Source organism: Kribbella sp., assembly GCF_035687465.1.
Lineage (GTDB): Bacteria > Actinomycetota > Actinomycetes > Propionibacteriales > Kribbellaceae > Kribbella.
The window spans coordinates 1-43,834 of sequence record NZ_DASRXP010000230.1; the positions used below are offsets into that span (position 1 = coordinate 1).

Consider the following 43,834-nt stretch of genomic DNA (forward strand, 5'->3'; position numbering starts at 1 on the left):
GCACTACGTTGATCGTCGATGCGCATCGATAAACCGCCGCATCGAGGTGCATGATCAGAGGGAACACCCCAATGAAGCCGTACACCGCCGCAGATGTTGCACGCATCGCGGGTGTCTCGCAAAGCACGGTCTCGTACGTGCTCAGCGGGCGCCGTCCAATCTCTGAGGACACCCGCCGTCGCGTCCAGGACGTGATCGAAAGACTCACGTACGAACCGAATCATGGAGCGCGCGCACTCGCCAGCCAGGAGACCCGAGTGATCGGTCTCGTGGTGCCCTTCGATACCGCGGCCGACCAAGCCGGTCTGATTCCGTTCATCGACACCATCGCGACCACCCTTCGCGAGAAGGACTACGACCTGCTCTTGATCACCTCGCGCGAGGGCACCCAGGGATTGAGCCGGATCGCCCGACGCCGACTGTGTGACGGGATCATCCTGATGGAGGCCAAAGCGTTCGATGACGACCGCATCGATATCGCCGTGGAGCTCGGCGTGCCAGTCGTCATGATCGGCATTCCCAACGAGCACGAGGGCCTGACTTGTGTTGATCTCGACTTCGAGAGCGCCGCACGACTCGTGATCGATGAGTTCGCCACCACCGGACATGATCGTGTTGCCCTCATTGGCTACCCGGCAGCGATGACGGAGATGGGCCTGAACTTCGTTCACCGTCTCACGACAACAGCGCGGGCGCAGGCGGCAGACCGCGGCCTGAAGTACACGGAGATCTCGCCGATCGAGTTCGGCCGCGCCGGTGCGCGCTCAGCAGTGGAGCAAATCCAGGCGGTGCACTCTCCGAATGAACGCCTTGGGGTGTTTCTCGCAGGAAGCCACTCACTCGACCAGGTCGTACCGATGCTCTCCGCGGCCGGCCTCGCCCCCGGAACGGATCTTTCATTGATTGCGCTCACTACGGACGACGATGCCGCAGATGCCGACCCGCCTGTCTCGAACGTGGCACTTGATCCTCGTCAGGTCTCGTTGCGCGCGATGCGAATGCTTTTCGAACTGCTCGAGCACCGAGGCGTAGGCGAGGAACGCATCGAGCTCGTGCCAACCTGCCTCACCCACCGCGCGACCGTTATGGATCCGCTCGGCTAGAAACTCGCCCGATTCGGTCCGCCCACCCACTTCGGAATCGAGGAGTTCGCAATGCAACACACCAAATCCACTGCGTGGTTACGGGCTCGTCAGATGGTGGGGACAGGTCTGCTGACGTTCGCTCTGCTGACACCGTCTGTGAACGCAACCGCAGCCGCGCAAGACGACGGCATGCACGAACTTGTCGTGAACGGCGGGTTTGAGTCGGGCGGCGCTCCCTGGGTGTTCTCTACCGGATCAGGACGCGCGACCAACAACCCTCACTCCGGACAGGCGCTGGCCTACCTCGATGCCGGGAGCGGGTATGAGGTCGTTCAACAGCTCCAGGTCGATGTCGCGGCCAGCTACGCAACGACGGCATGGATCGCTACGAACGGCGCCGGAGGAGTCCTTGGACTTCGTGATCGCGATTCCGGTCAAGTACTTGCGTCCTTGACGTTGCCCGTGAACCCGTCCTATCAGCACTACGCGCTGGATCCGGTGCAGCTTGCCGTCGGTCAACGGGTCGAAGTCTTCGTGGGGAGCAGTGCCGAGAACTGGGTGAACTTCGACGATGTTTCGGTGTACGCCGACATCCGCGAGCTGGTCAACTTCGAAATCGCGGGACAGCAGGGACCGTCAGCAATTGATCAGGGCGAACGCACCGTCGCCCTACAGGTCCCGTACGAGTCCGATCGGAGCAATCTCGTCGCGAAGGTGACACTTCCCTCAGGCTTCACCATCTCTCCGGATCCGACCCAGCCGTTGGACTATGCCCAGCCGAGGCAGTTCGTGATCACGGATCGCACCGGGAACACCACGACTTGGACCGTAACAGTGACCTCCGAGCAGAAGAGCATCGTCATCGCCAGTTCCAACAACGAATTGGTTGAAGCGTTCAACTGGGCGAAGTGGCGGGCCAGGCAACACGTCCAGACCGGCAAGCACGGGCCGATCGATGTCGAGGGACCAGTTCCCCCAGATGCGAAGCAGGCCGACTACATCCCGTCGTACTGGGCGGGGTATGCCCACCGCACCGCCTTCTACATCCGCGACTATGCGCACCAGTCATCCGGCGCTCATCTGCTCGGCCTCGACGAGGAGAACCGGTCCATGCTGGAGGCTTATGCTGCGACTTCGACGGAGGCCCGTGACTGGTTTCCGTTGTGGGCGCTCAACTTCGACGGCAGTCCCTACTTCGTCGACAATCCCAGCGATTCGTACTTCGTTCGCGAGGTGCCCGCGGTCTTCGAACTCGTCGACAAGGCCGCCGAGCAGTACCGCTGGACCGGAGACACTTCCTACCTCGACGACCCGACGCTCTGGAACTTCTACACGAAGGCCGTGACCGAGTTCATCACTCGGCATGACCAGCAACTTCCCAACGGAGTCGCCGAGGGCACCGGGAAGGGAATCTGGTACGGGGCCGCGAGCTACAACGAGCGGTCCGACCACCAGATGATCGAAGCCGGCGACGGCATCGCTGCTCAATACCAGGCATTCCGCGGTTATGCGGAACTCGCCCGGGCTCGCGGAGACAAGTCGATCGCCAAGCAGTTCGAGAAGCGGGCCGGCGAGCTGCTCGAGTACTTCAACACCGACTGGGGAGTTGCGCCTGGGGCGTGGGAATACGCACGCGGACGCAACCCCGACGGCTCTCAGGTGGCCGGCTGGGGCCAGGAGAACTCGATGTTCATGGCCTACGACGACATCATTGATCCCAAGAGCCGGAAGACCGACGACTTCCTCGACTACATGTATCAGATGTACTCCGAGCGGCCGCGGTCGAACATCGAGTCGAGCACCTACGTGCCTGACGTTCTGTTTGCCTACGGTCGTTCCGAGCAGGGCTGGGCGTGGATGAAGGACATTATCGGAGCGTTGGACGAGCCCCATGAAGTCGTCCAGCAAGGCACCAACGGCGACTACCCCGAGGTGCCCTTCACACTGGTGTCACAGACGGTCGAAGGTCTCGCCGGCGTCGTTCCCGACGCGCCTTCGCATGCGGTTTCCACTCTGTCGCGGCTGCCGGAGGACATCGGCTGGCTGGATCTGGACCACATCATGGTTGGCGCGCACGACATCAACGTGCGCCACGACGGCAGCACGAAGACGACCGTGACGCACAACGCCGGCCCTCGGCCATTGAAGACCACGATCAGCTTCTACGGTGGCTATTCCAAGATCAACGTGAACGGAAAGAAGGTCACTGCGGACCACGCTTTGCAGCGCGGAAAGTCGGTCAGTTCCGTCACGGTCACGGTTCCGCCGAGCGGGCACGTCACCGCTGAAGCAATGGGCCCGAACGACCAGAAGCGCTGGGGCGACGCGATGACGACGCACCCCGGGGACTTCCAGTTGCTGTCTCCTGAAGATGGCGCCGACCGCGTCCCGGCCCAGAATCCCGTCCTGCGGTGGAGTCGGTCGAACAATGCGACGGAGTACCGGGTCACCGTGGCTCGCGATCCGCTGCTCAAGGACGTCGTACGAAGCTGGACCGTGGAAGGCGCTGCAGCGCCCGTGACAAGTCTGGCGGCAGGCCGCCAGTTCTATTGGTCTGTGACCGCGGTGAATGCGCAGACAGGACAGCAACTGCCAGTGCTCTCCGGGCCGCACAAGTTCCGGACCATGCCTGCAGCCGCACCCAAGGCTCCATCGAACCTGCATGCCTACAGATCCGGAGACAGGGTCGCCGTGACCTGGCAGAGCGCCCCCGATGCTCTGACTGCGACCGTGGAAAGAGCCCCTGACGGATCCGACGACGACTTTCAAGTTGTTGCAACGTCCGTGGTCGGCAACGGGTGGGTTGACCCGCAGGCAGGCGCCGGGACCTGGCAGTACCGAGTCACCTCCCACAACGAGCGAGGAAAGGGGCCTTCAGCAACCACCCGCGAGACGGCGCTCCCAGCCGACCTCGAAGCCTCAGCTCTGTCGGATCGCGAATGGGAGTCGGCAAGCATCGGATGGGGGGAGCTGGCAAAGAACCGTTCGGTCTCTGGAGGAGCGATCTCCCTGGCAGGCGTGGAGTACGGCACAGGCATCGGAACCCACGCTGCGTCGGAGATCGTCTACCAGCTCAGTCCCAATGATGTGCGATTCTCCGCACTCGTTGGCGTTGACGACTTCCAGAGAGGTTCTGCGTACTCTTCTGTTGTCTTCGAGGTGGAGGCCGACGGCGAGTTGGTGTACCAGTCCCCCGTACTCCGGGCCGACTCCCCGCCGCAGCAGATCGACCTCGACGTGATGGGAGTTCAGAAGCTGCTGCTCCGTGTCACCGACGCCGGCGACGGCAACAACTCTGACCACGCGGACTGGGCCAACGCCACGCTGCTTCAGCTGCCCTAAGCGCCCGCAAGTGCCGATCCACAGGCCTCTGCGCGGAGGCCTGCGGATCGGCGGGGCAGGTCACTCGAGCCAGACGGTTTCGAAGGTGGAGCTTTCGTGGATGTGGATGGCTTCGTAGCCGTCCGGGCCGGTCGAGAACTTGTGGGGTGTCTCGGCAGGCACGATGAGGATCTGGCCGGCCTTGCCGACGATCTGGGCGTCGCCGACGGTGAAGGTCGCTGAGCCTCGCCGGATGATGAAGGTCTCGGGATAGTGGTGCAGATGCAGGCGAGGACCGACGCCCTCCTTGGTGGTGGATTCGAGGATCAGCGAGATCCCCGCGCCACCAGGCAGCTCCGTGTAATTCTCGGTCCACTCCTCGCCGTCGTCCCTGCCATCGGACCGATCGATGACCACGGCTTCGGATCTTGCAATCTCGCTCATGGATGTCCCTCCTCAGGTGTGCACGGCGACGTGAGAGCGGAGGATCAGGTGGAGGGAGCTGTGGATGGCCAGGCCTCCGAGTGCTCCGAGGGCACGGAAGGTCAGGGTGAGGTCCACGGTCGTCGGTACGTCGAAGCGGACCCGGAAGCCACCCTCCTGGCGTGGTTCGCCGGTCAGCTCGTGCACCGGGAGGTCCAGCTCGACGTTCGGGACCTGGTCGCCCTCGATCACCAGCGGACCTGTCACGTAACCGGTGTTGACGATCGGGAAGTCGATCGTGTGCCAGTCGCCGATAGTCAGGCTCTCCACCCGGTTCTCGGTCCGGGCGACATTCACCCGTGCCTCCGGGTTGATCGTGACCGAAATCGGTGCCGCGGTGTCGACCGGCCCGCAACAGCCCGCGGGTTCGCCGTGAGCCATCAGTCCACCTCACATTCGTTGCTCCGGACCAGATAGGTGGCTTGGGCGGCGTCGTACGCTTCCCGCGCCGCCGGTCGTTCGGTCTCGCGAATGAACCCGGACTTCGCCTTCCACAGCGCGTCGACCGAGTCGTGCAACCATTGCGCGCTGCGGCGCGACGCCCGGATCGCCCGCCCAGCGATCTCGACGAAGATCGGCTGGGTGTGGACACTGCGCAGGATCCGCAGCGCGATCCAGGACGAACGCTCCAGGTCCACGGCGAACTCGATCTCCTGCTCGTTGCCGTCCGCAAGTAATTCCTGCGTCCTGACCGGAACGCCGTTCACCAGGACCTCGACGAGCACATTGCGGGATTGGCCGATCCGCGACCGCTCGAGATGCCAGCCGACGGGTGCGGAGTACACCGGCTGGCCCACCGCCGGCGCCGCGGGCGGCTGCTCGGGCAACCAGGCCGCGACCGTCGCGGTCACCTTGACCGGTCCCGGAGCATCGACTGCAAGTTCACGACCCACGGAGCCGTCGACGGCGAAGTCGTAGACGTGGCTGCGGCCGTCGCCGAAGTACGACGGGCCCTCCTTCAGCCCACCGAGCCACGCCTCCAAGGCCTGCTCACCATGCGGCGGCTCAGGCAGTCGGACGTAGGTGCGCCCGACTCCCGGGCCGTCGTCGTAGATGCAGGGATAGTCGGTCTCTCCGAGCATCAGGGTGCGGTAGCCGACGTTCAGCAGGTGGTACCAGAGGTTGAGCTCGGCGGCCGGAGCGAACTCGGCACCGCATTGGAAGTCGGCGGCGCCGAGCGGCACATCGACGATGATCTCGTTGGAACCGATCGACTGGAACCCCGGGATGACGTAGTTCGGCAACTCGTCGGTTCCGACCGAGAGGCCGAGACCGCAGTGCGCGTACCCGACCATCGCGTTCTGCGCGTGGCCCCAGCGCATGACCGGCAGGTTCCACGACGGCCAGTCCTCGATCAGCTGGGTGCCGGGATAGTCCTGGTCGGTGAGCCCCAGCAGGATGACGTGACCGGAATGGCTGGACGGGAAACCCGACACCTCGAGGTCGTACCGGAGCAGGCTCTGGCTGTCGCGGTCGGTGTCCTGCGGATCCCACGTCATACCTTGGGCCTGCTGCATGGCGGGATACTCCAGCTCGGCGCGCGGGCTGATGGACAAGCCGCTGAAGAACTGCTTCTGGTGGTAGTAGCACGGTCCCCAGGTGAGCACGCTGCCCATCCAGAGCCCTTCCCCGCGAACGTGCCGGATCATCGTCTCCGGAGTGACGCCCTCCGACGGCACGCTGTAGTGCGAGCAACCGCCGGCGTGGATGTGCGGGTCACCCGAGTAGTAGCCACGGGCGGCAGGATCGGCCCACCGATCGAGCTCGATCGTGACCGCCTCGCTGTCGGCCGACAGATCGACTTCGAGACGGACCTCCCGGTACTCCGGTCCGCGGCGGGCCGAGATCTCGTACTGACCGGCCGGGAGCGTGATCACCTCGCCCGTCGCCCGGTAGACGTGTTCGTGGAAGAACATGTCCGGCGCCAGCCGCATCGCCTTCGACGGATACGCCCGCCGCTGGGAATCCCGGACAGTCAGCGCCGCCACAGTACTGTTGCCGTCCGGCTCCCGGATGTCGAACCGGATGTCGCGGGCGGGGAGGCAGTCGAAGTCGAACCTCCCGGCGTACTGACGGCTCTCGAATCCCATCCGCTGCCAGGCCTTCGAGGACGGCGGCCGGGTCAGGCTCTCCGTCGCCTCCTCCACCGCGAGGAGGAACATCAGCTCGCCGCTGCGGCTGCCGCCATCTCGGCTGTACAGGCTGATGACCTTGTACTCGACGTCCAGGCCGGACACGTCGGTCGGACCGGCGAGCTTCGCCTGCAGCCAGGCGCGCTCGATCCGCGGTACGACGGTCAACGTGTCGGCCAGCGTGATCCGCGCAGCGTGACTGTGGTGGTCGACCAGCCCGAGCACAGAATTCGACGGCGCGGACAGATCCCCCAGCAACCGATGCGGGTTGGCGACACGGACCAGGAAGCTTCGCCACCCGTGCTGAACAAGTCGCGGTGGCGCAGCACCCGGCGTAGTCGCGGTCAGGCCCTGCTCGTCGATCTCGACGTCGGCGAGGACGTAGGGGCGCAGGAGTTCTTCGACTTTGGCGGACCTGACGGCGTCGGTCTGGGTGTCGTCGGCCAGCTTTGCCAGCTGGCTGGTCAGGTCGTCGGGTAGGGGTTCACCGATGTCACGGAGTTTTTCAACGGCTCTAGTCGCGGACGCCAGTAGTGGCTGGAACACGGGACCTCCTCGTCGGGGACCAGCTTCGACCTTAGTCGCCCCGGCGACGCCTGGCTCCCGGTTTTCGCCGCTACTGGGTGTTCGGTGATGGCGTGCCTGTTGGTGGTGTGCTCGTCGGATCAGGTTGCGAGGGGCTCGGCGTCGGCGACGGGGTGGGTCGAGTAGTGGGTGTGCTCGGGGAGGGCGCGCTCGGCGACGGGGACGGGGTGCTTATCGATGGTGACGGCGTCTGCGGCGTGGTCGAGGGTTGTGGCGAGCTGCTTGGCGAAGGCGTCGGCGAGGTGCTTTGCGTAGCTTGACTCGTCCCGCTGGTCGGGCTCTGACCGACTGTGGGCGCAGTGCTCGACGTGGCCCCCGGCGTACCGGAACTGATCCCCGGATTGGGACCCACGTCGCTGGTCGACGGCAATCTCGGTCCGTCATTGTTGAGCAGCAGTACTGCGGCCAGCGCCGCAACCGCAGCGACAATGGCGATCCCTCCGGCCATCAAGACCTGCCGTCGCGACCGGTCGGCTGCTGATGCTGCGCCTGCGATCGACTCGGATTGATCGACGCTCACGCCACCTGGTGTGAATGCCGCGGTGGTTTGACCGCCGACCTCTCCCGGCGCCGCGGGCGCCACGGCCGCAGTACGGGCTTCGTCCGGCAGCGCGCGGAGAGCGCCGGCCGCGATCTCGGCGGCGGACGGCCGGTCGGCGGGATCCTTGGCGAGCATCCGGAGCAGCACCGTCTCGAAGGCGCCGGCGAGGTCGGGATGGGTCGCGCTCGGCGGCGCCGGCTGGGTGTCGACGTGCTGATACAGAATCGCGGCCGGATGCTCGGCCGTGAACGGCGGCTGGCCGGTCACCAGCTCGTAGAGCACGCAGCCCAGCGAGTAGACATCCGCAGGCTTGCCGGCCTGCCCACCCCGGGCCCGCTCCGGGGCCAGATAGCGGGTGCTGCCGATGATCTGATCGGGCGCCGTCAGCGTGGTCGCGCCGTCACCCGCAAGATGCGCGATCCCGAAGTCCGCCACCTTCACCATGCCGGCCGGCGTCATCAGCAGGTTGCCCGGCTTCACATCCCGATGGACGACACCCTGGTCGTGCGCCACGGCAAGACCTGCCGCACTCTGCTCGACGATGTCGATCGCGCGGTCCTTCGGCAGCGGCCCATGCTCAGCAAGCTCCGCGGCAACCGTACGGCCCTCGACCAGCTCCATGACCAGGAAGAACTGATCGCCCTGCTGCCCGAAGTCGTAGACAGCAACCAGATGCGGATCACTGAGCCTCGCGGCCGCTCGTGCCTCCCGGCGAAACCGCTCGGCTGACGACGAATCGCCGGCGGACGGCAGCATCAACTTCACCGCGACCGGGCGCCCCAGTTGTTCGTCGATGGCCTGGAAAACCTCACCCATCCCACCACGGCCCAAGGAATGACCCACCCGGTATCGCTCAGCAACAAGCACCCTCCCATCAGTACCCGACGCCCCAAATCCCAATCTCCTACCGGTACTGACGACGTGAATCACCAGAATCCGGTGATGCCACCTCACCTGCCTTCGGCGAAGACTCTCCATGACGCCTAGCCGAAGGAGCGCGAGATGAGTGATTGGAACAACCAGACCATCACGGAGTTCCGAGCCAACGAAGGCAGGGTCGGCGGCCCCTTCGAAGGCGCTCCGGTGACGCTGCTGCATCACCGCGGGCGCAAGAGCGGGCGGGAGTACGTGACTCCGGCGATGTACCTCGCGCACGAGACCGATCCGGACACCATCTACGTCTTCGCCACCAAGGGCGGCGCCCCCACCAATCCGGACTGGTACGCCAACCTCGTTGCCGCCGGCAACGCCACGATCGAGCGCGGGACCGAGACGTACGACGTCACCATCCGCGAGGTGACAGGCCCCGACCGCGACCGCATCTACGGCGAACAAGCCCACCGCTACCCAGGCTTCGCCGAGTACGAACGCCAGACCGCCGGACTACGCACAATCCCCGTACTCGAGCTCAAGCGCGGCGCTTCATCTTGATCCGCTACCGCTAGCCGCCATACGGGCGGGTGATGATCTCCAGGACGTGGCCGTTCGGATCCAGCCAGTACACGCCACGACCACCGTCATTGGTGTTGATCTCCCCCGGCCGTCGCCGGAAGGGATCGGCCCAATAGTCCGAGCCGCGTTCTCGAATGCGCCCGAAGATCCCATCGAACTCCGGTTCGCTGACCAGGAACGCGTAGTGCTGCGGGGTGATCGGGCCAGATTCGTCAGCGAAGTCCAGGGACACCTCACCCACCTGCACGACCAGAAACGGCCCGTACGGCGCAGGCTCGGCGACTCCTAGAATTTCCGCGAGGAACCGAGCCGACTCGTCCTTGTCCCGGGAGTGCACGATCGTGTGATTGAGCTGGACCGTCATACGCCTATCTCACCTCCTCGGGCCCCTCGCCGCCATAGTGTGGCCCTATGAGCCACCATCCGGGCGTCCTGGTGTGTATCGGCGACCTGGTCGAGGACGTCGTGGTCTGGTCAGCTGGTGCGCCGCGGTCCGGGACGGACAACCCGGCGCGAATCCAGCGCATGCGAGGCGGCGCGGCGTCCAATGTCGCCGTTTTCGCCAGCAGCCTCGGTCCTTCGGTTCGGTTCGTCGGCCGGGTCGGGGACGACCTGGTCGGCGAGGCACTGGTGCGGGACCTGGTCGTGGCAGGCGTTGATCCCAAGGTCCAGCGCCAGGGTCGGACCGGCACCATCGTCATCTTGGTGGATGCCTCCGGAGAGCGCACGATGTTCCCGGACCGAGCCGCCGCGGCCGAACTCGCCGATGTTCCGGACTCGTGGATCTCCGGCGCCGCGGCGTACCACCTCTCGGCGTACTCGCTGACCGGGCCGTCCTGGCCGGTTCTCCGCCGGGCGGCCGAAATCGCACGCGCCGAGGGCGCGATCCTCACCATCGATGCGGCCTCTGTCGCTCTCATCGATTCTGTCGGGCCCGCAGCCTTCCGTGCTTTGATCAGAACTCTGCAGCCGACGTACGTCTTCGCGAACGGGGTCGAAGCCGGCATCGGCTCGCTGCGAGAACTCGTCGATCCCAACACGACGGTTGTGGTCAAGAACGGCAGGGATCCCACCGAGATCCATGCCGCTGGCAACAAGTCTGCAACCGTCCGGCCGGCCCCGGTCGACGACGTACGTGACACGACCGGCGCCGGCGATGCGTTCGCGGCAGGCTTCCTGGCCGCCGTACTGGACAACGCCGAGCCTGTCGAGGCGGTTGAAGCCGGCCACAGCCTCGCCAGCAGGGCTCTCACTCAACCTGGCGCCATTCTGACCACTGCAGAACAGGGAGCTGTTCGTGACTGACAACGCCGCGGCCGTCCTTTCCGATGACGTGGCGCAGGCCTTGGGCGAAGGCCGGGCGGTCGTCGCGCTCGAGTCGACCATCTTCTCGACTCTTGGCCTGCCCGCCCCCGCGAACGCCGATGCACTCGAGGTCTGCAAGCAGGCAATTCTCGATCACGGCGCCACACCGGCCGTGGCCGCGATCCTCGACGGCAGGCCCCATCTCGGGCTCGCGCCGGACGAAGAGAAGCGAGTGCTGCAGGGCACGCGAAAGGTGGCCGAGCGCGATCTGTCGGTGGCGCGCGCACAGAAGTGGGATGTCGGCGTCACCACGGTCTCGGCGACGGTTGCGCTGGCCCACGCGGCAGGCATCTCGGTCTTCGCCACCGGCGGCATCGGCGGCGTCCACCGTGGATCCGAACTCACCGGGGACGTCTCGGCCGACCTCGACGCCATCGCGAACCACCCGGTCATCACCGTCTCCGCCGGCGCCAAGGCCTTCCTCGACCTGCCACGGACACTCGAGTACCTCGAGACCGCGGGCGTCCCGGTCCTGGGCTGGCAGCACGACTGGTTCCCCGCCTTCTACACGCGGTCGAGTGGTTTGCCGATCCCCCACCGAGTCGACGACGAGCAGACAGTCTGCGACGTACTGCGGTATCGGGCGCGGCCGACCACCGGCGTCCTACTGACCGTCCCGATCCCCGTGGTCGACGAGATCCCGGAGTCACGCATCAGCGCCGTACTGGCCGCCGCCCTGGACGCGAGCGCGAGCGCGGGAGTCACCGGCCCCGCCGTCACCCCCTACGTCCTCGCACGGATCGAGAAGGAAACAGACGGCCAGAGCATCCCGGCCAACCTCGCCCTGGCCCGCAACAACGCCGCCATCGCAGCCCGAGTCGCCGTCACAATGACAAGGTAGAACCTTGCCGAGGGAGTCTCAGCTTCTCGAGAGGGTTAGCTGGTTCGCTGCGGCCCCACCGCAATGGGGACGCCGATGTGGTGGCCGTGGAGCTTGTTCGATGGTCGGGGCGGCGCTGAGTAGATCCGGGGTGGGGATCGTACGGTTGGGGGGTGAGTACCTTGGGGCGGCGGCTGGACGCTGCGCAGCGTCGGCATCGGCCGCTCGGGTTCCCGCTCGCCGTGGTTTACAAGTTCTTCGACGACCAGGGCAGCTATCTCGCGGTGATCGTCACCTACTACGCCTTCGCGGCGATCTTCCCGATGCTGCTGATCTCCTCATCCGTTCTCGGGTTCGTGCTGCAGGGGAACGAGGATCTGCAGCATGCCGTCTTGCAGTCGGCGCTCAAGGAGTTCCCGATCGTCGGTACCCAACTGGCGACCCCTCAGGGTCTGCAAGGCAGCACCACGGCCGTCATCGTCGGCTCGCTCGCCGCGGTGTACGGCGTGATCGGGCTCGGGCAGGCGGTGCAGAACGCGGTCAACGTGACCTGGGGAGTCCCCCGTAACGGACGCCCCGATCCGTTCCGTGGGCGGCTGCGGTCCGGGGCGCTGCTGTCCCTGGCCGGTCTCACCGTACTCAGCTTCGCCACCCTGACGGTCTTGGTCGGGAGCCAGGCGTCGCTGTCCGGTGCGTTCGCCAACAACATGGGATGGCTCGTTTCCGTCGGCTCCATCCTCGTGCTCACTGCCATGCTGACCCTGTGCCTGCGCCCGGCTACGACGCCTCGGCCGGCCTTTCGGAAGATCATCCCGGGGGCGTTCCTCACCGCCCTCGGCTGGCACCTGCTCGAACGGCTGGGCGGCATCTACGTCAACGATGTGCTGGCCAAGGCGAGCGAGGTGAACGGCGTCTTCGCGCTGACACTGGGGCTGATCGGACTCATCTACGCCGCGTCGGTGATCGCCGTGATCGGCGCCGAACTGAACTCGGTGATCGCGTACCGTCTCTACCCACGCTCGTTGCTGGCCCTGTTCACCGACTCGGCCACCGACCTGACACCAGCCGACCATCGTGCCTACGCGATGTACGCCCAGGCCCAGCGCCACAAGTCCGCCGAAACAATCGAGGTCACCTTCGGTCCCGGTGAATCAGTCGATCCCACCGCGCAGACACCCGAGGCGCCAGAGAACGGTGAGCGACCACCAGGGAAGTCCAGCTGAATCGCGATCGTGGTTGACGTCCGCACGGGTCTGATCGCCTCCTCCTGAAGCGGCGGCTTTCGCCGATTGGACGTGACCCGGCTAGGGTCTGCGAGTGTCCACTTTCGATGTCGCCGCGCCAGACCACGAATTGCCGGATGTAGCGGAGCGCGCTTGGCGCGAAGTGTCCGATGTGGGCGTGGCCACCGCACGGAGCGAGTGGGCGGGCGCCGCGCGGGAGATGCTGCTCGCCGCAGCCACGAAGTACCAGGCGCTCGTGCAGCACAAGGACATCGCGACCGGCGTCCAGGAGCTGACCGGTATCCGGACGAAGCAACCGGCCCGGCAGTGGATCGGTGGCGTGCTCGCCGAGGTGTCCGCGGAGAGTCTGCGGCGGGGTGAGCCGATGCTGTCGGCGCTGTGCGTCAACCCGGACGAGAGCGTCTTCGACGGGTACGCCGCCATCGTGGGTGCAGCGACGGGTACCACTCCCCCGGACCCGGATGTCCATGCCTCTCACGAGCGCCTCGCCAACTACCGTCACTTCGAAGCGGCCGGTCTGCCGGCCGGTGGTGGCAGTGCGATGATCCCGCCGAAGCTCGGCGCCGCCCGCTCGCGAGCCCGCAAGGCCGCTATCGACGAGCGCCCAATCAAAAAGTGCCCCAGCTGCAACCTCCAGACCCCAGCCAACGGGATCTGCGACAACTGCGACTGACAGCCACCAGCATTGCTCGACTCGATCGGTTCTCACGATGCGAGTTACCAGGCGTTGGTGTTGTTGCACCTTCGGTGAGTGGGGCGGAAGATCGCCGGTATGGTCGCCTTCCAGACCGTGTGACACCGCCCTGCACCGGTAAGGAGTTACGTGAGACTCTCGTTCTCGTCGCCGACACCCGAGGGAAGACAATCCGCAGGCCATCGGTTCCGGCCCCGCGCCGTCCCCGCTCTGACCATCGGCGCATTGGTAGCCGCAGTTCTGACAGTGGGACAGGCTTCCGCCGACACACCAACGACGCCCGCCGCGGCCGAGAGCGTCAACCTCGCGCTCCTGCCGGGCGCGGTCGCCTCCGCCAAGTCCCAACGCCTGACTGCACCCGCGGCGACGTACTCGCCCGCCAACGCAACCGACGTGTTCGTGCACAACGGATGGACCTCGAACTACGCGTCGGTCGGCAACGGCTACGACCCCACCCAGGACTGGTTCCAGGTCAAGCTGGCCACGCCCGCCCCGGTCTATGAGGTGTTCAGCCGCTGGACTTCGCCGGCCAAGCCGACGGAGTACGACCTGCAGGTCTCCACGGACGCCGACTGCCAGACCTGGTCGACGGTCACCCACGTGGTGAATCCGAGCGACAAGGATTCCCAGGTGATCGATCGCTCGGACCCGATCTCGTGTGTCCGGATGCAAGCCCTCGCCACGACGTCGACCACCGGGTACACGATCAACGAGTTCGAGATCTGGTCCGGCCCCAAGCCGGCGCCGGTCGTGGGGCAGATCATTCCCGTACCGGTGCAGCAGACGCCTGGCACCGGTCAGCCGTGGAAGCTCACGGACAAGTCCCGGATCGTCGTCTCCAGCAGCGCCCTCACCGCCACGGCTGAGGTCCTCGCCGGTTACCTGCGACCGGCCACCGGCTTCGTCATCCCTGTGGTGACAGGTTCCGCGACGGCAGCCGACATCTCACTGAGCCTCAACTCGGTGCCCGGCCTCCCAGCAGCCAACGCGGCCGAGGGCTACTCCCTCACCGTGTCCACCACAGGCGTGAAGATCGTCGCACCCCAGGCCCACGGCCTGTTCAACGGATTCGTGAGCCTTCGACAGCTGTTGCCAGCAGCAATCAACTCGTCGATCGCCGGCGTGGGGCCGTGGACAGCACAGCCGATCACGGTCCTCGACTACCCGCGCTATCAGCATCGAGGTCTTCAGCTCGACCCGGCCCGCAACTTCCTGACCGTGACCGAGACCCGATCCATGATCGACCAACTGGCGGCGTTGAAGGGCAACCAACTGCACCTGCACCTGAGCGATTCCCAGTCCTGGCGCCTGGAGATCAAGGGCTACCCGGCTCTGGACGGCACCGGGTGCAACGGAGCGGGCTGTATCGCGGGCTTCTACACGCAAGAGGACTTCAAGGGCCTGGTCGAGTACGCCGCCGACCGGTTCATCGAGATCGTCCCGGAGCTCGAGGGCCCGGCCCACGCCACGGCGGCGGTCAGATCCCTGGGCGGTGTCGCGGTGATGGGCTGCCAGGGCCAGACCCAGACCGATCGGTTCTGCACCAACCCGAACGACCCGGCGAGTGGGCGGGCGCTCGCGTTCTGGCGCGACGCCATCGCCCAGCTTGCCGCGATCTCTCCCGCACCGATCATCCACATCGGCGGTGACGAGGCCATCGGGATGCCCCACGAGGACTACAAGTGGTGGATCGGTCAGATGGAGACCATCGTCAACGGCACCGGCAAGCGGATGATGGGCTGGAATCCAGCGCTCGAGGGATACGCGCCGGGCTCGACGTCAATCAACCACTACTGGTCCGACTACACCGGTGGCGGTCCCCCGCTGATCAAGCCCGAGTGGTTCAACCAGGGCCGCGACGTCATCACGACCCCGGAATGGAACTCCTATCTCGACTTCGGGTACGACGGATCGCCCGGCCGGACGCCACGGACCGAACTCGACAAGTCCTACTCGTGGGATCCCGAGTGGGTCTATGAGAAGTACCGGTCCGTCTGGGCGCAACCGGCGTACGGGGGCCCGAAGGCGGCGGACATCATCGGCATCGAGGCGCCCATCTGGGGCGAGCAGATGCGTGGGCTGGCCACCAACGAGTTCATGGTCTTCCCGCGGCTGGCCGGGATCCTCGAGAAGGCATGGTCTCCCAAGGTCCTCACCCAGGACTACGACGCATATCGCCAACGGCTCAGCGCTGCCGGACCTCGATGGGCCTTCGCAAACGTGAACTTCGGCTCCATCGCCCAGGTCACCTGGAGTCCGGAGTCGATGGGCACGGTCACCCGCTTCGGTGTGGACAAGACCGTCACCAATGCACCGCTGGGACGCCTGGCTGCGGGCTCGACTCCGCCTGGTGAGTTCACCTCCACGATCGATTGGGGCGACGGATCCCCGACCGAGGCCGCAGGAATCGCTGCGCGCGATTACGTGACGAGCCAACGTCAGGGCAGAAGCCTGATGACCGTCAACGGGAGCCACACCTATCCGGCGGACGGGGCGTACCACGGGACTGTCACCTACAGCCGTCAGGGCCAGACCTGGATCGTGCCGTTCGTCGCGACCGGCGTGCCGTCCTGTACGACGATGGTCACCGGGACGCACAACGGCCCGTTGACCGTGTCCTCGGGCGTCACGTGCTTCGCCGGCGCGACTGTCTCGGGACCCGTCAAGGTGGCCGCGGGTGCCGGACTCTATGCATCCGGGTCTGAATTCCGCGGCCCGGTGACGGCGTCCGGAGCAGGAAACGTTCTGCTCTGCGGCACCACTGTGTCGGGGCCGGTGAGCGTGACGGGTGGAACCCGGGTGTGGCTCGGCAATCAGCAGGGCGAGTGCGCGCCGGCGACGGTGAGAGGTCCGGTGAATGTCAGCGATTCAGTGGGTCAGGTGACGATCGACGGCACCACCATTGCCGGTCCGCTCGTACTGCGGAACAACACCGGCTCGACGATTGTCTCCGGCAACCACATCAGCGGGCCGCTGTCCTGTACGGGCAACTCCCCCGCCCCGACCAACGCAGGCCGACCCAACTCCGTCTCCGGCCCGAAGTCAGGCCAGTGCGCCGGACTCTGACAACCGCTAGGTGAACACGGCGGCCCTCCGCACTCGCGCAGGGCCGCCGACCACCTCGTACGCACTCCCCTGCCTATCTCACCGCAGACTGTCGACCTTCTCCTCAGTGACCGGTACGTCGAGATGGCGGGTGAGGCTCTGACCTTCGATGTCGAGGGTCGGCAGGATCCGGTCCAGCCATCCAGGCAGTGACCACATGTGCCGGCCGACGATGGCCATCAGCGCCGGGACGATCATCATCCTGACGAGGAACGCATCGGCGAGGACCCCGACCGCCAGGCCGAAGCCGATGCTCTTGATGATCACGTTGTCCCCCTGGGAGAAGGCACCGAAGACGCCGATCATGATGATCGCGGCGGCGGTGACGACCCGGGCGCTGTGCTGGAATCCGACGGCGATCGCCTTGCGCGCGGGAGTCCCGTGCACGAATTCCTCCCGCATGCGGGTCACCAGGAAGACTTCGTAGTCCATCGCGAGACCGAACAGGATGCCGGTCAGCAGCAGCGGCAGGATGAACACGACCGGCCCGGTCGAGTCGAGGCCGATGAGGTTCGCCAGCCATCCCCACTGGAAGACCGCCACGGTAGTGCCAAGGGCGACCCCGACGGACATCACGAACCCCAGCGCCGCCTTCAGCGGCACGAGCAACGATCGGAACACCAGGACCAGCAGCAAGAACGCCAGCCCGACGACCACGATGAGGTAGATCGGGAACGCACTGCTCAAACTGCTGGCGATATCGACGCCGACCGCCGTACTGCCGGTGACCAGCGCGCGGGCTCCGGTCTGATTCTCGAGCCCGGCCAGCGCGTCGCGGAGGGTTCCGACCAGTTCTTTGGTCTCGGCCGCGGCGGGTCCGCTCCGCGGGATGACGGTGATGCTCGCGAAGTTGACCGCCTGTAGCTGCTGACGCAGCGCCGTGACCGTCGCCGGCTTGGACGGATCGGCAGCCGGTACGACAGAAGTGATGTCGGTGTGGACACCGCTGACCATCGCGGTCGCCGCTTGCACGGCAGCCACGGGATCCTTGGCGCCTTGGGTGTCCACGACAACCAGCAGCGGCCCGTTGGCACCGGCCCCGAAATTCTGGGCGATCAGGTCATAGGCCTGGCGTTGGCCGGACGCAGCCGGGGCGCTCGCGTCGTCGGGCAGCGCGATCTGCATCGACAAGACCGGGATGGAGACGACCAGGGCGATACCGAGACCGGCCAGCAAGGTGGAAACCCTGTGTTTGACGACGAAGTCGGCCCACCGCCGGCCGACCGGGCGCACCCCGTCATCGCCCGGCGTGCCTTCGCGCTTGGTGAGCCACCACGTGACCAGGCCTCGCCGTCCGCCGGTGACACGCGAACCACCCAGGCCGACGACGGCCGGCAACAGGGTCAACGCGATCAACACCGCGATCGCGACGGTCGCGGCGCCACCCAAGCCCATCTGGGTGAGGAAGCTGATGTTGCAGACGGCGAGGCCGGCGAGCGCGATGATGACCGTCAGGCCCGCGAAGACCACGGCCGAGCCGGCCGTACCGATCGCCACCCCCATGGCGTCTTCGCGTGACCGGCCGGATTTCACCTCTTGGCGGTAGCGCGACATGACGAACAGTGAGTAGTCGATACCGACCGCGAGCCCGAGCATCAGGGCCAGAATCGGTGTGGTGGAACTCAGTTCGACGAATCCGGTGAGCGTGGTGATTCCGGTCAGGCCGATGCCGACACCGATCAGCGCGGTCAGCAGCGACATCCCCGCCGCCAGCAGCGACCCGAAGGTGATCGCCAGCACGACCAGGGCGATCACGACGCCGATGACTTCAGCCGACCCCTCGGCACTCTCGTCGGGGAACGCATTCCCGCCCACAATCGCAGTCAGGCCATCAGCGCGCAGCGATGACGCAGCGTGCTCTATCGCGTCCTTGTCGGAGTCGTCGAGATCTACCGTCGGCCGGTCGTAGTTGACGGTGAGATAGGCGGTCCGCCCGTCCGGGGTGACTGTCCCCGCGGCAAACGGGTCGGTGACGGTGACCACGTGCCCGGTCGTCGCCGTCTTCACAGCCGCGGCGATCTGCTGCTTCGCCGCTTCGGTGGTCAACTGCTGTCCCTGCGGCGCCTGGATCACCACCTGGGCGATCGCGCCATCCGTCACGGCCTGGGGCGTCCGCTGTTTGATCAGATCGAACGCGCGGGTCGATTCCAGCCCTGGCAGCGAAAACGAGTCCTGGGTTGGGCCGGACAGCGTCGCGGCACCCAAGCCAGTGGCCGCGAAGGCCAGCAACCATCCGGCGATGACGACGATGCGGTGTCCGAAGCACCACCGACCGATCTTGTACAGCAGCCAGGCCACGAGTACCCCTTCCTTTGGCGAGGCACTCTGCCTCTATGGGAGACTATCCCAACTTTAGAGTACCTATCATAACGGGTGCAGCTGTCATGACAGGTACACTCGCCTGATGGGGCTTCGTGAGCGCAATGCGGCTAGAACGCGGCAGGTCATCTTCGCTGCGGCGATGGAGTTGTTCGGGCGGGACGGCTATGAGGAAACGACCATGGAGGAGATCGCACAGCAGGCCGACATCGGGTCGTCGACCCTGTATCGCTACTTTCTGAACAAGGAATCCATCGTCATGGAACCCCTCGGCGATCCGGGGGTGATGGCGGCCGAGGTGGCCCGGCGTCCGGCGGACGAGGACGTCGCCGTGGTAGTCGGCAAAGCCATCTTGGCCTTGCTCGAGCTCCAGGCCAGCCTCGAGGTCCACGCACGGCTCAAGGAAATGCTCACCGAGAATCCGAAACCGTTCGCGCGCGTGCTCGAGTGGTTTCGAGACGAGGAACGCCTCCTGGAGCAGGCGCTGCTCAAGCGAACAGGCGCCGCTCCCGATGATCTGCACATCGCCTTCACCGCCAGGGTCGCGACAGTCATCCTCAGCCTCACCTTCCGAACTCCAGAGGGATCCGACGAGGTGCTCGATCCCGCGAAGACCGCACGGCAGATCATGCTGCAGCTCCACGGGTCACCGCCCACGCTTCCCTATGTCCCCTGACAGGACGGGCTGATCGACGCCGTACCGGCCGGCCACCGCGCCATGACCCTCTCCCGCTGGTCCGGCCACCCGAGCCCCTGACGTCGTTCGTACAGGCACGAGCCCACCGCTGATGGCGTCGGCTGGCGGCTACTGTCGGGGAATGAGCGAACTCGTGGTGGACGCCCCGATCGTGGCTGTCGTCGTTTATCCGGACCGGGCCAGGATCACCCGACGGGGCACGATTACCGCGCCCGCTGGCGACCAGACGGTGTACGTCGAGTCGCTACCGCTTGCCTTGCAGGAAGACTCTGTCCGGGTCTCCGGCCGGGGACCGGCAACCGTGCTCGGCGTGGACGTGGCGATGCGGCATCATCCGCAGGCGCCGGACGAAACCGTAGCCGAGCTGGAGCGCCAACGCCGCGAGGCCCAGGCCGAGGTCGAGGAGCTGGCCGACGCCGATGAGGTCCAGGTCCAGCTCGACACGTTCCTGGCACAGTTGGGCCGGCGAGCTGGAGGCACTTTCGCGCGGACCCTTGCCGCCGGCGAAGCGAGCGTCGAGTTGGGAGAGTTCACCGAGTCGCTGGTCAGCCGGCTCTCCGCCGTACGGTCGGAGCGACGGCGGCTGGCCAAGCAGCGGCACGAGGCCGAGGAGCGCCTCGCGGCTGCCGACCGTCGACTTGCCGCAGTCGCGGAGCAACGCACTCCCGACCGCCGCTCGGCTGCCGTCGGGTTGGCTCTGGTTTCCGAGGCGGAGGTGGAGGTGGAGCTTTCGTACGTCGTACCTGGCGCCGGCTGGACCAGCTCGTACGACGTCCGCCTCACGGGCGATCGGTTGACCCTGAGCTGGTACGGCCTGATCACCCAACGCACCGGCGAGGACTGGCCCGAGTGCGACCTCACCCTGTCGACCGCCCGCCCGATGGCGACCGCGAAAGTACCCGAGCTCGACCCCTGGTACCTCGACCGCCACCACCCGCCGGTACCGGTCGCGCCGGGCACCGTCTCACTGGGTCGTGACGCAACCAGGGCTGCCGCATTCGGCGCCGCGAACCTTCAGGCTGAAGCGGTGGCAGCGGCGCCCGCCTTCGCCGACCTCGGCGCGACCGTCGAGCAGGGTGTCACAGCAGCGACCTACACCCCGCCGAGACCGGTTGCCGTGCCCGCGGACGGCGCCTCACACCGTGCGACGATCGCGTCCGTCGACCTCGATACCGAGCTGGACTACATCACTGCGCCGGTCCGGTCAGCCGACGTCCATCTGCGGGCCACGGTCGTGAACTCGTCAGCCCACACGTTGCCCGCCGGACGAGCCGCTGTCTTCCACGAGGCGGACTTCGTCGGCTCGACCGCGCTGCCGCTGTGGGCCCCCGGCGAAGACGTCGAACTCGCCCTCGGCCTGGACGACCGGATCCGCGTCGAGCGGAAGCTGGTACGCCGGACCGCGAGCAAGGCGACCCTCGGATCGACCCGCCGGCGTGAGGTCGAGTACGAAACCCGGATCGAGAACCACACCCCACGCAAGGCCCGGGTCACGGTCCTCGATCAGTTGCCGGTAGCACGCGATCACGAGATCGCCGTCAAGCCGATCACCGCCGAACCGGAGCCGGCCGAAACCACCGACCTCGGCGTCCTCACCTGGAAGCTCGACCTGGCCCCCGGCGCCGAACTCGCGATCAAGCTCGCCTTCCGCGTCGACACCGCCAAGTCCGTCGACCTCACCGGCTGGCGCGAATAGAAGCGGCGCCGGCCCCGCGGTGTGTCTGACGCGGATGCCACCTTTACTTCGGACGACCCGCGTCGATGAACTCCTTGATGTGGGGAAGTTGGTGGGCGTCGATGGTGTGGCCGCCGGCGAACGGCAGTAGTTCGACGTCGGCGTCTCGTCGGCGGAGTTGCTCGGTCAGCCTGCTGGTCTGCTCGGGGGTGGCCATCGGGTCGCTGTCGCCGTTGACGATGAGGACCCGCTTGCCGGCGAGAGCGTGGTCAGTGGGTTCGTCCGCCGCGAACGGCACCATCGCGGCCAGCAGTACTGCGCCGGCGAGCGACTCGGGATGGCGTAGGAGCAGCGCGGATGCCATGTTGGCTCCGTTCGAGAAGCCGACCGCCAACCAGGAACCAGCGGCCACGTCGTACTTCTGCTCGGCCGCGGTGAGGAAGGCGGCGAGTTCGTCTGCGCGCAGCCGAAGGTCGTCCTCGTCGAACACGCCCTCGCGGAGCCTGCGGAAGAACCGCGCCATCCCCTGCTCCGAAACGGTCCCCCGAGGCGACAGCACGGGTGCATCCGGGGCCAGGTGCTGCCGCAGTACGAGGAGGTCGTGCTCGTCGCCACCTGTGCCATGCAGCAACAGGAGCGGAGGCGCGGACGAGCCCGGCTGCCAGACGTGCGGCCGCCGGAGCGGGTCCTCGCTCATCAGACGGATTCGTCCGGCTGCGGCGCCGGTGGCACGCGCAGCGATGGCAGCGAAGCCTGGATCTGCTCACGGTCCGGTTCGAGCCAGGGCGGAAGCTTCAGGTGCTGGCCGAGTTCCAGCAGCGGTTCGTCGACGGTGAAGCCCGGCTGGTCGGTCGCGATCTCCAGCAGGACCCCGCCCGGTTCACGGAAGTAGATGGAGGTGAAGTACTGCCGGTCGAGGATCTCGGTGACCTGTACTCCGGCCTCGATCAGCTCGAGGCGCCACTTGGCCTGGGTCTCGTGGTCAGGTGCCCGGAAGGCTATGTGGTGGACAGTTCCGGCTGCCTGGAGTCCGGGAGACGACTTGCTGGGCTGGACGTCCACCGCCGTACCCTCGGCTCCGCCGGACATGACGAACCGTGATCCATCGGTGGTGTCCTGGCCGTGCCGCATCCCCAGCATGCCCGCGAGCATCTCTGCCGTCGGGTCGAGCACCTGCTCCGTCATGGTGACCGAGAAGAGACCGCGGATCGCGTTGTCGAACGGTATGGCGGCGACGCCGTCCCAACCGGATCGGGTGTCACCATCGGACGCGACCAACTCGATCACCAAGCCGTCGGGATCGCGCAGCCGCAACAGCTCCTCATCGGAGCGGGCAACCGGCGCGTCCGCGTCGACGCCGAGGCTCTGCAGGCGCTGTTGCCACCAGCCGAGCGACTCCGGCGGGACGCTGAAAGCGGTGGCTGTGGTGAGACCGGTGCCCTGCTTGCCGGCCTGGACTCCCGGCCACGGGAAGAACGTCAACAGCGTTGACGGCCGGCCCGACGCATCTCCGTAGTACAGGTGATAGGTGTCCGGGGCATCGAAGTTGACGGTCCGTTTGACCAGGCGCAGCCCCAGCACCGTGGTGTAGAAATCCACATTCCGCTGCGGATCCTCCGCAATAGCAGTGACGTGGTGAAGCCCGTGTGGCGCGACCGAGTCGACCATCGCTCATCCCTCCCTGTCCGCAGACCCCGGACGGCGTCGGCCGCCCCTCCTCGACACTACGACCGGACGTCGTTCGCCACCACGGCTACCGGCTCTCGGACAAGGCCGGATCGTCGCCGCGGAGGCGGCTGAGTTCGGTGCGGGCGTGGGCGACGCCTGGTGACTCGGCGCCGCCGGCGCGGGCGATCTCCTGGGCGAGGTCATTGGTGGCTTCGACGAGATGGCGGGCCTTGGTTCGGCTGTGCAGGTGTTTGCGGTACTTCGTGCGGTCCTTCCGGAGGCCGCTGACCGCGTCGAGGAGGGGCGGGTCGATGACACCGGCTTCGACCTCGGGACCGAGCAGTTCGCGGATCCAGAGGCGTTCGGTTCCCGCGGCGTGCCGCAGGACGTAGAACAGCGCCACGAGCTCGACGGCCGCGATCACGAACGGCAGCACCGCTGCGACGAGGGTGCCGCCGCCCAGGGCGCCCATGTCGTCCCAGGCGAAGTGGAACACCATCGCCATCAGCATGGTCAGCACTCCCCTGAGGACCTTGCGTTCACCGCGAGCCCGGCCCAGGACCCACATCAGCCCGGCGCAGAAGATCGCACTGAACAGCGCGTGCGACACGATCCCGGCCGCTCCCCGGATCACGAACACCTGCAGCGACGAGCCGAGCTGGTCCACGCCGTAGAGCTGGGTCGCGCCGTTGTAGACGTACAGGACGTCCTCGAAGACCTGGAAACCCAGGCCGATGTAGGCGCCGATGATGAACCCGTCATAGGCACTGCGGACCAGGCGTGGCGCGAGGCCGATGAGGAGGACCAGGCCGATGGCCTTGCCCCATTCCTCGTTGATCGGTGCGGTCAGTCCGGCGCCCCAGTCGGCCGCGAACGACGTACCGCCGACCTTCGCCCAGATGTCGAGCAACGCCGCGTTGGCCGGCAACGCGATCCAGAAGGTCGCGGCGATGCCACCCCAGATGAAGCCGGTCGCCAGCAGGGCGCCCGGTTGTGCGGTGAAGCGGTTGTGATGGCGCAGGAGAAGGAACCAGGGCACGAGGTAGAGGCCGAAGAGTACGACGCCTCCCGCGAGAGCCGGTGTGTAGAACGCGGCGCCCGGACCGTAGTACCGGAGCATCGTGAGCGCGCCGCCTCCGACACCCAGAACGTAGACCCAGAAGGAAACGTTGTCCGGCCGCAGGAACCGGTACGGCGCGCCCCAGCCCGACTCCTCGATCGCGCTGAGCTGCGCCGCCTTCTCCTCCGGTACGACGGTCATCGCGTCACCCCCGGCGTGATGCTCCGCAAGAGAGCCGCGATCGCATCCTGGTACTTCTCGAACTGCCCCGAGGCGGCTCGGACCCGAACCAGCAAGGCCGGAGCCGAGTCGATCGCTTGTGTCGTACCGACGGCCATCTTGAAAGCCACGTCGATCCCGTCGCCACTGGGCCCGGTGCGGCCTTCAACCACTCCAACCAGGCCGGCGTCGGTGACCACACTCCCCTGAGCACCACTGACGCTGGGTGGGTCTCCCTCGGACCGCTCGACCTGATCGAGGAAGCCCGCCGCACTGCCGTCGTACGACGTCCCGTCCAGTTCGATCGTCGCGCCACCGGTGGCCAGCACCACCTGCAGGTTGGTCGCACTCGCCGCCCCGTCACCGGTCAACGTCCCATTCTCGAGCTGCCAGCCGGTCGGCGGTACGGCGGTCGCCCCGCCGCCGAGGTCAAGCACCTGCCCGGCCCGGATCTCGTTGTGCCACGGGATGGCCGCGTTCAGGCCCTGCAGGCCGTAGATCAGCACCAACGCGAGAGCGAGAGCGCTGAACCCGACCTTGAATGTCCGCCGATCAAGTCCGAGGAACCGATGCTCGACCGGCACCCAGTCCCGCGGCGCTTCCTGCCCGCTCGCGACCATCGAGGCTCCTTCACATCAGCAGTACTGAAGTGTGGGCGTATCCGACACTCTAGGGCCCCGGCCGATCCAGCTCGGAACGTGAGCGGACCAGGCCCGACTCGTAGGCGGTCACCACCGCCTGCGCGCGATCACGCAGTCCGAGCTTGCTAAGGATCCGGCTGACGTGGGTCTTCACCGTCTGGTCACTGACGATGAGCTGGTCGGCGATCTCCGCGTTCGACAACCCTTCCGCGATCAGCCTCAGCACCTCCGTCTCGCGCGGGGTGAGCGCGGCGAGCGGGACCGCCTGCCGTTTCGATCGAGGTTGCAGGCGGAGGAACTCGCCGATCAGCCGGCGGGTGACGTTGGGCGCCAGCAGGGCCTCGCCCGCGGCCACCACCCGGACGGCGTCGAACAGTCGCTCGGCGGTCACGTCCTTGAGCAGGAAGCCGCTGGCTCCGGCGCTGAGCGCGTCGTACACGTGCTCGTCCAGATCGAACGTGGTCAGCATGATGATCCGCGGACCGTCGGCGTCGGCGGTGATCCGCCGCGTCGCCTCGATCCCGTCGAGCCCGGGCATCCGCACGTCCATCAGCACGATGTCGGGTCGGCACTCGTGGCACAGCCGGACCGCCGCGGCGCCGTCGGCCGCGGTACCCACGACGGTGAGGTCGGGCTGGGTGTCCAGCAGCGCGGCGAACCCGGCCCGGACGATGTCCTGATCGTCGACCACGAGCACCCGCAGAACAACGTCGGCGGTCATCGGGCGATTTCCTTCAACGGCAGTGACGCCTCGACCAGGAAGCCGCCGACAGCCGCCTCACCGGTCCAGAGCGTTCCACCCGCCATCGCGGCTCGCTCACGCATGCCCAGCAACCCGTGACCGGCCGCGGCGGGCGCGTCGGCGGGTCCCGGTCCGTTGTCGCGGATATGCACTCTGAGCAGCTCGTCGGTGTACTCCAGTTCGACATCGACAGCCACGTTCGACGCATGGCGACGCGCGTTGGACAATGCCTCCTGGACGATCCGGTAGGCAGTCAACTCGCCCCCTGGATCCAATCGGGTGACGTGACCGCGAACGATCAGCCGGGTGCTGGTCCCGGACGCGTCGCGCATCTCGTCGATCAGCTCGATCAACTGCGCCAACCCCGGCTGCGGCCGGCGATCGACCTCGGCGCCCGCGTCTTCACGCAGTACTCCGAGCAGGCGGCGCATCTCGGCCAACGCCTGCCTGGCCGTGTCACCGATGGCCACCAGCCGGTCGGCACCGGCCTGCGGCATCCCGGGCGTCGTCAGCCTGGCAGTCTCGGCCTGGACCGAGATCATCGAGAGGTGATGGGCCACGACGTCATGCAGTTCGCGGGCAATCCGGGCCCGCTCTCCGCGAGCGGCGTTCTCGAGCAAGGTCTCGGCGACGATCTGGCGCGCGACGTCCCGCTCGATCGCCGCGTGGCCGACGCGCTGGGAGTATCGCCGGAGGAGGACGTACAGGCAGGCCAATTGGGCGACGCCACCCGCGATGGTGGGCTGGTCACCGCCCACCAGAGTGAGGACCGTTGCCAGGGTGACGGCGACAGCCGCCGGCCACGGATGGGTTCGCAGGAAGGCGAGCGGCACCGCGGTACCGAGGCTCAGCAAAAGTGCGGTGGTCTTGTCTGCCGGTGCGAGGTCGGGCCGGCCGGTCACCTCGGCGACCGCCAGGAGTGCGAGCATGGCCGCCGCCGCGATCGGCCAGTCGGGGGCAGCGATGATGCGACGCATCAGACCGCCAACTCGGTCCACCGTGCGCCCGATCACCGCGTGCGCGCTGCTCACGGCAGCCATTGTGCCCTCCAGTGCCCCTGCTTGGCGTCGCCATGGAGAGCTACCCCCGGCGAGGTCGTCACCCTGGTGGGGTACTCCGAACTGCCCGCCCGGCGTGACGACGGGCTGCGGATGAGCCTTCTAACCTGACGAACATGGCAGCAACGATCGAAGCCCGCGGGCTGAGCAAGCGCTACGGCGCCACCACGGCGGTGGATGATCTGTCCTTCACTGTTGCCGCCGGCAAGGTCACCGGATTCGTCGGACCCAACGGCGCCGGCAAGTCCACGACGATGCGGATGTTCCTCGGCCTGGACGCCCCGGACGCCGGCACCGCGCTGATCGGCGGCCTGCCGTACCGCTCACTGCGAGCGCCGCTGACCCAGGTGGGTGCGCTGCTGGACGCGGGCGCGATCCACGCCGGCCGCCGCGCCCGGCACCACCTGTTGTGGATGGCGCAGTACAACGGCATCTCCCGGCAGCGGGTGGACGAGGTCCTCGGGATCGTCGGGCTCTCCTCGGTGGCCGATCGGAGGGCAGGCGGCTTCTCACTCGGTATGCGCCAGCGGCTGGGCATCGCCGGGGCGTTGCTCGGTGACCCACCGGTGCTGATCTTCGACGAGCCCGTCAACGGCCTGGACCCGGAAGGAATCCAGTGGATCCGGGGATTCCTGCGCTCCCTGGCGGCCGACGGACGGACCGTACTGGTCTCGAGCCACCTGATGAGCGAGTTGCAGGGCACTGCCGATCATCTGATCGTGATCGGCCGCGGCCGGCTGATCTGCGACCGGAGCGTGCAGGAGCTGCTGACCGCCGCCTCGTCGGATCGCGTGCTGCTGCGGACCGACCGGGTCCCCGACGTGATGACGACACTGGCCAACGCCGGTGCCACGGTGACTCTGGTCGACCGCGAGGCGTTGACGGTGGCCGGCCTGCCGTCCGAGCGCATCATCGCCGTCCTCACCGACAACGGGCTGCCGTTCTCCGAGCTCACTCAGCACCGTGCCAGCCTCGAGGAGGCCTACATGGAGCTGACCCGGGGCTCCGTCGAGTACGCCGCCCGTCCGGACGAGGTCGGCTGATGGTTCCGCGGGATGGCTTCGCCATGGCCCTGCGTGGCGAGTGGACCAAGCTCACGACGGTTCGAAGTACGGTCTGGACCCTGACCGCCACCGTCGGGCTGACGATCCTCATCTGTCTGCTGTCGGCCTCCGGCAGCAACACCTTCGTGAACGACGGCCCGCACTCCATCGACCAGTTCCACTTCGTGCACCAGCCGCTCACCGGCGACGGCTCGGTGGTGGCGCAGGTGAGCAGCCAGCAGGACAGCAACGAATGGGCCAAGGCCGGGATCATGGTCAAGGAGAGCCTCGTCAGTGGCTCGCCCGCCGCGGTCCTGATGCTGACCCCACGTCACGGCGTGCGGTTGCAGGGCAATCTCACCACCGAGGTGCAGGGGAGTTCGAGCGCGGCACCGCGATGGCTCAAGCTCACCCGCAGCGGCGACAGGATCGCCGGCTACGAGTCTGGCGACGGCACCAGCTGGGAAGAGATCGGAACCGTTGACATGCGCGACCTGCCCCGGACGGCTCAGGCGGGTCTGTTCGTCTCCTCACCGGACCGCCAGAGTCTCACCCAGGTGGGACCGGGCTCGATCGAGGTCGGCACCGTCCCCACCCCTGGTCGCGGCACCTTCGCCCACGTCAGCATCGGTGGACAGCCGGCGACGGACTGGTCCAGCCAGGACGTGGCGCCGATCCGCTCGGAGGACACCAAGGGCGGCGGGCCCATCGGTGGTCTCCATCCGAGTCAAGGCGAAGGCTCGGCGAGCGAGGCCGGCGGCGTCTTCACCGTCACGGGCGTCGGAGACATCGGGCAGGTCGGGGTCAGTGGGGTGAAGTTGGAGGGCGACAGCGACCTGGTCCGCAACAGCCTGGCCGGGATCCAGATCGGCCTGATCGCGGTCGTTGCCCTGAGCGTCCTCTTCATCACCTCCGAGTTCAGCACCGGCGTCATCCGGACCACCTTCGCGGTCAGCCCTCTCCGCGGCCGCGCGCTGGCGGCGAAGGCCGTCGTACTGGCAGGAACGGTCTTCGTGGTCGGATTTGTCGCCAGCCTGGCAGGACTGTTCCTCTCCCAGCCGCTGTGGAGATCCGGCGGCTTCGCTCCCCCGGCATATCCGCATCCCTCGCTCGCCGACGGACCAGTACTGCGGGCCGTCGTGGGGTCGGCGCTCTTCCTCACCTTGATAGCACTGTTCAGCCTCGGGGTAGGCGCCCTCCTGCGCCGCACGGCGGGCGCGATCGTCCTCATCGTCGCCCTGGTGGTGGTGCTGCACATCGTCACTGGCGTCTTGTCGGTGGAGGCGTCGACCTGGGTCAACCGGGTCGGACCGGTCGCCGGACTGGCGATCCAGCAAACCGTCGAGATGCCTGACACAGCCATCGGGCCGTGGGCAGGTCTGGGCGTGCTGGCCGCCTACGCCGCCGTCACCCTCGGCGCCGCGTTCTGGATGCTCCGCAAGCGGGACGCATGATTCGTGCCGCCCGCGCGGAGTGGACGAAACTCCTCACGATGCCGGGCGTGGTCTGGTCCCTGCTCGGCGCCGTCGGGCTCACCGTGGGGCTCACGGCGCTGGTGACTGCGGCGACCGGACCGTTGTCGGGCTGCGGAGCTGACAACAACTGCACCAAGGACACCACGGTGCTGAGTCTTTCCGGTGTCGTGCTAGGGCAGCTCGGGGTGATCCTGGTCGGCGTTCTGGCCGCGTCCGCGGAGTACGAGACGATGCTCATCCGCAGCACGCTCGCCGCTCAGCCGCGGCGCGGGTTGGTGCTGCTGGCAAAGGCGGTGGTGGTGACCGCGGTCGCGACCGCGGCAGGGCTTCTGGCTGTCGTCGGTTCCTTGCTGACCGGTCGCGAAATCCTTGCAGGCAACGGATTCACCGCGGCGGGCTATCCGACGCTGTCGCCGGCCGACGAACAGACGCTGCGGGCCGCCACCGGGACTGTCCTCTACTTCGGTCTCGTCGGCCTGCTCAGTCTCGGCCTCACGATGGTGCTCCGGCACGCCGCTGCCGGTGTCAGCGCGGTGATGGCCGTTCTGTACCTGCCGACCGTGCTCGTCCTGATAGTCCCGATGTCGCCTCACTTGGTCGACCTGGTCCGGAAGTTCAGCCCGATGTCGGCAGGGCTTGCGGTCCGCGCCACGGTCAGACTGGCGGACAGTGCCCCGATCGGCCCGTGGGCTGGACTTGGTGTCCTGGCCGCCTACACGGCTGGGTGTGTGTTCTGCGGCTACGCAGTACTGCGGTTGCGTGACGCCTGACCGGAGAAGTTCGCCGCGGTGATTCCTCGGTCGGACACATCGAGCTTGTCCTGGCCGCCGGCTGCCGGCTGCCGGGTTCGCGTCGAACCCAATCACGGTGTCAGCTCCGAAACGCGCCCGTCCGGTACCGGACCAGGTTGTCGCACTCTCAGGCCGTCCGACGGAGGATCCACCACGTCGCTACAGCCAGCACGACCACGGACAGACAGACGAAGATGCCCGACTCGATGAGCTGGAACGACCAGAACCGGCTGAGTGGCTGGTACGTGTCCACGAACCGATAGCCGTTCTCCACGGAGCATGCCTCGGCCGCCGCTTTGCCGGCCATTGCCTGACAAGGGTTTGAAACACCTGCACTGCCAAGGACTTCACCCCCGCGATTGACGACCTCGCTGCTCAGAAGCCAATCGCCGCTGCCGAGACGCGGGCTGCTGGTGCCGAACGCATACGTCACGTCCAGCGGCGCCAGATACTGGTCGCGCAGGGTCTGAACCCCGATCTTGATCGGCAGATAGGCAACCAGTGTCACCACCATCGCCGGAACCGTTCGCTTGAAGATCGCGCCCGCGGCCGCGCCGAGCGCGAAGGCGAACACGGTATAGGCGACGGGAACGATGCCACGGAAGTCGAACACGTCCAGGTTCATCCGCCCGAAGTTGTCCTGGACCCGCTCGATCGGCGTGAACCACCAAGTCATCAACTGGGTGAGTGCGGCTGCCACGGCCGCCGCGCCGAGGAGAAAGATGCCGAGCTTCGTGGCCAGCCAGCGACCCCGGCTCACGGACTGTGTCCAGGCGAGCCGGTGGGTCCCCTGCTCGATCTCTCGCGCAACCAGGGGACCGCCCCAGAACATGCCAATGAGCAGTGGCACCAGGAGGAGCAAGCGATGGGTGTTGAGCACGACGTTGAACTTGTCGGTGAAATCGCGGGCCAGGCTCAGGCAGTCGCCGCCGGAGGTGAGACATGCGCTCAACCCTGACCCGTCCAGGTCGGCAGTCATCGCGCGCCGGGTCAGTACGGCGTAGAGCGCGAGCGCGGCCAGCAGAGCGAGCGAGGCCAGGATGTTCGGCCGGGCGAGCCGCCAGGTGAGCCGGGTCATGCGGAGATCTCCTGAGAACTCGGCGATGCGGACCCCGCATCGGCCGTGGGAGCGGACATGTAGGCGAGGGCAAGTTCCTCCAGCGTGGCCGGGCGCACCGTCCACACCGGATCAGTGATCGGCCCGCTGGTACGGACGAGCAAGCTCGCCTGCCGCTCGGTGTACTCGGCGTTCACCACCTGGTGGTCGGCCAGCAGGCCGGCAGCCCTGGCGCGTGGACCGGTGACCATCCGGTGATGGCCGAGGAGCGCCTCGGTGTCGTCAGCGAGCTGGACCCGCGAGGCGGACAACAGGACCAGGTACTCACGGGTGCGCTCGACGTCGGCCAACAGATGCGACGAGAGCACGACGGTCACCCCTGAGTCGGCCACCTCTTCCATCAGCGCCTTGAGGAACTCGCGGCGCGCCAAGGGATCCAGATCGGCCACAGGTTCGTCGAGCAACAGCAGCTTCGGCCGTTTGCCGAGAGCCACCGCGAGTGCCAGTTGCGAGCGCTGACCGCCGGACAGGCTGCCGACCTTCTGCTGCAACGGGATCTCCGCCCGGGCAATCCGCTGACGAGCCAGGCCCTCGTCCCACCCCGGATTGAGCCAGCCGCCCATCCGGAGAGTCTCGGCAACAGTGAGACCGCGGTACAGGGGCTTGTCCTGAGCCACGAAGCCGACCTCGGCGAGCACGGAGCGCGGCGGTCTCCCGAGTGTCCGGACCTCACCGGCACTTGGCCGCAGCAGGCCGACCGCGAGACTCAGCAGCGTCGTCTTGCCGGCGCCGTTCGGCCCCACCAACCCGATGACGCGTCCCACCGGAAGGTTCAGGGAACAATCGCGAAGCGCCCACTTCTTCCCATAGCGACGGCCCAAGCCGCTCGCCTCAAGCGCGGGTGTCATTCAGTCCCCCGATGTGGTCGAGGTTCGACCGCATCACGGTGTGATAGATCGCGTCGATGTCCTCATCGACCAGTCCGGCCCGACGCGCGCTGACCACCCAGTGGGCCAGCCGCTGCCGCAGCTCCGTCTGCTCGGCAGGATCGTTGTGGGACAGGGTTTTGAGGACGAAGGTGCCCTGCCCCGGCCGCGCGCCGACCAACCCTTCGCGTTCCAACTCGCGGTAGGCCTTGAGCACCGTGTTCGGATTGATGGCCAGCTTGGCGACGACCTCCTTCGCGGTCGGCAACTTGTCCCCCGGCCGCAGCAATCCGAGCCTCAGCGCATGCCGCACCTGCAGGGCCAACTGCAGGTAGGTGGCCACTCCCGACCGATCGTCGAGCTGAAAGTCGATCATCAAAACCTCGTTCCACTAAGACCTTAGTGGAATGGTGTTGGAAATCACCGATCATGTCAACCCGAAAGAGAAGGCCCCCGCCCAGAAAAGGTTTCCGGTGGACTGTCGTGATCGGTCCGGTGGCTCCGATTGAGGGGTAATCGCAAGCCTCACGAAACGGAGACACTCCCATGAATGACGCAACTGTCCGGACCGTCGACCGGTCCGAGACGAAGACCCGTCCGGCGAGCCGGCTGACGCGGACAGCGGTCGGCCTGGTCCGGATCGCCCTGACTGTGCAGTTCACCGTGGCCGGAACGAGCAAGCTGTTCGGCGAGGCCCAGATGATGACGGACTTGTTGCGCAGTGAACAAGCCCGACGCCGGCGCGAACAGCTGGACGCCGAACGCAACCCCCCGAGGACCTGCTCGGTCCGCCGGCCGACGTCCCTGTACGACGTTCTCGGCCGGATCGAGCCAGATCCGATGGTGACGCTCAACGCCGCCGTGGCCGTCGCGATGGTCCGCGGTCCGGCGGCCGGCCTGGAGCTGATCGACACGGTCGCGGCCGACCCGAAGTTGGCCGATCATCACCGGCTCGCCGCAGTACGGGCTCATCTGCTGGAACAGGCCGGCGACCTACCCGCCGCTCGGAGCGCGTACGCCGACGCAGCCCGCCGAACCACCAGCCTCCCCGAACAGCGCTACCTCCACGCCCGCGCCGCCCGCCTCAACACCAACCAGTGAAATCGGCGGTTTGTCGGCGCGCGCCGGTAGGGTCCTGGGCTGTGGACGTTGGGGAGCGGATTCAGGAACTTGCTGATCAGATCGTCGTACTGCGCGACGCCTACTACCGGGGTTCGCCGGTGGTGGCGGACGCGGAGTACGACGTGGTCGAGGACGAACTGCGGACGCTGATCGACGCGAATCCGGAGTTGGCGCCCAACCCGAATCCGCTGGAGCAGGTCGGCGCGCCGGCGGTGCTGCACGCGCCGATCAGGCACTCGCGGCCGATGTTGTCGCTCGAGAAGGCGACCCGCCCCGAACAGGTAGAGGCCTTCTTCGCCCGTTTTCCCGGCCAGTCGGTCGTGGTCATGCCGAAGCTGGACGGACTGTCACTGGCCCTGGTCTACGAGAACGGGCAACTGGCCCGAGCGATCACCCGCGGCGACGGGACGACCGGCGACGACGTGACCCCGCTCGTACGGGCACTGGCCGACGGCGTCCCGGACCGACTCGACGTACTGGGCCGCATCGAGGTCCGCGGTGAGGCAGTCATGCTGCGATCCACCTTCGCCGCCTACAACGCCGCCCACCCGGACAAGCCGCTGATCAATCCGCGGAACGCCGCCGCGGGCACGCTGCGCGCCAAGGACCCGGCCACCGTCGCCGAGCGGCGCCTGCAGTTTCTCGCCTTCGACTTGCTCAGCGACCCCGACAACACCGACGCCGATCTGGACCGCGCGCTCCAGACGCTCGGATTCACCGTCGCCGACATGCGGCACTGCGACGACGCGGCCGCCGCGCAGGCAGTCATCACCACGATCGAGCAGCAACGCAACGACCTCGACTACGACCTGGACGGCGCCGTACTGCGACTGGCCGATCGCGACGCGTTCGCCGCCGCCGGCACTCGGTCCAGCTCACCGCGCGGGGCACTGGCGTTCAAGTTCGCCGCCGAAGAGAAGACCACCGTGCTGGCGGACGTGGTCTGGGACGTCGGCAAGACCGGCAAGATCGCGCCGGTCGCCTGGCTGGAGCCTGTCTTCGTCGGCGGTACGACGGTCACCCGCGCAACGCTGGCCAACCAGGAAGTGATCCGCGCCCGCGGCATCAAGATCGGCGACACAGTTCTGGTACGCCGCGCCGGCGACGTGATCCCGTTCGTAGCCGGAGTGCTCGACGCATCCAAGCGCACGGGTGCCGAGCGAGACATCGTGCCGCCGGCGGTCTGCCCGTCGTGCGAGCAACCATTGACCGAGCAGGGCAACAGCCGCGAACTGTTCTGCACCAACGTTGCCTGCCCCGCCCAGACCGTACGGCGACTGATCCACTGGGCATCCCGGGCCGCCGCCGACATCGACGCGATCGGCGGAGTCTGGATCGAACGCCTGGCCGAGGCCGGGATCCTGGAGAACCCCTCGGACTTCTACCAGCTGACCAAGGAAAGGTTGCTGGAGTTCGACCGCATCGCCGAGATCTCGGCCACCCGGATGATCGACTCGATCAACGCAAGCCGCCAGGTCGGCCTCCGCCGGGCACTGATCGGCCTCGCGATCCCGATGGCCTCCGAAGGCACCGCGACCAGGATGTGCCGAGCCGGGTTCGGCTCGCTGGAAGAGGTGGCCGACGCAGGCTTCGACGGGCTGGTCGCCGTGGAAGACATCGGGCCGAAGGTCGCCGCCTCACTGATCGAACACCTCGCCCGGCTCAAGCCCGAGCTCGAACGACTCCGAGCAGCCGGCGTATCGCTCGACGTACGCGAGGAAGACCTCCCACCGGTCGTCGCAGCCGGCGCGCCGCTGGCCGGCAAGACAGTGGTAGTCACCGGTTCGATCAGCGACCCACGCTCCGGCGAAAAGGTCCCGCGCCCCGCCTTCCAGCGACTCTGCGAGAAGGCAGGCGCCACCATCGCCTCGTCGGTCTCGGCAACCACCGACCTGCTCATCACCGGCGCGGACGTCGGCGCCGCCAAACTCACCAAGGCCGAAAAACTCGGCGTCACCGTCGTCGACCAGTCCGAGATCTGGCAACAACTCCAAGCCGCCGACCTCCTCAACCGCTGACGGCACGATTTAAGGAATTTGCTCGTGAGAGAGGATGGTCGGCGCGTAGTCTCGGCGGGGAAGCGAATCGCGCGAGGGGGGACCGACCCGTGAGCCAGCAAGCTGCCCAGCCCGACTACCCCGACCACATCGATGCCGCCGTGCTGAAGATCGCCGGCGTCGTGGTGTTGGGGGCCATCATGTCGATCCTTGACATCACAGTGGTCAACGTCGCCCTGCCGGTCTTCCAGGACGAGTTCGGCTCGCCCGACAGCCCGGTCGCCTATTCCCATGTCGCCTGGACCGTCACGGCGTACACCCTCGCGCTGGCGACCGTGATTCCGCTGACCGGATGGGCAGCCGACCGGTTCGGCACCAAGCGGCTCTATATGGCCGCGATCTTCCTCTTCACCGCCGGGTCCGCTCTGTGTGCCACCGCGTCGAGCATCGACACACTCATCGCTTTCCGCGTCCTGCAGGGGCTGGGCGGCGGCATGCTGATGCCGCTGGGCATGACCATCATGACCCGAGCCGCGGGACCACACCGAATGGGCCGGTTGATGGCCATCCTCGGCGTACCGATGCTGCTCGGCCCGATCCTGGGACCGATCCTGGGCGGCTGGCTGATCCAGGTGGCGAGCTGGCACTGGATCTTCCTCATCAACGTGCCGCTCGGCGTGATCGCGCTGGTCTATGCCTGGTCCGCGCTGGCCAAAGACACCCCGCAGCGGTCGGAGTCGCTCGACCTCCTCGGAGTGGCACTGATGTCCCCCGGGCTCGCGTTGTTCCTCTTCGGCGTCTCCTCGCTGCCCGCCGAGAACGGCGACTTCGGTGCGCCGCGGGTGTGGGTCTCGATGCTGGCCGGGGTACTGCTGATGGGGGCCTTCGTCTGGCACTCGTTCCGGCCGGAGCACCCGCTGCTCGACCTCCGGCTGTTCCGCAACCGCAACCTCACCGTCTCGATCGTCACGATGTTCTTGTTCGCCGCCGCATTCTTCGGTGGGCTGCTCCTGGTGCCGACGTACTTCCAGCAGATCCGCGGTGAGTCCACGCTGGCCGCGGGCCTGCTGGTAGCGCCGCAGGGGCTCGGCGCCATGGTGACCATGCCGATCGCCGGGAGACTGGTGGACAAGGTGCCGGTGGGCCGGATCGTGCCCGTCGGGCTCGCGCTGATCGTCGTGGGCATGTTCGGCCTGACCCAGATCACCGCGACCACGCCGTACCCGCTGATCATCGCGATGCTGGTCGTGATGGGCTTCGGGATGGGCGGCACGATGATGCCGCTGTTCACCACGGCGCTGAGGACGCTGTCCGGCGCTCAGGTTGCACGCGGCTCGACACTGCTCAACATCAGCCAGCAGATCGCCTCGTCCGTCGGAGTCGCGACGATGGCGGTCATCCTCACCAATCAGCTCAGCAACTCGCCGATCATCCCTGGAACACAGCAGGTCCCCGGGCTCGGCGACGGGCTCCGCGAGACTGAGGCAGCCATCCTGTCCAACACCCGGCCAGAAAGCGTTGCCGCGCTCCACATCGACCCCGCCGCCATCGCGCGCGGGCTGGTCGACGCCGCCGAGTCGTTCTCCCACACCTACTGGGTCGCCTGGGTGCTGGTGACCCTGACCCTGGTGCCGGCTTTGATGCTCCCCCGCAAACACGAGGAGATCAACCTCGTCGGCGAGGGCGCCCCGCCGGCCGTTGTCGACTGACCACGTTCCGGCCAGGCGTCTGGTCAGCTGGCCACGAAGCGTTGCTCGATCGCGTCGAGGAGCGACTCGACGTGCCGGTAGGTCTCGGAACTGTAGGCGCCGATGCTGCGTTCGGTGCCGAGAGCTTCGCGCATAGCGTCGAGATAGCGGCGCTGGACGATCAGCAACTGCTCCTTTGAGTCAGGTCTGGTACTGCGCACCTGGCTGCTCGCGGAGACGATGCGAGGGACGATCCGGTCCTTCATTGCGCTGACCAGGTCCGGGGCGAGCGGCTCACCGCCGACGGTCTGCTCCTCCAGCGGGCCGAGGGTGTCGATCGCGGACTCGCCGACCCGCCGTAGCAGCGCCTGCACGGAGTCCCGTTTGTCCTCCGCGCTCTCGGAGCTGAAGCTCATCCTCGCGATCACCGCCGGCAGCGTCAGGCCGAAGAGCACCAACGTGATGAGTGCGACCAGGAAAGCCGCGAGGACGACGGTGTCGACGTGCGGCGTGCCGGCCGGGATCGTCTGGACGGCAGCGACCGTGACGACGCCGCGCATGCCGGCCCAACCCACGACCACGTAGCCGCGTCCGGTGATCGGCTCCCGTTCCTCGAACTCCACATCCGCATGCCCGCGGGCGAGCCGGCGGCGAGCCCACACCAGCCGGGTCTCCTCCCGTTGGTCGGCCGGAGTCATCGAGTCCAGGCGCTCCTCGAACTGGCCGAGCCGAGCACGAGTCTGCTCGTTGCGGTCGTGCCGGCCGAATCGCTCTCGCAACGCCGGCCAGACCAGGCCGGCGAACCTCAGGCAGACCAGGAGGCCGAGAACGACCAGGACGAGGCCGGTGATCTCCTTGGTGGTGGTCTCGGCCCGGGCAGCGTCCACCAGTTCGGGGAGTTGGTAGCCCATGGCAAGGAAGACGGCGCTCTCCAGGATGAAGCTGATCGTCGTCCAGGTGGTGGCCTGGGTCTGCCGGTCGCGGGCGCTGAATCGCTTGCTGCCAAGAGCGCCGGTGAGGAGCCCTGCGATGACCACGGCGAGGACGCCGGACGCATGGGCCTGTTCCGCCGGGAAGTACGCGAGGAAAGGGACGGCGAAGGAGATCGTTGTGTTGAGCACCGGATCGTCCAGGCGCCCGCGCAGCAGTGCAGTCGCCCAGCCGACGAGCACGCCGATCAGAACGGCTCCGGCCACCGCCCAGCCGAAGTCGAGGAGCGTGTCGCCGAAGCTGAACCCGGAGGTCGCGGCGATCGCGGCGATCGCCGTCCGCAGGACGACGAGGGCGGAGGCGTCGTTGATCAGGCTCTCGCCCTCCAGCACCGTCATCAACCGGGGCGGCAGCCCGACCCGGCGCCCGATCGCCGTCGCGGCGACGGCGTCGGTCGGACTCACCACGGCGCCGAGTGCCGTGGCCAGGGCGAAGGAGATCCCCGGGAACAGGGCGTGCACCACGGCTCCGATAGCCAGCGCCGAGACGATGACCATGACCACCGACTGCCAGGCGATCAGCGCGAAGTTCCGCCGTACGTCGAGCACCGGCAGCTGGACCGCCGACGCGTACAGCAGCGGGGGCAGTACCCCCGCCAGTACGAGCTCCGGCTCAACCTGGATGGTGGGAGTACCGGGCAGATAGCTGGCCCCGATCCCGAGCGCCACCAGGAGCAACGGCGCCGCCACACCCGTACGCCGCGCGAACACGGATGCAGCGATCATGATCGCAAACCCTGCACCGGCAACTAGCAGGAACTGATGGTCCACGCGACGGGAGTCTAGGGCCCGAAGTCCCGAGATCAGCTGCGCCGTGCTGCGTACGGAGTGGCGTCCGGGGCGAGGCAAACGGCTTGGCGGCGGAGCTTACGCAGGTGGTACAGGTTCTCGCCGGTGAACGCCGCCAGCGCGATCCAGATGAGCACGAAACCGGCGAGGCGCTCGGGCGGCATCGGCTCGCCGAACACGAACACCCCGAGGACGAACTGCACCGAGGGCGTGAGGTACTGCAACAGCCCGAGGTACGGCTGCTGCACCGGACGAACACCCACGTGCACCTGACCTCCACGCGCGCGGCGCGCATGGACCAGGCCGACTGAGACCCGCGACTCCCCGGGACCCGCGACCCGTGGAGGGGCCGCGGGCCGGGTGCGGTCAGCGTCGGCGAGGTCCGGCTTGCGCGCGTGCCTCGGCGGCGTCCAGGTCGGCCGCGTCGGTCAGGGTCGCGTTGTCCTCGTAGGTGACCGAATCCGGGACGGCTTCGCTGCCGACCGGGTCGGCGTCCCACACGTTGCCGCGGTAGACCACGTTGTCCAGCGGCGGGTGGACGTGCAGCACGGCGGTGTTGTCGGCGCGCCGCACCACGTTGTCCGCCACCGTCACCCACGCCGCGCCGTAGTCGGTGTAGAGGGCGAAGTTGTACGGGGTGCGGGTGTCGGTGACGACGTTGCCGCGCACCTCCGCCCCGTCCTCGTGCGATTCGCCCTGCGGCCCGGACACATAGATGCCGCCGCCGTCGGCCAGCACGCCCATCGCGCCGGTGACGTGGTTGTGCAGGATGCGCGTGCCCTTCGCCGGGCCGCCCACGATGCCGCAGTGCGGGACGTCGTCCACGCGGTTGTGCGCGACCGTGCAGTCCACCGTGGCGAGGAGGGCGATGCCGGGCGAGCCCGAGTGGTCGAGCCCGACGCGGTGGACCTCGTTGTCCTCGACCACCGCCCGGTAGGTGCCGGTCAGGGTGATGGCGCCGGCGGCGAGGGTGTCGAACCCGCACCCGCGCACCACGGTGTCCGCGCCACCGGTGACGCCGAGCGCGGTCGAGCCCAGGCGGGTGAAGCGGCAGCCCTCGAACCGGATGCCGGTGGTGTCGACCAGGGACGCGCACGCCGGAACGGTCTCCGGCTCGCCGGTGACGGTCAGCCAGGACTGGCCCTCCACGACGACCACGGTGTCGATCCGGCCGCCGTCATGGAAGCCGCTGCCGTGGTAGTGCAGGAAGCCTCGGTCGCCGGTCGGGCGCAGCCAGGTGGTGTCGGCGAAGATCAGGCCGCGGAAGGAGATGCCGCCGGCCCCCGTCGCCACCAGCAGGGTGTCCCGTTCCGGAGCGACGACCCGGGTGGCGGCGGGGTCCTCGCCGGTGCGCGGGAGGTAGTGCAGGACGTGCTCGCCGGGGCGGGAGCGGTCCAGGGCGAACGTGCCCGGTCCAGTGAGGAAGGACGGGTCGTTCTCCACGCGGGTCGGCAGGCCGGGGCCGGAGGAGGTCTGGCCGTCCCAGGAGGAGTTGTAGAGCTGCCGCGCCCAGGAGAAGGCGGGCTGCTTCATGGTGATCGTGCCGTCCGCGACCGACTCGACCGCGAGCCGGGCCTCGGTCCACGGGTAGACGCCTCGGTGGACGAACTCGACGCCCGCTCGCCAGTCGAGGCGAGCATCCGTGACGTAACCCGACTCGTTTTCACTCACTTCGCCCGGGATCCCGTCGATGGCGGCCCGGTCGACGCGCCGACCGTCGACGGTGAGGTGGCGGGTGTCGAGCGTGCCGACGTCCACGACCCAGACGCCGTCACCGCCCACCCGCCAGCCGGTGATCACCCGTCCGCCGCCGATCACCACCTCGGCCTGCGCGGGTGTGCCGAACCCGTTCGCCTGGTAGGTGATTCGGCTGCCTTCCCGCGCGGAGTCCTCCTCGGTGAACTCCCACGGCCCGGGGTAGGTGCCCGCCCGCACGTGGACGACCACGTCGCCCGCCGCCTCCCGGGCCGCCCTCCGCGCCCGGTCGATCGTGGCGAAGGGCCGTTCCGGGGTGCCGGGGGCGTCGTCGTCGCCGTCGAGGGCCACGTGAACTTCGGTTGTGTATGCCATAAACGTATTTATACTATAAACAGGAGGTATCGGGTGACGCAGGACAACAAGCGGGTCGAACTGCTGTGGCGCGACGAGGACGCGCGGCCAGGGCTGAGCCCGGACCGGGTGGTGGCCGCCGCGGTGGAGGTCGCCGACGCGGAGGGCCTGGCGGGCTTGTCCATGCGCAAGGTCGCCGAGCACCTGGGCTTCACCACGATGTCGCTGTACCGGCACGTGCCCAGCCGGGAGCACCTGGTCGACCTCATGCGCGACGCCGTCCTGGACGCGCCCGCGCCCGACGACACCGGCGCACCGTGGCGCGAGCGCCTGGAGACGGCCGTCCGGCACGGCGGGGAGCTGCGCAAACGCCACCCGTGGCTGGCCGAGGAGCGCAGCACGCGGCACCTCCCGGGGCCGAACGCGCTGGCGCACTACGAGCACCTGCTGAGCATCCTGGCGAGCACTCCCCTGCCGCCGGCGGAGGTCGTGGCGGCGGCGGGCCTGCTCGGCCGCTTCCTCGACGCCGAGGCCCTGGCGCTGGTCGAGGCGGCGCGCGCCGAGAGGGACAGCGGGGTGAGCGACGAGGAGTTCTGGGGCGCGCGCGACGGGCTCTGGTCGCGGATGAGCCGCTACCCGACCCTCACCGCGCTGTGGGAGACAGGCGGTTTCGAGCAGTCGGACCCGTTCGAGTTCGGCCTGACGCTGCTGCTCGACGGCGTCGAGTTGCGCATCGCGCAGCGTGAGGGAACGCGTGACGAAACCTGCGCGATGTGCGGCGGGCCGATCGAGCAACCCGCTTCGGGCCGTCCGCGCGCCTACTGCTCGCGAAGTTGCCAACAACGCGCCTACCGCAGCCGGAAGCGCTGACACCACCGGCATCACGCCGGCGCGGTCAGGTCCTCCAGGCGGACCGTCCGGAAGTTCGGCAGCCCGGGGATCCATCACACGATCGTCAACGGCAATCCCGTCCTCACCGAAAGGGGGTTCAGCGAGACCCAGCTCGGCCTGATGTACCAGACTGATGCCCCCTGGACCATCTTCCTGCCGGAGAAGGAGGGCAACAGCGAGGCGGAGTTCAACGCCATGAAGCAGATCTGCCCCACCGCTCTGGTCGATCCGGTCGCCGGGATGTACTCCGAGACGAACATCCGCAAGGGCCCGCAACTCACCGACGACATCACCCAGGTGACCAACGACATCATCCAGGGCCGCAAGCCGGTCTCCGCCTGGGCCGACGCGGTCAAGAAGTGGAAGAGCGGCGGTGGTGACAAGATCGCCGAGGAATACGCCCAGGCACTCGAAGCATCCCGCTGAAAGGAACATCTTGACCTCCACGCACACCGTCAGATTCGCCGCCGTCGGTCTCGATCACGTCCATATCCAGGGTCAGATCGCAGGCCTGATCGGGGCCGGTGCGGAGCTCGTCGCGATGGCGACCGACGATCCGTCGGCCGCGGTCGCGACCGGGATCCGCGAACGCTACCCGGACGTTCCCGTGGTCGAGGATCCTCAGGACCTGATCAGCAGGGACGGCATCGACCTGATCGTGACCGCCGCGGTCCCGGACCGGCGGGGACCGATCGCCGTCGCGGCGTTGCGGGCCGGCAAGGACGTCATGGCCGACAAGCCCGGCTGCGTCAGTTTCGACCAGCTGGAGGAGATCGAGAAGGCGGTCGCCGAGACCGGCCGGTTCTGGTCCGTGACGTTCTCCGAACGGTTCGAGGTGCCGTGTGTGATCAAGGCCGGCGAACTGGTCCGCGCGGGCCGGATCGGCACCGTCGTCCAGACCCTCGGGCTCGGTCCGCACCGCATCGGGGACCGCGCCCACCTCGGCAGTGGCGCCGGCCGGCCGGACTGGTTCTACGACAAGAGCCGGTACGGCGGCATTCTCGTCGACATCGCCTCCCACCAGATCGACCAGTTCCTCTGGCTCACCGGTTCACGCACCGCCGAGGTCGTGGCCAGTTCGGTCGGGAACTTCGCCAACCCCGAGACGCCCGGTCTGCAGGACTTCGGTGACCTGCTGCTCCGCAGCGACCACGCCCAGGGCTACATCCGGGTCGACTGGTACACCCCGAAGGGTTTGCCGACCTGGGGCGACGGCCGGTTGATGATCCTCGGCACCGAGGGCTACATCGAGCTGCGCAAGTACGTCGATCTCGCCGGCCGCCCGGGTGGTGACCACCTCTTCGTGGTCGACCAGGACGGCATGCAGTACATCGACTGCTCGGACGTCGAACTGACGTACTACGCCGACCTGGTGCGCGACGTACAGGAGCGGACCACCACGGCCGCTCCGCAGGAGCACACGATCGAGACCATGCGACTGGCCCTGACCGCCCAGCAGCAGGCAGTCCTGCGCGGCGCGGCGCAATGACCACAGGCTCGATCCTGAAGGTCGCGATCGTTGGCTCCGGCAACATCAGCGACCGCCATGCGGAGGGCTACGCGGACACAGGCCGGACCAGGCTCGTCGGCGTCTGCGACATCGTCGAGGCGAAGGCCCAGGCACTGGCCGAGAAGTACGCTTCGACCCCGTACGCCGACCTGGCCGAACTGCTGTCCGCGGAGGAACCCGACCTGGTCTCGGTGGCAACGCCACCCGGGAGCCACGCCGAGATCGCGATCGCGATCCTGGCCGCCGGCAAGTCGGTCCTGCTGGAGAAGCCGCCGGTGCTGAGTCTCGCCGAGCTGGACGCGGTCGCGGAGGCTGAGCAATCCAGCGAAGGCTCGGTCTACGTGGTCTTCCAGCAACGGCACGGGTCCGGAGCAGTGCGGGCAGCCGACCTTCTGCAGCGCGGGGCTCTCGGTACTCCGCAGGTCGCCGTCTGCGAGACCTTGTGGTTCCGGCCGCGCAGCTACTTCGATCCGGAGTGGCGTGGCACGTGGGTCGGCGAGGGCGGTGGGCCGACTCTCGGTCACGGCATCCACCAGATCGATCTGCTGCTGCATCTGCTCGGCCCTTGGCGGACGATCAACGCCACCGCCGTACGGCTAGA

38 protein-coding genes are annotated in these 43,834 nt (G+C 67.5%); 20 read left to right on the forward strand and 18 right to left on the reverse strand.

Annotated features, from left to right (window positions below; all coding sequences use genetic code 11):
* Positions 1–71: 71 nt before the first annotated feature.
* On the forward strand, positions 72–1,103 hold the full coding sequence (locus VFG33_RS11550) for a LacI family DNA-binding transcriptional regulator (RefSeq protein WP_325025378.1): 1,032 nt from the start codon (positions 72–74) through the stop codon (positions 1,101–1,103).
* A 51-nt stretch (positions 1,104–1,154) separates the two neighbouring features.
* Positions 1,155–4,427: an NPCBM/NEW2 domain-containing protein gene (locus tag VFG33_RS11555; RefSeq protein ID WP_325025381.1), complete on the forward strand. Its 3,273-nt coding sequence runs from the start codon at positions 1,155–1,157 to the stop codon at positions 4,425–4,427.
* 60 nt (positions 4,428–4,487) lie between these two features.
* Here VFG33_RS11555 and VFG33_RS11560 read toward each other — a convergent pair whose 3' ends face one another.
* The 4 genes from VFG33_RS11560 to VFG33_RS11575 form a co-directional block, all read right to left on the reverse strand.
* Positions 4,488–4,850: a cupin domain-containing protein gene (locus tag VFG33_RS11560; protein WP_325025383.1), complete on the reverse strand. Its 363-nt coding sequence runs from the start codon at positions 4,848–4,850 to the stop codon at positions 4,488–4,490.
* Positions 4,851–4,862: 12 nt separating this feature from the next.
* On the reverse strand, positions 4,863–5,270 hold the full coding sequence (locus VFG33_RS11565; protein WP_325025384.1) for a hypothetical protein: 408 nt from the start codon (positions 5,268–5,270) through the stop codon (positions 4,863–4,865).
* The gene (locus VFG33_RS11570) at positions 5,270–7,567 is read right to left on the reverse strand and encodes a CehA/McbA family metallohydrolase (protein ID WP_325025386.1); all 2,298 of its coding nucleotides are present in this window, start codon (positions 7,565–7,567) and stop codon (positions 5,270–5,272) included. The genes VFG33_RS11565 and VFG33_RS11570 overlap by 1 nt, the downstream gene beginning before the upstream one ends.
* 70 nt (positions 7,568–7,637) lie before the next feature.
* Positions 7,638–9,014, reverse strand: a complete 1,377-nt coding sequence (locus tag VFG33_RS11575) for a serine/threonine-protein kinase (protein ID WP_325025388.1) — start codon at positions 9,012–9,014, stop codon at positions 7,638–7,640.
* Positions 9,015–9,149: 135 nt separating this feature from the next.
* On the opposite strand from VFG33_RS11575, the gene VFG33_RS11580 reads away from it, so the two are divergent.
* Entirely contained in the window at positions 9,150–9,578 is a 429-nt protein-coding gene (locus VFG33_RS11580; RefSeq protein WP_325025390.1) for a nitroreductase family deazaflavin-dependent oxidoreductase, read from the forward strand.
* Positions 9,579–9,588: 10 nt separating this feature from the next.
* Here the strand turns inward: VFG33_RS11580 and VFG33_RS11585 are convergent, their stop codons facing one another.
* On the reverse strand, positions 9,589–9,963 hold the full coding sequence (locus VFG33_RS11585) for a VOC family protein (RefSeq protein ID WP_325025392.1): 375 nt from the start codon (positions 9,961–9,963) through the stop codon (positions 9,589–9,591).
* A 47-nt stretch (positions 9,964–10,010) separates the two neighbouring features.
* On the opposite strand from VFG33_RS11585, the gene VFG33_RS11590 reads away from it, so the two are divergent.
* The 5 genes from VFG33_RS11590 to VFG33_RS11610 all read left to right on the forward strand — a co-directional run bounded on the left by VFG33_RS11590 (position 10,011) and on the right by VFG33_RS11610 (position 16,788).
* Positions 10,011–10,904, forward strand: coding sequence for a carbohydrate kinase family protein (locus VFG33_RS11590; protein ID WP_325025394.1), 894 nt, complete (start codon positions 10,011–10,013; stop codon positions 10,902–10,904).
* Positions 10,897–11,805, forward strand: coding sequence for a pseudouridine-5'-phosphate glycosidase (locus VFG33_RS11595; RefSeq protein ID WP_325025396.1), 909 nt, complete (start codon positions 10,897–10,899; stop codon positions 11,803–11,805). Before VFG33_RS11590 ends, VFG33_RS11595 begins: the two co-directional genes overlap by 8 nt.
* Before the next feature lie 152 nt (positions 11,806–11,957).
* Entirely contained in the window at positions 11,958–13,007 is a 1,050-nt protein-coding gene (locus VFG33_RS11600) for a YihY/virulence factor BrkB family protein (protein WP_325025398.1), read from the forward strand.
* A gap of 94 nt (positions 13,008–13,101) precedes the next feature.
* Positions 13,102–13,701, forward strand: a complete 600-nt coding sequence (locus VFG33_RS11605) for a hypothetical protein (RefSeq protein WP_325025400.1) — start codon at positions 13,102–13,104, stop codon at positions 13,699–13,701.
* A 150-nt stretch (positions 13,702–13,851) separates the two neighbouring features.
* Positions 13,852–16,788 (forward strand): family 20 glycosylhydrolase, encoded by a 2,937-nt coding sequence (locus VFG33_RS11610; RefSeq protein ID WP_325025402.1) that lies wholly within the window; start codon positions 13,852–13,854, stop codon positions 16,786–16,788.
* 78 nt (positions 16,789–16,866) lie between these two features.
* Here the strand turns inward: VFG33_RS11610 and VFG33_RS11615 are convergent, their stop codons facing one another.
* On the reverse strand, positions 16,867–19,125 hold the full coding sequence (locus VFG33_RS11615) for an MMPL family transporter (RefSeq protein ID WP_325025404.1): 2,259 nt from the start codon (positions 19,123–19,125) through the stop codon (positions 16,867–16,869).
* Positions 19,126–19,231: 106 nt separating this feature from the next.
* Here VFG33_RS11615 and VFG33_RS11620 point away from each other — a divergent pair, with 106 nt between their 5' ends.
* Positions 19,232–19,822 (forward strand): TetR/AcrR family transcriptional regulator, encoded by a 591-nt coding sequence (locus VFG33_RS11620; RefSeq protein WP_325025406.1) that lies wholly within the window; start codon positions 19,232–19,234, stop codon positions 19,820–19,822.
* A gap of 142 nt (positions 19,823–19,964) precedes the next feature.
* A complete protein-coding gene (locus VFG33_RS11625) occupies positions 19,965–21,539 on the forward strand; it encodes a DUF4139 domain-containing protein (RefSeq protein WP_325025408.1) in 1,575 nt (524 codons plus the stop codon).
* A gap of 43 nt (positions 21,540–21,582) precedes the next feature.
* Here VFG33_RS11625 and VFG33_RS11630 read toward each other — a convergent pair whose 3' ends face one another.
* From VFG33_RS11630 to VFG33_RS11655, 6 genes are all read right to left on the reverse strand, one after another.
* Complete coding sequence (locus VFG33_RS11630) at positions 21,583–22,215, reverse strand: alpha/beta hydrolase (RefSeq protein WP_325025410.1); 633 nt, start codon at positions 22,213–22,215, stop codon at positions 21,583–21,585.
* Complete coding sequence (locus VFG33_RS11635) at positions 22,215–23,186, reverse strand: ring-cleaving dioxygenase (protein WP_325025412.1); 972 nt, start codon at positions 23,184–23,186, stop codon at positions 22,215–22,217. Before VFG33_RS11635 ends, VFG33_RS11630 begins: the two co-directional genes overlap by 1 nt.
* 85 nt (positions 23,187–23,271) lie before the next feature.
* The gene (locus VFG33_RS11640; protein WP_325025414.1) at positions 23,272–24,447 is read right to left on the reverse strand and encodes a PrsW family intramembrane metalloprotease; all 1,176 of its coding nucleotides are present in this window, start codon (positions 24,445–24,447) and stop codon (positions 23,272–23,274) included.
* On the reverse strand, positions 24,444–25,085 hold the full coding sequence (locus VFG33_RS11645) for a hypothetical protein (protein ID WP_325025416.1): 642 nt from the start codon (positions 25,083–25,085) through the stop codon (positions 24,444–24,446). Before VFG33_RS11645 ends, VFG33_RS11640 begins: the two co-directional genes overlap by 4 nt.
* 49 nt (positions 25,086–25,134) lie before the next feature.
* The gene (locus tag VFG33_RS11650; RefSeq protein WP_325025418.1) at positions 25,135–25,827 is read right to left on the reverse strand and encodes a response regulator; all 693 of its coding nucleotides are present in this window, start codon (positions 25,825–25,827) and stop codon (positions 25,135–25,137) included.
* Positions 25,824–26,879, reverse strand: a complete 1,056-nt coding sequence (locus tag VFG33_RS11655) for a sensor histidine kinase (protein ID WP_325025420.1) — start codon at positions 26,877–26,879, stop codon at positions 25,824–25,826. The genes VFG33_RS11650 and VFG33_RS11655 overlap by 4 nt, the downstream gene beginning before the upstream one ends.
* A gap of 143 nt (positions 26,880–27,022) precedes the next feature.
* Between VFG33_RS11655 and VFG33_RS11660 the strand changes: the two genes are divergently transcribed.
* From VFG33_RS11660 to VFG33_RS11670, 3 genes are read left to right on the forward strand one after another with little or no spacing between them, the layout of a single operon-like run.
* Complete coding sequence (locus tag VFG33_RS11660; RefSeq protein WP_325025422.1) at positions 27,023–27,949, forward strand: ABC transporter ATP-binding protein; 927 nt, start codon at positions 27,023–27,025, stop codon at positions 27,947–27,949.
* Complete coding sequence (locus VFG33_RS11665; protein WP_325025424.1) at positions 27,949–29,403, forward strand: DUF1349 domain-containing protein; 1,455 nt, start codon at positions 27,949–27,951, stop codon at positions 29,401–29,403. Before VFG33_RS11660 ends, VFG33_RS11665 begins: the two co-directional genes overlap by 1 nt.
* Positions 29,400–30,194: an ABC transporter permease gene (locus VFG33_RS11670; RefSeq protein ID WP_325025427.1), complete on the forward strand. Its 795-nt coding sequence runs from the start codon at positions 29,400–29,402 to the stop codon at positions 30,192–30,194. The genes VFG33_RS11665 and VFG33_RS11670 overlap by 4 nt, the downstream gene beginning before the upstream one ends.
* A gap of 148 nt (positions 30,195–30,342) precedes the next feature.
* Here VFG33_RS11670 and VFG33_RS11675 read toward each other — a convergent pair whose 3' ends face one another.
* Genes VFG33_RS11675 through VFG33_RS11685 form a run of 3 tightly spaced genes read right to left on the reverse strand, consistent with a single transcriptional unit; the run spans position 30,343 to position 32,574 of the window.
* On the reverse strand, positions 30,343–31,293 hold the full coding sequence (locus VFG33_RS11675) for an ABC-2 membrane transporter-related protein (protein ID WP_325025429.1): 951 nt from the start codon (positions 31,291–31,293) through the stop codon (positions 30,343–30,345).
* Positions 31,290–32,180 (reverse strand): ABC transporter ATP-binding protein, encoded by an 891-nt coding sequence (locus VFG33_RS11680; RefSeq protein ID WP_325025431.1) that lies wholly within the window; start codon positions 32,178–32,180, stop codon positions 31,290–31,292. The genes VFG33_RS11675 and VFG33_RS11680 overlap by 4 nt, the downstream gene beginning before the upstream one ends.
* Positions 32,164–32,574 (reverse strand): GntR family transcriptional regulator, encoded by a 411-nt coding sequence (locus tag VFG33_RS11685; protein ID WP_325025433.1) that lies wholly within the window; start codon positions 32,572–32,574, stop codon positions 32,164–32,166. The genes VFG33_RS11680 and VFG33_RS11685 overlap by 17 nt, the downstream gene beginning before the upstream one ends.
* Before the next feature lie 170 nt (positions 32,575–32,744).
* Here VFG33_RS11685 and VFG33_RS11690 point away from each other — a divergent pair, with 170 nt between their 5' ends.
* The 3 genes from VFG33_RS11690 (at position 32,745) to VFG33_RS11700 (ending at position 37,026) form a co-directional block, all read left to right on the forward strand.
* Positions 32,745–33,299 carry an RNA polymerase sigma factor gene (locus tag VFG33_RS11690; protein WP_325025435.1) on the forward strand — a complete coding sequence of 185 codons (555 nt, stop codon included), beginning with the start codon at positions 32,745–32,747 and terminating at the stop codon, positions 33,297–33,299.
* A 41-nt stretch (positions 33,300–33,340) separates the two neighbouring features.
* Positions 33,341–35,338: an NAD-dependent DNA ligase LigA gene (ligA, locus tag VFG33_RS11695; protein ID WP_325025437.1), complete on the forward strand. Its 1,998-nt coding sequence runs from the start codon at positions 33,341–33,343 to the stop codon at positions 35,336–35,338.
* A gap of 89 nt (positions 35,339–35,427) precedes the next feature.
* Positions 35,428–37,026: a DHA2 family efflux MFS transporter permease subunit gene (locus tag VFG33_RS11700; RefSeq protein ID WP_325025439.1), complete on the forward strand. Its 1,599-nt coding sequence runs from the start codon at positions 35,428–35,430 to the stop codon at positions 37,024–37,026.
* A gap of 23 nt (positions 37,027–37,049) precedes the next feature.
* On the opposite strand, the gene VFG33_RS11705 is transcribed toward VFG33_RS11700, so the two are convergent.
* From VFG33_RS11705 to VFG33_RS11715, 3 genes are all read right to left on the reverse strand, one after another.
* Positions 37,050–38,720 (reverse strand): cation:proton antiporter, encoded by a 1,671-nt coding sequence (locus VFG33_RS11705; protein WP_325025441.1) that lies wholly within the window; start codon positions 38,718–38,720, stop codon positions 37,050–37,052.
* A 77-nt stretch (positions 38,721–38,797) separates the two neighbouring features.
* Entirely contained in the window at positions 38,798–39,046 is a 249-nt protein-coding gene (locus VFG33_RS11710) for a hypothetical protein (RefSeq protein WP_325025443.1), read from the reverse strand.
* Positions 39,047–39,149: 103 nt separating this feature from the next.
* A complete protein-coding gene (locus VFG33_RS11715; RefSeq protein WP_325025445.1) occupies positions 39,150–40,853 on the reverse strand; it encodes a right-handed parallel beta-helix repeat-containing protein in 1,704 nt (567 codons plus the stop codon).
* A gap of 33 nt (positions 40,854–40,886) precedes the next feature.
* On the opposite strand from VFG33_RS11715, the gene VFG33_RS11720 reads away from it, so the two are divergent.
* The 4 genes from VFG33_RS11720 to VFG33_RS11735 all read left to right on the forward strand — a co-directional run.
* Positions 40,887–41,702, forward strand: a complete 816-nt coding sequence (locus tag VFG33_RS11720; protein ID WP_325025447.1) for a TetR/AcrR family transcriptional regulator C-terminal domain-containing protein — start codon at positions 40,887–40,889, stop codon at positions 41,700–41,702.
* A gap of 141 nt (positions 41,703–41,843) precedes the next feature.
* Positions 41,844–42,149 carry a type 2 periplasmic-binding domain-containing protein gene (locus VFG33_RS11725; protein WP_325025449.1) on the forward strand — a complete coding sequence of 102 codons (306 nt, stop codon included), beginning with the start codon at positions 41,844–41,846 and terminating at the stop codon, positions 42,147–42,149.
* Between the two features lie 10 nt (positions 42,150–42,159).
* Entirely contained in the window at positions 42,160–43,212 is a 1,053-nt protein-coding gene (locus VFG33_RS11730; RefSeq protein ID WP_325025451.1) for a Gfo/Idh/MocA family protein, read from the forward strand.
* On the forward strand, positions 43,209–43,834 hold a 626-nt coding region (locus VFG33_RS11735; RefSeq protein WP_325025453.1), incomplete at its 3' end, for a Gfo/Idh/MocA family protein. The genes VFG33_RS11730 and VFG33_RS11735, both read left to right, overlap by 4 nt.

Bases quoted from the DNA above. Each gene is read 5' to 3' on its own strand.
- VFG33_RS11550 (WP_325025378.1), top strand. From the start codon at position 72: ATGAAGCCGTACACCGCCGCAGATGTTGCACGCATCGCGGGTGTCTCG.
- VFG33_RS11555 (WP_325025381.1), top strand. From the start codon at position 1,155: ATGCAACACACCAAATCCACTGCGTGGTTACGGGCTCGTCAGATGGTG.
- VFG33_RS11560 (WP_325025383.1), bottom strand. From the start codon at position 4,850: ATGAGCGAGATTGCAAGATCCGAAGCCGTGGTCATCGATCGGTCCGAT.
- VFG33_RS11565 (WP_325025384.1), bottom strand. From the start codon at position 5,270: ATGGCTCACGGCGAACCCGCGGGCTGTTGCGGGCCGGTCGACACCGCG.
- VFG33_RS11580 (WP_325025390.1), top strand. From the start codon at position 9,150: ATGAGTGATTGGAACAACCAGACCATCACGGAGTTCCGAGCCAACGAA.
- VFG33_RS11585 (WP_325025392.1), bottom strand. From the start codon at position 9,963: ATGACGGTCCAGCTCAATCACACGATCGTGCACTCCCGGGACAAGGAC.
- VFG33_RS11590 (WP_325025394.1), top strand. From the start codon at position 10,011: ATGAGCCACCATCCGGGCGTCCTGGTGTGTATCGGCGACCTGGTCGAG.
- VFG33_RS11620 (WP_325025406.1), top strand. From the start codon at position 19,232: ATGGGGCTTCGTGAGCGCAATGCGGCTAGAACGCGGCAGGTCATCTTC.
- VFG33_RS11625 (WP_325025408.1), top strand. From the start codon at position 19,965: ATGAGCGAACTCGTGGTGGACGCCCCGATCGTGGCTGTCGTCGTTTAT.
- VFG33_RS11630 (WP_325025410.1), bottom strand. From the start codon at position 22,215: ATGAGCGAGGACCCGCTCCGGCGGCCGCACGTCTGGCAGCCGGGCTCG.
- VFG33_RS11635 (WP_325025412.1), bottom strand. From the start codon at position 23,186: ATGGTCGACTCGGTCGCGCCACACGGGCTTCACCACGTCACTGCTATT.
- VFG33_RS11640 (WP_325025414.1), bottom strand. From the start codon at position 24,447: ATGACCGTCGTACCGGAGGAGAAGGCGGCGCAGCTCAGCGCGATCGAG.
- VFG33_RS11645 (WP_325025416.1), bottom strand. From the start codon at position 25,085: ATGGTCGCGAGCGGGCAGGAAGCGCCGCGGGACTGGGTGCCGGTCGAG.
- VFG33_RS11650 (WP_325025418.1), bottom strand. From the start codon at position 25,827: ATGACCGCCGACGTTGTTCTGCGGGTGCTCGTGGTCGACGATCAGGAC.
- VFG33_RS11660 (WP_325025422.1), top strand. From the start codon at position 27,023: ATGGCAGCAACGATCGAAGCCCGCGGGCTGAGCAAGCGCTACGGCGCC.
- VFG33_RS11665 (WP_325025424.1), top strand. From the start codon at position 27,949: ATGGTTCCGCGGGATGGCTTCGCCATGGCCCTGCGTGGCGAGTGGACC.
- VFG33_RS11670 (WP_325025427.1), top strand. From the start codon at position 29,400: ATGATTCGTGCCGCCCGCGCGGAGTGGACGAAACTCCTCACGATGCCG.
- VFG33_RS11675 (WP_325025429.1), bottom strand. From the start codon at position 31,293: ATGACCCGGCTCACCTGGCGGCTCGCCCGGCCGAACATCCTGGCCTCG.
- VFG33_RS11680 (WP_325025431.1), bottom strand. From the start codon at position 32,180: ATGACACCCGCGCTTGAGGCGAGCGGCTTGGGCCGTCGCTATGGGAAG.
- VFG33_RS11685 (WP_325025433.1), bottom strand. From the start codon at position 32,574: ATGATCGACTTTCAGCTCGACGATCGGTCGGGAGTGGCCACCTACCTG.
- VFG33_RS11690 (WP_325025435.1), top strand. From the start codon at position 32,745: ATGAATGACGCAACTGTCCGGACCGTCGACCGGTCCGAGACGAAGACC.
- VFG33_RS11705 (WP_325025441.1), bottom strand. From the start codon at position 38,720: ATGATCGCTGCATCCGTGTTCGCGCGGCGTACGGGTGTGGCGGCGCCG.
- VFG33_RS11715 (WP_325025445.1), bottom strand. From the start codon at position 40,853: ATGGCATACACAACCGAAGTTCACGTGGCCCTCGACGGCGACGACGAC.
- VFG33_RS11725 (WP_325025449.1), top strand. From the start codon at position 41,844: ATGTACCAGACTGATGCCCCCTGGACCATCTTCCTGCCGGAGAAGGAG.